53 protein-coding genes and 4 tRNA genes (1 of these 57 running past the window's edge) are annotated in these 57671 nt (G+C 32.4%); 36 read left to right on the forward strand and 21 right to left on the reverse strand.

Annotated features, from left to right (window positions below; genetic code table 11):
- Window positions 1-758 precede the first annotated feature (758 nt).
- Together OEA66_RS18125 and OEA66_RS18130 are read right to left on the reverse strand one after the other, a co-directional pair.
- Entirely contained in the window at window positions 759-1403 is a 645-nt protein-coding gene (locus OEA66_RS18125) for an MgtC/SapB family protein (RefSeq protein ID WP_267282727.1), read from the reverse strand.
- Between the two features lie 40 nt (window positions 1404-1443).
- Window positions 1444-2199 (reverse strand): response regulator transcription factor, encoded by a 756-nt coding sequence (locus tag OEA66_RS18130; RefSeq protein WP_267282728.1) that lies wholly within the window; start codon window positions 2197-2199, stop codon window positions 1444-1446.
- Between the two features lie 164 nt (window positions 2200-2363).
- On the opposite strand from OEA66_RS18130, the gene OEA66_RS18135 reads away from it, so the two are divergent.
- Both OEA66_RS18135 and OEA66_RS18140 read left to right on the forward strand, forming a co-directional pair.
- On the forward strand, window positions 2364-2924 hold the full coding sequence (locus OEA66_RS18135) for a sugar O-acetyltransferase (protein ID WP_267282729.1): 561 nt from the start codon (window positions 2364-2366) through the stop codon (window positions 2922-2924).
- 86 nt (window positions 2925-3010) lie between these two features.
- The gene (locus tag OEA66_RS18140) at window positions 3011-3661 is read left to right on the forward strand and encodes a DUF1349 domain-containing protein (RefSeq protein ID WP_267282730.1); all 651 of its coding nucleotides are present in this window, start codon (window positions 3011-3013) and stop codon (window positions 3659-3661) included.
- Between the two features lie 184 nt (window positions 3662-3845).
- On the opposite strand, the gene ligA is transcribed toward OEA66_RS18140, so the two are convergent.
- Entirely contained in the window at window positions 3846-5846 is a 2001-nt protein-coding gene (ligA, locus tag OEA66_RS18145) for an NAD-dependent DNA ligase LigA (RefSeq protein ID WP_267282731.1), read from the reverse strand.
- Between the two features lie 225 nt (window positions 5847-6071).
- On the opposite strand from ligA, the gene OEA66_RS18150 reads away from it, so the two are divergent.
- The 5 genes from OEA66_RS18150 (at window position 6072) to OEA66_RS18170 (ending at window position 14077) form a co-directional block, all read left to right on the forward strand.
- Window positions 6072-6818: a glycerophosphodiester phosphodiesterase family protein gene (locus OEA66_RS18150; protein WP_267282732.1), complete on the forward strand. Its 747-nt coding sequence runs from the start codon at window positions 6072-6074 to the stop codon at window positions 6816-6818.
- Between the two features lie 326 nt (window positions 6819-7144).
- Entirely contained in the window at window positions 7145-10123 is a 2979-nt protein-coding gene (locus OEA66_RS18155) for a SusC/RagA family TonB-linked outer membrane protein (protein WP_267282733.1), read from the forward strand.
- 10 nt (window positions 10124-10133) lie between these two features.
- Window positions 10134-11588: a SusD/RagB family nutrient-binding outer membrane lipoprotein gene (locus tag OEA66_RS18160; protein ID WP_267282734.1), complete on the forward strand. Its 1455-nt coding sequence runs from the start codon at window positions 10134-10136 to the stop codon at window positions 11586-11588.
- Window positions 11589-11617: 29 nt separating this feature from the next.
- Window positions 11618-13201: a calcineurin-like phosphoesterase C-terminal domain-containing protein gene (locus OEA66_RS18165; protein WP_267282735.1), complete on the forward strand. Its 1584-nt coding sequence runs from the start codon at window positions 11618-11620 to the stop codon at window positions 13199-13201.
- 162 nt (window positions 13202-13363) lie between these two features.
- A complete protein-coding gene (locus OEA66_RS18170) occupies window positions 13364-14077 on the forward strand; it encodes a 3-ketoacyl-ACP reductase (protein ID WP_267264298.1) in 714 nt (237 codons plus the stop codon).
- 51 nt (window positions 14078-14128) lie between these two features.
- Here OEA66_RS18170 and OEA66_RS18175 read toward each other — a convergent pair whose 3' ends face one another.
- The 4 genes from OEA66_RS18175 to OEA66_RS18190 all read right to left on the reverse strand — a co-directional run bounded on the left by OEA66_RS18175 (window position 14129) and on the right by OEA66_RS18190 (window position 19252).
- Window positions 14129-15208, reverse strand: coding sequence for a GNAT family N-acetyltransferase (locus tag OEA66_RS18175; RefSeq protein ID WP_267282736.1), 1080 nt, complete (start codon window positions 15206-15208; stop codon window positions 14129-14131).
- Window positions 15205-16191: a polysaccharide deacetylase family protein gene (locus tag OEA66_RS18180; RefSeq protein ID WP_267282737.1), complete on the reverse strand. Its 987-nt coding sequence runs from the start codon at window positions 16189-16191 to the stop codon at window positions 15205-15207. The genes OEA66_RS18175 and OEA66_RS18180 overlap by 4 nt, the downstream gene beginning before the upstream one ends.
- Before the next feature lie 82 nt (window positions 16192-16273).
- Window positions 16274-18415, reverse strand: a complete 2142-nt coding sequence (locus OEA66_RS18185) for a S46 family peptidase (RefSeq protein WP_267282738.1) — start codon at window positions 18413-18415, stop codon at window positions 16274-16276.
- Window positions 18416-18670: 255 nt separating this feature from the next.
- A complete protein-coding gene (locus OEA66_RS18190) occupies window positions 18671-19252 on the reverse strand; it encodes a Crp/Fnr family transcriptional regulator (protein WP_267282739.1) in 582 nt (193 codons plus the stop codon).
- A 297-nt stretch (window positions 19253-19549) separates the two neighbouring features.
- Here OEA66_RS18190 and prmA point away from each other — a divergent pair, with 297 nt between their 5' ends.
- The 3 genes from prmA (at window position 19550) to OEA66_RS18205 (ending at window position 22145) form a co-directional block, all read left to right on the forward strand.
- Window positions 19550-20377 carry a 50S ribosomal protein L11 methyltransferase gene (prmA, locus tag OEA66_RS18195; protein WP_267282740.1) on the forward strand — a complete coding sequence of 276 codons (828 nt, stop codon included), beginning with the start codon at window positions 19550-19552 and terminating at the stop codon, window positions 20375-20377.
- 42 nt (window positions 20378-20419) lie between these two features.
- Window positions 20420-21265, forward strand: coding sequence for an SH3 domain-containing protein (locus OEA66_RS18200; RefSeq protein WP_267282741.1), 846 nt, complete (start codon window positions 20420-20422; stop codon window positions 21263-21265).
- Window positions 21266-21644: 379 nt separating this feature from the next.
- Complete coding sequence (locus OEA66_RS18205) at window positions 21645-22145, forward strand: hypothetical protein (protein ID WP_267282742.1); 501 nt, start codon at window positions 21645-21647, stop codon at window positions 22143-22145.
- A gap of 55 nt (window positions 22146-22200) precedes the next feature.
- Here the strand turns inward: OEA66_RS18205 and OEA66_RS18210 are convergent.
- From OEA66_RS18210 to OEA66_RS18225, 4 genes are all read right to left on the reverse strand, one after another.
- A tRNA-Arg gene (locus OEA66_RS18210) sits at window positions 22201-22274 on the reverse strand.
- Between the two features lie 31 nt (window positions 22275-22305).
- A tRNA-Arg gene (locus OEA66_RS18215) sits at window positions 22306-22379 on the reverse strand.
- Between the two features lie 31 nt (window positions 22380-22410).
- Window positions 22411-22485, reverse strand: a tRNA-Pro gene (locus OEA66_RS18220).
- Window positions 22486-22499: 14 nt separating this feature from the next.
- Window positions 22500-22586: transfer RNA gene (locus OEA66_RS18225), tRNA-Ser, on the reverse strand.
- A 136-nt stretch (window positions 22587-22722) separates the two neighbouring features.
- Between OEA66_RS18225 and OEA66_RS18230 the strand changes: the two genes are divergently transcribed.
- The 5 genes from OEA66_RS18230 (at window position 22723) to OEA66_RS18250 (ending at window position 27986) form a co-directional block, all read left to right on the forward strand.
- Window positions 22723-23748, forward strand: coding sequence for an N-acetylmuramoyl-L-alanine amidase (locus tag OEA66_RS18230; RefSeq protein WP_267282743.1), 1026 nt, complete (start codon window positions 22723-22725; stop codon window positions 23746-23748).
- 69 nt (window positions 23749-23817) lie between these two features.
- Entirely contained in the window at window positions 23818-25218 is a 1401-nt protein-coding gene (aspA, locus tag OEA66_RS18235; RefSeq protein ID WP_267282744.1) for an aspartate ammonia-lyase, read from the forward strand.
- Between the two features lie 7 nt (window positions 25219-25225).
- Complete coding sequence (locus OEA66_RS18240) at window positions 25226-26020, forward strand: class I SAM-dependent methyltransferase (RefSeq protein WP_267282745.1); 795 nt, start codon at window positions 25226-25228, stop codon at window positions 26018-26020.
- Between the two features lies 1 nt (window position 26021).
- A complete protein-coding gene (locus tag OEA66_RS18245) occupies window positions 26022-26876 on the forward strand; it encodes a glycosyltransferase family 2 protein (protein WP_267282746.1) in 855 nt (284 codons plus the stop codon).
- Between the two features lie 81 nt (window positions 26877-26957).
- Complete coding sequence (locus OEA66_RS18250; protein WP_267282747.1) at window positions 26958-27986, forward strand: hypothetical protein; 1029 nt, start codon at window positions 26958-26960, stop codon at window positions 27984-27986.
- Here the strand turns inward: OEA66_RS18250 and OEA66_RS18255 are convergent.
- The 3 genes from OEA66_RS18255 to OEA66_RS18265 form a co-directional block, all read right to left on the reverse strand.
- Window positions 27979-29457, reverse strand: a complete 1479-nt coding sequence (locus OEA66_RS18255) for a lipopolysaccharide biosynthesis protein (RefSeq protein WP_267282748.1) — start codon at window positions 29455-29457, stop codon at window positions 27979-27981. The two genes, OEA66_RS18250 and OEA66_RS18255, sit on opposite strands and share 8 nt — an antisense overlap.
- Before the next feature lie 9 nt (window positions 29458-29466).
- Entirely contained in the window at window positions 29467-30261 is a 795-nt protein-coding gene (locus tag OEA66_RS18260) for an FkbM family methyltransferase (protein ID WP_267282749.1), read from the reverse strand.
- A 103-nt stretch (window positions 30262-30364) separates the two neighbouring features.
- A complete protein-coding gene (locus tag OEA66_RS18265; RefSeq protein ID WP_267282750.1) occupies window positions 30365-31042 on the reverse strand; it encodes a DUF2461 domain-containing protein in 678 nt (225 codons plus the stop codon).
- Between the two features lie 274 nt (window positions 31043-31316).
- On the opposite strand from OEA66_RS18265, the gene OEA66_RS18270 reads away from it, so the two are divergent.
- The 9 genes from OEA66_RS18270 to OEA66_RS18310 all read left to right on the forward strand — a co-directional run bounded on the left by OEA66_RS18270 (window position 31317) and on the right by OEA66_RS18310 (window position 41386).
- Window positions 31317-33044 carry a DEAD/DEAH box helicase gene (locus OEA66_RS18270; protein ID WP_267282751.1) on the forward strand — a complete coding sequence of 576 codons (1728 nt, stop codon included), beginning with the start codon at window positions 31317-31319 and terminating at the stop codon, window positions 33042-33044.
- A gap of 160 nt (window positions 33045-33204) precedes the next feature.
- Window positions 33205-33843 carry a DUF47 domain-containing protein gene (locus tag OEA66_RS18275; protein WP_074229593.1) on the forward strand — a complete coding sequence of 213 codons (639 nt, stop codon included), beginning with the start codon at window positions 33205-33207 and terminating at the stop codon, window positions 33841-33843.
- Window positions 33844-33858: 15 nt separating this feature from the next.
- Window positions 33859-35001 carry an inorganic phosphate transporter gene (locus OEA66_RS18280; protein ID WP_267282752.1) on the forward strand — a complete coding sequence of 381 codons (1143 nt, stop codon included), beginning with the start codon at window positions 33859-33861 and terminating at the stop codon, window positions 34999-35001.
- A 366-nt stretch (window positions 35002-35367) separates the two neighbouring features.
- Window positions 35368-36339: a polyprenyl synthetase family protein gene (locus tag OEA66_RS18285; protein ID WP_267282753.1), complete on the forward strand. Its 972-nt coding sequence runs from the start codon at window positions 35368-35370 to the stop codon at window positions 36337-36339.
- Between the two features lie 85 nt (window positions 36340-36424).
- Window positions 36425-37384, forward strand: a complete 960-nt coding sequence (locus OEA66_RS18290; RefSeq protein WP_267282754.1) for a GSCFA domain-containing protein — start codon at window positions 36425-36427, stop codon at window positions 37382-37384.
- On the forward strand, window positions 37377-37904 hold the full coding sequence (locus tag OEA66_RS18295) for a DUF4269 domain-containing protein (RefSeq protein ID WP_267282755.1): 528 nt from the start codon (window positions 37377-37379) through the stop codon (window positions 37902-37904). Before OEA66_RS18290 ends, OEA66_RS18295 begins: the two co-directional genes overlap by 8 nt.
- Before the next feature lie 4 nt (window positions 37905-37908).
- Entirely contained in the window at window positions 37909-38670 is a 762-nt protein-coding gene (locus OEA66_RS18300) for a TatD family hydrolase (RefSeq protein WP_267282756.1), read from the forward strand.
- A 49-nt stretch (window positions 38671-38719) separates the two neighbouring features.
- Window positions 38720-39844 carry a hypothetical protein gene (locus OEA66_RS18305; RefSeq protein ID WP_267282757.1) on the forward strand — a complete coding sequence of 375 codons (1125 nt, stop codon included), beginning with the start codon at window positions 38720-38722 and terminating at the stop codon, window positions 39842-39844.
- Between the two features lie 12 nt (window positions 39845-39856).
- The gene (locus OEA66_RS18310; protein ID WP_267282758.1) at window positions 39857-41386 is read left to right on the forward strand and encodes a hypothetical protein; all 1530 of its coding nucleotides are present in this window, start codon (window positions 39857-39859) and stop codon (window positions 41384-41386) included.
- A gap of 38 nt (window positions 41387-41424) precedes the next feature.
- On the opposite strand, the gene OEA66_RS18315 is transcribed toward OEA66_RS18310, so the two are convergent.
- The 6 genes from OEA66_RS18315 to OEA66_RS18340 form a co-directional block, all read right to left on the reverse strand.
- On the reverse strand, window positions 41425-42693 hold the full coding sequence (locus OEA66_RS18315; protein WP_267282759.1) for a DEAD/DEAH box helicase: 1269 nt from the start codon (window positions 42691-42693) through the stop codon (window positions 41425-41427).
- A 167-nt stretch (window positions 42694-42860) separates the two neighbouring features.
- Window positions 42861-43349 carry a DUF6438 domain-containing protein gene (locus OEA66_RS18320; RefSeq protein WP_267282760.1) on the reverse strand — a complete coding sequence of 163 codons (489 nt, stop codon included), beginning with the start codon at window positions 43347-43349 and terminating at the stop codon, window positions 42861-42863.
- Between the two features lie 44 nt (window positions 43350-43393).
- Complete coding sequence (locus OEA66_RS18325; RefSeq protein ID WP_267282761.1) at window positions 43394-44443, reverse strand: DUF6438 domain-containing protein; 1050 nt, start codon at window positions 44441-44443, stop codon at window positions 43394-43396.
- A complete protein-coding gene (gene obgE / locus OEA66_RS18330; RefSeq protein WP_267282762.1) occupies window positions 44436-45419 on the reverse strand; it encodes a GTPase ObgE in 984 nt (327 codons plus the stop codon). Before obgE ends, OEA66_RS18325 begins: the two co-directional genes overlap by 8 nt.
- Window positions 45420-45499: 80 nt before the next feature.
- The gene (locus OEA66_RS18335) at window positions 45500-46078 is read right to left on the reverse strand and encodes an adenylate kinase (protein WP_267264327.1); all 579 of its coding nucleotides are present in this window, start codon (window positions 46076-46078) and stop codon (window positions 45500-45502) included.
- Window positions 46079-46232: 154 nt separating this feature from the next.
- The gene (locus OEA66_RS18340) at window positions 46233-46787 is read right to left on the reverse strand and encodes a phosphoribosyltransferase (RefSeq protein WP_267282763.1); all 555 of its coding nucleotides are present in this window, start codon (window positions 46785-46787) and stop codon (window positions 46233-46235) included.
- A gap of 175 nt (window positions 46788-46962) precedes the next feature.
- Here OEA66_RS18340 and OEA66_RS18345 point away from each other — a divergent pair, with 175 nt between their 5' ends.
- Complete coding sequence (locus tag OEA66_RS18345; protein WP_267282764.1) at window positions 46963-47661, forward strand: DUF1826 domain-containing protein; 699 nt, start codon at window positions 46963-46965, stop codon at window positions 47659-47661.
- A gap of 94 nt (window positions 47662-47755) precedes the next feature.
- On the opposite strand, the gene OEA66_RS18350 is transcribed toward OEA66_RS18345, so the two are convergent.
- Window positions 47756-48130 carry an IS3 family transposase gene (locus tag OEA66_RS18350; RefSeq protein WP_311136924.1) on the reverse strand — a complete coding sequence of 125 codons (375 nt, stop codon included), beginning with the start codon at window positions 48128-48130 and terminating at the stop codon, window positions 47756-47758.
- Between the two features lie 89 nt (window positions 48131-48219).
- Between OEA66_RS18350 and OEA66_RS18355 the strand changes: the two genes are divergently transcribed.
- The 11 genes from OEA66_RS18355 to OEA66_RS20460 all read left to right on the forward strand — a co-directional run.
- A complete protein-coding gene (locus tag OEA66_RS18355) occupies window positions 48220-48654 on the forward strand; it encodes a hypothetical protein (RefSeq protein WP_267282765.1) in 435 nt (144 codons plus the stop codon).
- Window positions 48655-48810: 156 nt separating this feature from the next.
- Window positions 48811-49020, forward strand: coding sequence for a hypothetical protein (locus OEA66_RS18360; protein WP_267282766.1), 210 nt, complete (start codon window positions 48811-48813; stop codon window positions 49018-49020).
- Between the two features lie 683 nt (window positions 49021-49703).
- The gene (tssD, locus tag OEA66_RS18365) at window positions 49704-50090 is read left to right on the forward strand and encodes a type VI secretion system tube protein TssD (protein WP_267282767.1); all 387 of its coding nucleotides are present in this window, start codon (window positions 49704-49706) and stop codon (window positions 50088-50090) included.
- 179 nt (window positions 50091-50269) lie between these two features.
- The gene (gene tssD / locus OEA66_RS18370) at window positions 50270-50656 is read left to right on the forward strand and encodes a type VI secretion system tube protein TssD (protein ID WP_267282768.1); all 387 of its coding nucleotides are present in this window, start codon (window positions 50270-50272) and stop codon (window positions 50654-50656) included.
- 77 nt (window positions 50657-50733) lie between these two features.
- Window positions 50734-51390, forward strand: a complete 657-nt coding sequence (locus OEA66_RS18375; RefSeq protein ID WP_267282769.1) for a hypothetical protein — start codon at window positions 50734-50736, stop codon at window positions 51388-51390.
- The gene (locus tag OEA66_RS18380) at window positions 51390-51785 is read left to right on the forward strand and encodes a hypothetical protein (RefSeq protein WP_267282770.1); all 396 of its coding nucleotides are present in this window, start codon (window positions 51390-51392) and stop codon (window positions 51783-51785) included. Before OEA66_RS18375 ends, OEA66_RS18380 begins: the two co-directional genes overlap by 1 nt.
- Window positions 51786-52169 carry a calponin homology domain-containing protein gene (locus OEA66_RS18385; protein ID WP_267282771.1) on the forward strand — a complete coding sequence of 128 codons (384 nt, stop codon included), beginning with the start codon at window positions 51786-51788 and terminating at the stop codon, window positions 52167-52169.
- Between the two features lie 36 nt (window positions 52170-52205).
- A complete protein-coding gene (tssD, locus tag OEA66_RS18390) occupies window positions 52206-52592 on the forward strand; it encodes a type VI secretion system tube protein TssD (protein ID WP_267282772.1) in 387 nt (128 codons plus the stop codon).
- 100 nt (window positions 52593-52692) lie between these two features.
- The gene (locus tag OEA66_RS18395) at window positions 52693-54792 is read left to right on the forward strand and encodes a type VI secretion system Vgr family protein (RefSeq protein ID WP_267282773.1); all 2100 of its coding nucleotides are present in this window, start codon (window positions 52693-52695) and stop codon (window positions 54790-54792) included.
- Window positions 54793-54798: 6 nt separating this feature from the next.
- Window positions 54799-55641, forward strand: a complete 843-nt coding sequence (locus OEA66_RS18400; protein WP_267282774.1) for a hypothetical protein — start codon at window positions 54799-54801, stop codon at window positions 55639-55641.
- A 2-nt stretch (window positions 55642-55643) separates the two neighbouring features.
- Window positions 55644-57671, forward strand: partial view of a DUF6531 domain-containing protein gene (locus OEA66_RS20460; RefSeq protein ID WP_311136925.1) — the 5' portion only. It continues 1215 nt past the right edge of the window; the window shows 2028 of its 3243 coding nt (coding positions 1-2028); the start codon lies at window positions 55644-55646; the stop codon falls past the right edge of the window.

The following is a 57671-nucleotide window of genomic DNA, read 5'->3' on the forward strand; positions in this document are numbered from 1 at the left end:
GGGAGAGTAGGTCGCCGCCAGTTTTTTTTCAAACTCCTCAGTCTTATGACTTGAGGAGTTTTTTTATGCACTATATTCAAGAATATCATTCATTATACAGAAAAGAATAAATCCTAAAAAATCCTTCCATTTAAGATTCAGTATGACTCTCTTCTTAAATCAAAATCTGAAGGTTAGCTCAAATGAATATCTTTGAAAATAGAATTTGAGTATGGTATCCTATAAGGGATATCTTTCCAATAAGCAATAAGAATATTCCAGACTTCTTATTTGTATCCTAAACGGATACCTCTCAAATAGGCAACAAGCAGTAAGAATATTCGAAAGCCTAAGTACTACGCCAAGATTCTAGACTCAAAATTATTCATTCATTCATAATACAATCTTTATATTAAGAAAAATCTTTTTCTCTTAATCACCCAGATAATAATGGAAACTTCGAAATAAAATACAAGAGTTGATGGATGGGGTGGTAGAAACTTATTGTTTAGAGTTAATTCAATATTTTATTTGTCCTTATCAATGTTTATTTTCCACCAGATATACTTAGCGTAAATAAGAACAGTTATATACTTCTTGCAATTGTAATCAACAAATTCAAAAGATTTTTGATAAAACTTTTTTAATGAATTCTTATTTTAATAAAAGACAAATAGATACACTTTATAAAAGTCTCTATACTTTTACTACTGTAAAAATAAATCAAAAAAATAAATGTTATATAATCTAAAAAAAGTTTATACAAAATAGAAATTGACTTAAAATGCAAAAGAATTTATCTTTTGATCACTCATCATAACTTTTATCAATATATCATGACATCTATTTTTTCCTGTAAGCCGCCATGTTGTAACTAAATTTTCTGAGGAAAACTGTTGCCTAATGATAATAAATTTAAGGTTGTTTTCTTTAAATAGGTTTTCACAATATTGAAGACCTTCTTTATTTGAAACAACAATTTTATATTCTCGTATTTTGTGATTGCTATCGATGAAATTCTGAAAGTATGTGAGTGAACTTAAAATCAACAAGATTAAAACAGTTCCTAAAAGTGATAGATAAACATATCCTGAACCTAATGCCATTCCTATTGATGCTGTAGCCCAAATTGTTGTTGCTGTCGTAATTCCGTCGATTTTGTTGTCTCCTTTGAAAATTACTCCTGCGCCAAGAAAACCTATTCCGGTAATAATATTTGCAGCTAATCGATCTGGGTCCTTAACGCCTATTTTTATGGAAAGAATGGTAAATAGACATGATCCGAAACATACAAGAATAAAAGTTCTTAATCCTGCAGATTTATTCCTGTATTCTCGTTCTGCGCCGATACATAGACCAAGTAATACTGAAAAGAAAATCAGTAAGAGTTCGTTTTGAATAGAGTGGTCTTTAAGAAAATCCATTTAATAGTTTAATGAAATAAAGTTACGCTAAATTATAATTTTAAATCCATTTTAAGTTTGATGCCATTGTACAAGCCTCAGTTGTATTAGAAACGCGCATTTTTTCAAGAATATTCTGTCTGTGACGATTTACTGTATTAATACTAATGAACAAAATTTCTGCAATTTCTTTACTTTTTTTTCCTTGCTGAATCATTTTTAAAATTTCTTTTTCACGAAGTGATAGAAAAGTGGAATTTTCAGACTCTGTTTGATGAATAATAGCTCCGTTTGAAGTATTGACAATCATCCCGAAGTATGATTGATCCTGAAAGAAATTGAAATGATAGAGGCAAAGTGCCAGTTCCACATTGTTCTGATTAGAATTTGAAAAATAAAACATTTTATGAATCAAAGATTGCGAACTATTCAAAATTCTTAATCTGCTCATTACGCAAAAGTCACTGCGTTTTTCAAAGGGAATTGTTTTCATCATCTGAAAAAACTGAAGTTCTAATACATGTTTCTGTAAAATATCTTCGGGATTGAGTTTGTTAAAAAGTTCATCTTCCCAAATGCTTTCAATTTCTTGAGCATCTTTTTTCTGAAAAATCTGTAATTCATCCGCCAACTTTCCCGAGTAAATATAACTTCTATTGTTTTTGAGGTCGCTTAAAATAGCAATTCCGTTTTCGAGTTTTGCAAAGTCCTTTCCTGCTTTTTGCCATTGTTCTAGCTGCAGTTTTTGAATTTCTTCGTTTTTGGAGAAATTTTGTTGCAAAAGATGGTTTTGAAGGTTAGTTTGGATAGCTTTCATTTTTAAAATATCATTGTCAATTTTTTTTTCAGAAACATATTCTTTCTAAATCCTTCTTTATTCGGAACTTCTTTAATCATATTTAATAAAAAATGGTTATTAATCAGTATTGATAATAAAATTCAAAGCCTTTATTTTTGTTTTGTTATTAATGTAAAAATACAATGAATAATCTGAACGAAAAACAAAAAATGCTTTCTGGTGAATTATATGATGCAGGTGATGCCACTTTAATTGAGGAAAGGAAACTATGTAAAGATTTGTGTTTCGAATACAACCATCTATTACCATCTAAAATTGAAGAAAGAAAAAGCATAATTAAAAATCTTTTCGGGAAAACAACAGATAAATTTCTTATCGAACAACCATTTTACTGTGATTACGGTTACAATATAGAGATTGGTGAAAATTTTTATACCAATCACAATGTCATTATACTTGACTGTGCAAAAGTGACTTTTGGTGATAATGTATTCATCGCTCCCAACTGTGGATTTTATACAGCAGGACATCCTTTAGATGTAGAAAAAAGAAACAAGGGTCTGGAAGACGCAAAACCCATCATAGTTGGAAACAATGTTTGGATTGGCGGTGGTTGTACCATTCTTCCCGGCGTTACCATTGGTGATAATACTGTAATTGGCGCAGGAAGTTTGGTTACGAAAGATATTCCTGCAAATGTTCTGGCTTTCGGAAATCCATGTAAAGTCATTCGGGAAATTTAGAATCTTTTAAATTCACATTGGTATTCTGATTTAGGATATTAAAAATAATAATCAGTGAGATCAAATGTAATATTTAAATATAAGAAATGAAAAAAATAATATCTGCGTCTTTTATAGTTTTATCTTTTTTCGAAGAACTGAAAGCTCAATCTTTAGAAAAAATGACATGGTTCAATGAGCCTTCTCAATGGGAAATCAAAGATAAAAAACTTATAATGACCGTGACTCCTCAAAGCGATTACTGGCGAATTTCACATTATGATTTTACGGTTGATGATGCCCCATTTTATTATTCCACCTATGGAGGAGAATTTGAAACGAAAGTGAAAATTACAGGTGATTACAAAGCCCGTTTTGACCAAATGGGATTGATGCTGAGAATTGATGAGCAAAATTATATTAAAGCAGGAGTGGAGTTTGTAGATGGAAAATTTAATTTAAGTACCGTTGTAACCCATAAAACCAGCGATTGGAGTGTAATTGTTTTAGATAAGACGCCACCTTTTGTCTGGATAAAAGCAGTTCGTAGATTGGATGCAGTTGAGATTTTTTATTCATTTGATGATAAAGAATATGTGATGATGAGAAATGCTTATCTGCAAGACAATATTCCCGTTAAAGTGGGTTTCATGGCGGCAAGTCCGGATGGAAATGGTTTTAAAGCAACCTTTGAAAATTTTTCGGTAAAGCATCTTCCGGATCAGCGTCGTTTGGAATGGCTGAAAAAGAATCAATAATCATAAAACTCTCAGATTGATTCTGAGAGTTTATTTTTAGGAGCCGGGAACCTGCTCTTCACTGTATCTTTTGCTACACTTCGTTCCACAAAAGGATGTCGTTGCGATCAGGGCTAAATTTTTCGTTATACTTACAAATTTTTGCAGATCATAGACATTAACCTTAATCTTAATCTTAGCCTTTCTATCCTATCAAATCCAAAAACTGTTGTTCATCCAAGATCGTAATCGTACCGATATCCTGAGCTTTTTTCAGTTTACTTCCTGCTTTTTCGCCAACAATAAGATAATTCAGATTCTTTGAAACGGCAGAAATATTTTTACCGTTGTGCTTTTCAACCATTTCTTCGGCAGATTCTCTTGTAAAAAGAGATAATTTTCCTGTAAACAAAAATGTTTTTCCTTCTAAAACATTAGATAAAACTTCATTCGTATTTTCGCCTTTCTCTAGCTGAACTCCGTAAGATTTTAATCGTTCAAGCATTAAGATATTTTCAGAATTATTGAAGAAATCTACAATACTTACTGCGATTTTCATCCCAATATCTTCAACCTGACACAATTCTTCTGCAGTTGCATTTTTCAAATCGTCAATCGTGTTGAAATTTTTCACTAATTTTTTAGCAACGGTTTCTCCGACGTGTTTAATTCCGATTCCGAATAAAACTTTCTCAAAAGCAATTTCTTTTGATTTTTCAATTCCGTCTATGATATTTTGAGCAGATTTTTCAGCCATTCTTTCAAGCGGCAGAAGTTGTTCTTTTGTTAAAGCATAAAAGTCTGCAGGATTTTCAATCAGCCGTTCTTTATAAAGCTGTTCAATCGTTTCGCTTCCTAAGTTATCAATATTTAAAGCCTTCCTAGAAACGTAATGAATCATTCTTCCCACAACTTGTGGTGGACAATGTAAATCATTCGGACAAAAATGGATTGCCTGATCTTCTACTTTTACCAATTCAGTTCCACATTCCGGACAGTTCTTGATATATTCTAATTCTTTGCTTTCGGAAGTTCTTTTCTCAGTATTTACGCCAACAATTTTTGGTATAATTTCACCTCCTTTTTCTACATACACAAAATCATTTTCATGTAAATCGAGTTTTTTGATAATATCTTCATTATGCAAAGAAGCTCTTTTTACAATCGTTCCAGCTAATAAAATAGGCTTCAGATTGGCAACAGGAGTAATAGCGCCCGTTCTACCAACCTGGTAAGAAACACTTTGTAATTCGGTTTCTACTTTTTCGGCTTTAAATTTATAAGCCATTGCCCAACGTGGGGATTTTGCAGTGTAACCAAGCTGTCTTTGTTGTTTTAAAGAGTTTACTTTTAAGACAATTCCATCAATTTCAAAAGGTAAATTGTGTCTTTCAACATCCCAAAAATTGATAAATTCTTTTATTTCGTCTAAAGTTTTACACAATTTTGCCTGATTGGAAATTTTGAAACCCCAATCTTGAGCTTTATGCAGCAATTCCCAATGAGATTCTGCAGGAACTTCACCTGAAACAAACTGATAAAGAACTGATGAAAGTCTGCGTTTTCTTACTTCACCGCTGTCCTGCATTTTTAAACTTCCGCTTGCTGTATTTCTTGGATTCATAAAAGGATCAAGACCATCTTCTTCACGGAGTTTATTAATTTTTTCGAAATTTTTTCTCGTTAAATAAATTTCACCTCTCATAAAAAAACTTTCAGGAAAATCTCCTGTCAGTTTTAGCGGAATATCTGAAATTGTGCGAACATTTGCTGTAATTTCATCTCCTTGAAATCCGTCGCCACGAGTTACGGCTTGTGTCAGCTTTCCGTTTTCGTAAAGGATAGAAATCGAAGCACCATCATATTTTAACTCAGCAACAAATTCTACGGGTTCATCAATTGTTTTGATGATACGTTTCTCCCAGTCTTCCAAATCATCAAAATCGTAAGAATTATCCAGAGAATACATTCTGAACTGATGCTGAATAGTCGGGAAAATCTTTGTAACTCCACCACCAACACGAATTGTAGGTGAATTATCATCGTGATATTCCGGATATTTTCCTTCCAAATCCTGAAGCTCTTTTAACAGAAGATCAAATTCCATATCAGAAATAGTCGACTCATCCAAAAGATAATAGTTTTCGTTATGCTGATGAAGTTCTTTTCTTAATTGCTCAATTTTATGCTGAATGTTTTCGGACATGGGTTTTTTATCTTTTCAACAAAAATAATAAGTATTGCGGAGAAAATGGCGATTAAAATTAAGATTAAATTCAAGAAATGTTTAAATTCATTTTAAAGCTAATCAGGAATCTCTTTCTACCTTTGCGCTCAAATCTATTTATATCATTATCTTGTTTTAAATTTCAGTTTTAAAACAGATTTCATTCTAACTGAAAAAATAATAATGCAGAAGAATAATTAAATTATGAAAAAGTTTATCTTAGGGTTTGCAGTTTTAACGACAGCTTTTATGAATGCACAAACTCAAATTATCGCACACAGAGGTTATTTTCAAACCAATCCTCCAACAACAGAAAATTCTATCAAAGCGTTAGAGAATGCTCAGAAATTAAAAATCTATGGAGCTGAGTTTGACGTGAGAATGACGAAAGATGGGGTTTTGGTTATCAATCATGACGAACATCACGGTAAAATGATTATTGAAGAAACCGATTTTAAAGAATTGGAAAAATTAAAACTTTCAAATGGTGAAAAGCTTCCAACCTTAAAAGATTATTTGAAACAAGGGAAGAAAGACAAATCTTTGAAGCTAATAATCGAAATTAAACCGATTAAATCTCAGGAAAAAGAAAATGAGATTGTGGCAAAAACCATTAAAATGGTGAAAGATATGAAGCTTGAATCTCAAAGCGAATTTATCTCGTTTAGCTTAAATATCTGTAAGGAAATTAAAAATATTGAACCTAAATTTAAAGTTCAATATCTGAATGGAGAATTATCTCCTGAGCAAATCAAGAATGAAAATTTAGACGGCTTGGATTATCATTTCAGTGTTTTTCAGAAAAATCCAACTTGGATTTCGGAAGCAAAAGCTTTGGGATTAATTACCAATTCCTGGACTGTAAATGATATGAAAGTTTACGAAGAATTGAAAGCTCAAGGAATTGCATTTATTACCACCAATATTCCGGATCAGCTGAAAGGGAAATAATTAAGCTAAAATAAATTCAAAATATAAATCTGTCTCAAACCGAGGCAGATTTTTTCTTTAAGTACAGATTATTTTAAATATAAAATACTTTGTGGTATTTATATGTTATGTTTTATTTTCTCAAGAAAAGACAATAAAGGTATGTGAAAATAAGTCACTATTTATATTAAAATATGTTCATTGTTTTAATTCGCTGTTAGCTAAAAGTTTATGCAAATTCGTTAATCATAAATTAATATGGTGTTTAAAAATTATTTAAAATATGTTAAAATCCTATTAAAGTTATGCTCATCATAGCTTTCTAATTTTGCGCAAACAAAAAGTATATGCGTAAAGAGACTCAAAAATTACTTTTTTTATCTGTTTTGGGATTGGTGAGTGTAAATATTGCGGCTCAACAGCAGGTAAAGAAAGATTCCATCAAAACGATCGACGAAGTTGTAGTGACAGCTCTTGGTATCAAAAGGCAGGATAGATCTTTAGGATATGTTGCAGAAACCATTAAGTCTGACGAATTATTAAAGACTCAGAACAACAACTGGTCACAGGCATTGGAAGGAAAAGTTGCCGGTCTGAAAATCCAGACAGCGGGAGCGGGGCCATTAGGAAGTTCGATTATTAAATTGAGAGGTGATATTTCAATGAATCCTGATCAAAATAATGCCTTAATCGTTGTAGATGGAGTTCCTTTAAACAATAATACAACCGGAACCGGTTTCTCATCATACGGAGCAGGAGCGAAAGCAGATTTACCAATCGATTATGGAAATGGAATTAATACCATAAATCCTGACGATATTGAATCTGTTACGGTGCTGAAAGGTTCTACTGCATCCGCATTATACGGTTCAAGAGGAGCGGGTGGTGCAATTATGATCACTACAAAATCCGGGAAAAGCAGAAAAGGAAAAGTTCAGGTAAGTTTAAATTCTTATTCGAGCTATGATACGGTTTTGAAATGGCCGGATTATCAGTATGAATATGGTCAGGGAACGATGCAGAAAGATACAAAAGGAAATTATTTCTATTCATATCAAGCTTCTGCAGATGGTGTAAATACAGGTGGAACGAGTAGTGCTTTCGGCCCAAGATTCGCAGGGCAGTATTATTTTCAGTATGATCCGACAATAGAAGGGCAAAGTGCGGAAAGAAAATTGTGGCAACCTTACAAGAATAATATTAAAGATTTCTGGGAAACAGGAACTACTTTTTCAAATAATATTTCGGTTGAAGCTTCCAATGACAATACAGCATTCCGCTCTTCTCTCACTTATTTAAAAAATGAGTGGATGATGCCAAATACAGGCTTCGACAGATTTAATGCAGCGTTTTCAGTTGATCACAAACTGAGTGAAAAACTAAAAATGGGTATTAAATTAAATTATAATAAAACCAAGAGTGATAATTTACCTGCTACAGGATATAGCAATCAGTCAATTTCATATTTCATGATTTTCCAGAATCCGAATGTTGATTTGTCATGGTACAGACCGATCTGGAAAAGCGGACAAGATCAAGTTGATCAGGTGCATCCTTTCAGTTCATTTATTGATAATCCTTATCTCATTGCTTATGAAATGTTAAATGGTGTTGATAAGAACTTTCTTACCGGAAATGTAAATCTTAATTATAAGATTACCAAAAACCTTGAGGTAATGGTAAGATCAGGAATGGAACTGAATAATGAACTGCGTACTCAGAAAAGACCTTGGAGTTCTGCAAATTACCTTCAGGGAATGTACAGAGAGCAACATATAAGATTAATGGATCTTAATAATGATATCTTATTTACTTATAAAAAACAGTTTAACGAAGATTTCGATTTCAGTGCATCGGTTGGAGGAAATATCCGTTACACGGAATATACGATGAATGATTATTTAGCGGAAGGCTTGCTAAAACCGGGTGTTTACACAATGCCAAATGCAATATCAACCATTATAAAATTTGCAAAGCCAAACGACAAACAGGTAAATAGTACTTATGCTTTAGCAACTTTGGGATATCAGAATAAAATGTTTTTAGATCTTACAGCCAGAAATGACTGGAGCAGTACGTTGCCAAAGGAAAACAGATCCTATTTCTATCCATCGGTAGGTACATCATTTATCCTTTCAGATATTTTTAAATTGACTTCAGATAAATTTAATTACTGGAAACTGAGAGCTTCATGGTCAAAAGTAGGAAATGATACAGATCCTTATTTATTGATTAAATATTATAACAACAGTGATTTCAATGGTTCAGTAGAATCTCCGTCACTTTATCCAAATCCGAATCTTCGACCAAACATGATTACGAATATGGAGGCAGGAATGGATATAAGTATTCTTAAAAACAGAATCAATTACACGATTACTGCTTATCAGAACAATTCAAAAGATCAGATTGTAAAAATCCCGACTTTATGGGAAACCGGATACAGTAACAGAATGATTAATGCTGGAGAAGTAAGAAACAGGGGTTTAGAAATGACTTTGAATACATTTCCTGTCAGAAACAAAAACTTTTCATGGAGCGTAAATGCAAACTGGTCGATGAACACAAACAAAATTTTATCTCTTCCCGAAGAATTTAAGGGTGAACCTTACACAATGGGAAGTGTAGGTGGAGTAGTTTATTATAATGCTTTCGTAGGCGGATCGTTAGGAGATATGTATGGATACGGATTGATGTATTCTCCGGATGGACAGGTAATTTATAATGCTACAGATGGTTTAACTGGTAAACCGACTCAAATGAAAAAGATAGGAAATGCGTATGCAAAATGGCGTGCAGGAATTCAAAATGAATTCAAATACAAAAATTTTACAGTAAGTTTCTCATTTGATGGTCAGTATAAAGGGATGGCTTATTCGCAATCGCATCACAAGATGTCGGAGCAGGGGAAATTAGGTCATACATTGGCTGGAAGAGATAATCCGGGAGGTTTAATTATCGGAAATGGGGTTGTACAAAATCCTGATGGCTCTTTCTCTCAAAATACAAAAGGTATTTTGGCTTCGGCATACTATGCAGATTATTATAGAAGAGCCAATGTAGAAACAAATACTTTCGATACTTCTTTCATTAAATTAAGAGATGCAAGAATCGCTTATACTTTCCCTAAAAATATTACCGAACAGCTAAAAATCACAGATCTTACACTGTCATTATTTGGAAGAAACCTTTGGATGTGGACGAAGTTTCCATTATTTGATCCTGAAGCTGCAACCCTCAATGATAATCAAATTACACCAGGTGTTGAGATGGGACAATTGCCAACAGCGAGAACAGTAGGTATTCAGCTTAACGTTAAATTTTAAAATTTTAATCATGAAAAAATTACTTTTAAATATAGTATTAATTGCAGGAATCAGTATGATCTCAGTTTCTTGTGACAGAAATCTGGATGAAGTAAACGTTGATGAAAGCAGGATAAATGAACCTGTTGCTTCAAAACTTTTGGTTCCTATACAATACAATATGGCGGCTGTCAATTATATGCGGGCAAACGATTTTACATTCGATATTATGCAGGTTTCACTCGATTTTCCGAATGAGGGAAATACTTTGAGCAGATACAATATTACAGAAAATACAGGTGCCGGTTTTTGGAATAACAGCTATAAATGGCTTAAGCAAATTAAAGACATGAGAGATGCCGCAGAAAGAGATAATGACCCCAATTATCGGGCAATTTCTATGGTGCTAAATGCATGGGTTTATTCTAATCTTACAGATACTTACGGTGATGTTCCTTTTTCTGAAGCGTCAAATCTGGATGAAGGAGTTACTCAACCAAAATTTGATAAGCAGAAAGATATTTATGTGAAATTGTTGGATGAATTAAAAGCAGCTAACTCACTTTTTGTAACAACTAAAACGCTTACAGGTTCGGATATTTTCTATAAAGCAGAAAGTGATGTAAACGGAATTATAAACTGGAAGAAATTCTGTAATTCTCTTTCGTTAAGATTATTAACGAGGATATTAAAGAAAAACGGAGAAGTTAACGTCAATGAAAGAATCTTAGAAATTGTAAATGATCCTACAAAATATCCTGTTTTCCAAAGCAATGCAGAAACGGCAAAAGTAATTGTGACGGGAGTTGCACCGATACTTCCTCCGATTGCAAGACCGCAGGATTTTACGACGGGAAGAGTAGCTTCGGAGTTTTTTGTGGAAACACTAAAGGCAAATAACGATCCCAGAATGGCTTTGTTTTTTGGTCAGGCTAAAAATATTGCGCCACCGCAGGCAAATATTGGCTACAAAGGTGCTCCTACAGGATATGCGTATGGAACAACTTTCAATTATCAGCCATCCAATATGAATCAGAATTTAGCAAAAGCTCCGCTGAATATTTTGATTTTCCCGTATGCTGAATTACAATTTATCCTTTCTGAATTGTCTTTTAAAGGAATTATTCCCGGAAACGCACAAACTTTCTATGAAAACGGTGTAAAGGCAACAATTGAACAATGGGGAGCAACTGTTCCTGCAAACTATTTTGCCAATTCAAATGTGGCATATAATAATTCTTTAGAGAGAATCATGCTACAAAAATATGTTGCTTTGTTTTTTGTAGATCAACAGCAATGGTTTGAAAAAAGAAGAACAGGGTTTCCGGTGCTTCCAAATAACGGAGGGCTTTTAAATAATGGTGTACTTCCTTCACGATTAATGTATCCTCCGAATCCGAGAGTTTTAAATTCAACAAATTATCAGGCGGCTGTTCAGCAAATGGGAGGTGATAATATCAACGTAAAAATGTGGTGGAACCAGTAATTCTAAATTAATCAATAATCTAAATCAACATGAACTTAAAATATATAATTCCGTCATTGCTAATATCATCAATGGCACTTTCACAAACTTCAGTTTCAGGATATGTCTTTGAAGATTCAAATAAAAATCAGAAAAAGGAAAACCGAGAAAAAGGTATTGAAAATGTTGCCGTATCCAACGGAGCTCAGGTTGTTTTAACCGATAAAAATGGAAAATACAGCTTATCAATCGCAGAAGGACAAACTGTTTTTGTGATTAAACCTTCAGGATACATGGTAGCTTTAAATCAAAACAATTTACCACAATATTATTATCAATACAAACCAAAAGGTTCGCCTTCAGATTTTAAATATAAAGGAACTGCACCAACCGGAACACTTCCGAAAGAATTAAATTTCGCTTTAAACAAGCAAAACGAAAGCAAAAATTTTGACATCTTAGTTTTTGGAGATCCACAACCTTACACAGAAAAACAGCTTGATTATTTCAAAAGAGCGATTGTAAATGAAGTAAAATCAAACAAGAAAAATGCAGTTTTCGGAATCAGTTTGGGTGATTTGGTGGGCGATGATTTAAGTCTTCAAAAACCTTATGCCGATGTAATGAAAGAAATTGGTTTGCCTTGGTACAACGTGATGGGAAATCATGATATGAATTATGATGCGAAAGAAGATCAGCTTTCAGATGAAACTTTTGAAGCAACTTTCGGTCCTGCAAACTATTCTTTCAACTACGGAAACGTACATTTTATGGTACTTGACGATATTCTTTATCCGGATCCAAGAGATGGAAAAGGATATTGGGGTGGTTTCAGAGAAGATCAGATTCAGTTTATAGAAAATGATTTGAAACACGTTGATAAAAACAAACTGATTGTGGTTTCTTTCCATATTCCTTTGGATCATAATAACGAAGATAACTTCAGAAATGCAGACCGTCAGAAATTATTTGATGCTTTATCACCATTTAAAAACGCATTGCTTTTATCGGCTCATACGCATATTCAACAGCAGATTTTCTACGGAAAAGCGCAAGGCTGGACTAATGCTAAAGATCTTCACGAATATAATGTAGGAACAACTTGTGGCGATTGGTGGTCTGGAACTTCAGATGAAATCGGTTTGCCAACTTCGACAATGAGAGATGGTACTGCAAAGGGTTATTCTTTTATCAGTTTTAATGATAATGAATATAAAGTGAAATACAAAACTGCAGGAAAACCGGATGATTATCAGATCCAATTGTTTGTACCAAAAGTAATTCCTCATCCGTCAAAAACTTCAGCAAAAGTTTTGGCTAATTTCTTTATGGGAAGCAAAAAAGACAAAGTGCAATACAGAATTGATGGCGGAAAATGGGAAGATATGGAATACAATGAAACCATCGATCCCAACTTTGCAATGTCAGTTTTTAAATGGGATACTACGAATGATTTGTTCCCTGGAAGAAGACCATCAAATCCCGAACAGTCAAAACATATTTGGGCAGGTGGTTTTGGAAATAAATTAACTCTCGGAAAACATAAAGTTGAAGTAAAAGCTAAGGATATGTACGGAAATGAGTTTACTGCGACAGAAGAATTTGAAGTTCAAAACTCAATTCTTATACCTTAATTAAATTTTTCTTTTATATATTACTTTCAAGAAACCAGCTTATTCGTAAGTTGGTTTTGTTTTGAAATAGAATTTGCAGATCATTAATTTTTATTAAATCAAATTGATAAACACGTGTTTAAAAAAATGGTTTCGTAAATTTGTACTAATAAAATTTAAATAATGAATCTAAACGGAAAAAACGCCATCGTTACAGGTGGTGGAAGAGGTCTGGGAAAGGCTGTAGCTTTAATCCTTGCCAGTGAAGGAGTGAATGTAGGAATCACCGGAAGAAACGAAGAAAATCTTAAAATGACTGTTGACGAAATCCAGAAGTTGGGTGTAAAAGCAGCGTACGCAGTTTTCAGCATAGACAATGAAATTCATGTGAAAGCAGGAATAGAATCAATTGTAGGGCAATTAGGTGGAGTAGATATTCTCATTAACAACGCAGGAATTGGCGACTTTGGAAGTATCGAAGAGATGTCATCTGAAGTTTGGGAACAGGTTATTAAAACCAATCTTTTTGGAGTTTATTATGCGGCAAAAGCTGTTTATCCATTTCTGAAAGAAAGAGGTGAAGGCGATATCATCAACGTTGCATCAACTGCAGGTTTAAAAGGCGGACCGAATATGTCAGCTTACGCGGCTTCAAAAGCGGCAGTAGTTTCATTATCTCAATCAATGATGGCAGAATGGAGAAAGCAAAACATCAGGGTTGTAACTTTAACGCCAAGTACAATTGCTTCAGATATGTCAATTGAGGGCGGGTTAACAGACGGAAATCCTGAGAAAGTTCTTCAGCCTGAAGATTTCGCAGAATGGGTAAGAGATATTTTAAAAATGAACAGACGTGCGTTGATTGCGAACGGTTCTATTTTCTCTACAAATCCTTAATTCATTCAGATTAAAATAAAAATGCCGGAAAATATATCCGGCATTTTTATTTTAAGTCATTACGCAATCTCCGTCACCATCCTGAAAATTTGGGTTGAATTTCTCAGGCAGATTTTTAATTAGATTTTGATGAAACATATATCGTCGTTCCAAATCTCTCTCATAAATTTTAGGGAAATTACTTTTCTTTTTAATCGTTTCATTAAGTTGAGTCTGATAACTTGTCAGGATTTTTACCTTATTTTTTGTGACAAACCAACCAAGAAAATCAACAAATCTATCTAATTTATTATTTGAAAATAGATATGAAATTTTTAAATGTCCGTTTCTTAAAAGAAGAAGTGAACAACAAATTAATTCATTATTTTCATCATAAATCTTCACCCAAAAATATTTAAAAATTCTTGAAAAGCTTGAGAATAAATATCTTTCATCAGGTTTTTCGTCCTCCAAAACCCAGGGATTTTCTATCATCCATTTAAAATCTTCAGTATTTCTGTTGCTTTCAAATTGGTTGATAAACTTTGTACTTTCTTCATCCGGTTTTTCAATGATTTCAAATTTAAAATCAGGTTTTTTAGCACCGATATTTTTTAATGAAACGAAACCGTTGAAAGCTCCATCTGCGATTGAGAACAGAGGTTGTATAGTTTTAAGTTTAGGCTTTTTTGTAGGAATTATCGTTGCTAAATCTGTTTTAAAATAAAATCTTTTGCCGAATTTTGGTTCAATATAATTAAAAACTCCAATTTTATTGTAAAGACTTTCCGCTTCTTTTGTAAACTCAGTTATGGCAATATTTCCATTATATTCTTCAAATACTTTATTTAAAAGTTGCTGAGCAATTCTTTTTCCTCTGAATTTTTCACTGATGAAAAGCGTGCTAAGCCATGCATAAGAAAATCTATTGTTTTCAATCTTAAATTCATCCGGAAAACATCCTATATAACCAGCTAAATCTTCATTTTCAAAAGCTAAAATAAGTAAGGTTTGTTCATCTTTTGCTTTTGGATTGTTGATGTGAGACTTTGCTCTGTGAGCTGTAATCGGAAGAAAATCATACTTTTCAAAATCACCAGATGAAACAAATTCTGCAAGCTGTTTTTTATTTAAAGTTTTAAGCTGAATCATTTTCTGACGATTTTATTTTTATTGATAAACCTTTTCATTTTATAATACGAAATTTCTTTTTTTAAAATTGATTCAGCGTTTTCTCCGGTTTCCATAGGAATTCTTTGATAATTTCTCTCAAAACTGTCAGTTTTTATTCCTGCGCTTCCAAAAGTACAGGAGAGATTTTCATTTTTAAATAGTTCTTCAAAAAAATCTTTTCCCACACCAAAATCTGTAAAAGGAAAAGCAAAACTGTCGGTCAACAAATTATTTTCTTTTAAGTAGTCTAATGTTTTTTGTGTAGTTTCCAGCTGTTGGTTTAATGATAAATTATGATAAAGAGGATGATCCCAACTGTGGGCAGAAATTCCAAAACCTTTATTGGTAAGTTTTTTAAGTTGATTTAAATCTAAATAAGGGTTTTGCTCTTGAAGAAAAGAATCAAAACTGATGTCAAGTTTTTCTGCAATTTGATTAAGTTTTTCACTGTTTTCATATTTAATTTTTAGAATTTCTTCAATATGATTTTCAGAGGAAATAATCTCACTAATTTCCGAATTTTTAGTGGGTTGAGATTTGATTTTATTCACAATTAAGCTTGCTTTAGATCTAAACATCAAATCTTTATTGTCGATAAATGCTGGATTGATAAAGTTGATAGCATAAATACCTTTCCGCTCCAAAATCGGAACAATGATATTATAAAATTCACTCAGTCCATCATCAAAACTCAAGAAAGCAATTTTCTTTTTAGGTTTAAAATTACCATTAATAAAATCTTTAAATTCATCCCAATTTACAAACTGAAAATATTTTGAAAGATAATCTAAATCACCTTCAAACTGTTTTACGTTTTTATAATTAATAATTTGATTAAGATGAGGTAAGTTTTCATCCGAAACGCAATGATAAACAGGAAGACAGTAATTTAAGGGAAATGAATTTTCAATGTTTTCATTCTCAAATTGTGAAAAAAACTGAATGATTTTATCTTTTAGCATTAGAAATTATTAAAAAAAGAATCTATTTAAATTTTACCAAAAGCAAAACTTAAATAGATTCTAAATATATGAAATTTAAAAATTACTTCACAATTTTCATCTCATCAATCAGCCATTTTGAATCGGCAAATTTATCGATAATGAAAAGGATATATTTCGTGTCAACCATAATATTTCTGCTGAAACGAGGGTCGTAATTAATGTCGCTCATCGTTCCTTCCCATTGTCTGTCGAAGTTTAATCCTACAAGATTTCCGTGTGCATCCAAAGCCGGGCTTCCTGAATTTCCACCCGTGGTATGATTGGTTGCAGTAAATCCTACAGGAACGTCGCCGCTTTTATCTTTGTAATTTCCGTAATCTTTTTTGTTGTACAAATCAATAAGCTTTTGCGGAACATCAAATTCGTAATCTCCCGGAACATATTTTTCAATAACTCCTGCTAAATGAGTTTGATAGTCATAAGAAACAGCGTCTCTCGGCGTAGAACCTTTTACTTTTCCGTACGTTACACGAAGTGTTGAGTTTGCATCCGGAAAGAATTTTCTGTCTTTATCTGTAGAAATTTGCTGCGCCATAAACTTCTTCTGCAAAACATCAATCTTAGCTTGTAAACCTGTGAACTGCGGATCAGCAGTTTTCATATAAGTATCTTTAATACTCATGAATAACTGATAAACAGCATCTTTTTTAATTGTCTTAATTAATTTATCCTGATTTGAAAATGCCTTTTCGATATCTCCGTTGAGAGCGGCACCGTTTACCTGACTTCTTCCCGTAATCACAGAGTTTTTTGATAATTCTTCGAAACTTACAATATTCTGAGCTTCATTTTTATATTTATCGAAACCGGCAGGTAAAAACTGAGCTTCAGTTTTGTTGGCGTATAAAGCTAAAAGTTTGGCAGTAACTTTAGAATCCAATTCAGCACTATAATCTTTGTAGAAAGAAGTTAATTTGGTTTTGAAAGCCGTTGTGCCTTTTTCATCCATTTTTCCAGCTTCCAAAGAAGTGATATAATTTGAGTATAAATTAGCAAGCGCAAAAGTCTCTGCATTTCTTATCACTTCACTGTAATAAGCGTTGTTTAAAGCATAAGGAGCCTGGTCATTGTACAACTTATTCAATTGATCTAAAGTCGTTTTAACTTCATGATTTTTTGCAATCAAAGAACCTTCATACATTACTTTTTTCTGCACAGCATTAGATTTTTTCAAACCTTCCACTTCACCGATCCATTTTTTCCAGTAGTTGGCTACAGATGCGAATTTTGAAGCATATTTAATTCTCGTTGCATCATCTGCACGCATTTTTTCATCTAAAGTTTTCAAAGCAACATCTCGTACAGCAATCCTTGCAGGATCAATCTCTTTCATGATTTTTTCAACCGCAATAGCCGGAAGATATTCTGTCGTTCTTCCGGGAAATCCAAATACGAAAGTGAAATCATTTTCAGCTTTATCTTTAATGGAAACCGGAAGATAATGTTTCGGAACGTAAGGAACGTTGTCTTTTGAATATTCTGCAGGTTTGTTGTTTTTATCGGCGTAAATTCTGAACATTGAGAAATCTCCCGTATGTCTTGGCCAAACCCAGTTATCAGTATCAGAACCGAATTTTCCGATGCTTTGTGGCGGTGCTCCAACCAAACGTACATCTTTGTAAGTTTCGATGACGTAAGCGTAATATTTATTACCGTAATACATTGGCTTCACAGAAATCGACTGATAGCTTTCAATTTTCTGAGAATTTTTGTAAACCTCGATATTGTTGGCAATTTTTTTGGCTAAATCCTGTTCCTGAAGATTATCTGTACTTTCTAAAATCTGTGCAGAAACATCTTTAATATCGACAATAAAATCTACGGTAACTCCCGGATTAGGAAGTTCTGTACTCATATTTTTAGCCCAAAATCCATTAGACAAAAGATCGTTTTGTACAGTAGAATGCGCCTGAATTTGCCCGTAACCACAGTGATGATTGGTAAGTAATAATCCTTTCGGAGAGATGATTTCGGCTGTACAACCCCCATTGAACTGTACTACTGCATCTTTGATACTCGGTTTTTGAGTGTTGAAAATGTCTTTTGCAGAAATTTTCATACCGAGATCTTTCATTTCTTTTTCATTGAGTTCCGTAGGAATCCACATTCCACCGTATTGCTGCGCCAGTCCTAAAGAAAAACTGAAGAAAGCCGAAGCAATAAGAATATTACGTTTTATCATTATTTAAAAATTTTGTCTAAAAATACACATTTTAATTTTTTGCAAAAAGAAAAACCCTTCCTAAAATTTAAATTTAGAAAGGGTCTTCCGGGATTATATTTTTTCAGTTAAAGATTTTATAAATAATTCTAAAATCTTTTACACTGTGATGATGTTCTATCTCGTTGATTTTGAAATAAAGAAATTTCATCACTTGTGTTTCCTTATTAATGGCAAAGAAACAGATAATTTTTTTGATAAAAAATGAACCTATGTTCATAAAATCTGTTTTCTGATGCGACTTAGCGCTTGTGGAGTGATTCCTATATAAGAAGCAATATGTTTTAATGGAATTTCCTGAATAAATTTCGGGTAAGCTTTTGCTAAATTTAAATATCGCTCTTCTGCACTATGCATTAATAATGAGATTTCACGCTGAGTTTTTCTTACGTAAAGATTTTCTGCAGAAATTCTTCCCAGATAATTTCCAACTTTACTTCTTTCATACAATTCTTGCAAATCATCATGATGAATTCTATAGACAACAGTTTCCTGAACGGTTTTTACATTATAAGCACAAGGTGTTCTTGTAATGAACGAATCATAAGCGCTGCAAAACATATTTTCAGCAATAAAAGAGAATGTAATTTCTTTGGAAGGCTCTGTAGGATGTACTTTATTTACAAAAAAGCGGATAATTCCGCTGTCAATAAAATAGAGATAGTCTTCAACGGTTCCTTCCTCTAAAATTAATGTTTTTTTAGGAAAAACCATTTTTTCAAATTTATTGACGTGATAAAGTGCTTCTTCCTGAGAAAGACCTTCTATCGAATTATAAATGCTGAGTAACTTTTCCATGAAAGCCTTATGAATATTGGGTTTGGTGACACAAAAATACAGTTTTTATTTAGTATTAAAATTTAGTTTTGGCTCATCTCTGTTTTAAGTCAAAATAATTTAAGTTTAAATGAAATCATTTTTTAAGTAAATTTCCTTCAAAATATGAACCAATAATTATGATGTTGTGTAAATTTAAAATCAAGTTGATATTTTCATAGTTTATTTTCATTTTACTGATTTAATATTTGTCATTTAAATCTAAAATCATTAAAGTATTCCGTTTTTAAAGTTTTATTTTTGCAACAAATTATTCACATGCAAAATTATTTAGAATTCGATTTCAGAATTTCTCCGCTTCAACCTTGGAGTGATATATTAATGGCAGAACTTATTGAGATAGGTTTTGATAGTTTCACGGAAGAGATTCATGGTATTTTAGGATATATTCAGAAAGATTTATTTAAAGAGGAGGAATTAAAAGCTTTGCCACTTTTCCAAAATGAAGAAGTTAAAATTGAGTATACTTTCACAGAAATGCCAAATATCAATTGGAACGAAGAATGGGAAAAGAATTTCGAACCTATTAATATTGATGATAAAGTATTAATCAGAGCCGAATTTCATGAGTCTGTTCCGGGAATGCACGAAATTATCATTCAGCCAAAAATGTCTTTCGGAACGGGACATCATCCGACAACGCATTTGATGATTCAACAAATGATGGATATTGACTTCAATGACAAAAAAGTATTGGATATGGGTTGTGGAACTTCAGTTTTAGCGATTTATGCAAAACAAATCGGAGCCGGTGATACAAAAGCAATCGACATCGACGAATGGTCAGTTGAAAATTCAAAGGAAAATGCTGTAAGAAATGGAGTAAAGTTGGATATTGAATTGGGAACTGCAGAAAATTTAGGGAAAGAAAATTACGACATTATTTTGGCGAATATCAATAGAAATATTTTGATTTCTGACATTCCGACTTATGTTTCTGTATTGAATGAAGGCGGAAAATTATTACTTTCAGGATTGTGTTTCTTTGATGTTGACGATATTCTTGAAGTTTGTAAAGAAAACAATTTAGAACTGAAAAAGAAATTGCAGAGAGAAGAATGGGTAAGTTTATTGCTTGAAAAGTAAGTAGCTAAACGTTAACTTTAAACTTAGCCTCAACCTAAAATTATGAAAAGCTTATTCACCGTTTTATTTCTACTCACTGTTCAGGTTTTTTCTGCGCAAGAAGAAGATTACGTTTATGCAAACGGAGTTTTCAGTTTTGAAGAAAATAAACCCCAGAAAATATTCACCGACTGGACAAGAATTCGACAATCACCAAATGTCAATGCTCAAATTTTGGATTCTCTGCAAACCAACCAGCAAATTTTGATTCTTAAAAAAGATGAAACTATTTTAAAATTAGGCGAAAGAAGAGCTAATTGGTATAAGATATCTTATCAGAAAGGTGATAAAACTTCTGAAGGTTATATTTGGGGCGGAAATCTTTGTGTAGGTTTCAGAAATAAAAACGGTTACGATTTTCTTTTTGGTTTAACAAAAACGGTTAATAAAAAAGATAAGGAATATACTGAAATTAATATTCAGCAGAATTACGCTTCTGTAAAAGTTGTCGAAGGAAATGCTTTAATTGATGAGGTTTCTTTTGAAACAGGTTCGGGTGAAAGTCTGAGCTATAGAACGTTCAATATTGAAAGTAATCACAAGTTGCAGAATGTAGAATTAACTCTTAAGGCTACTGTTTCTGGTGAAGCGTGCGGAATTGCGAGTTATGATCAATATGTTTTGTTTAAAGATAAAAAATTAATTGCTCTTCCACAATTAATGAATGTAGGAGATGCTGATGTATATTATCACTCCGAAGAATTTATTTTTCCTAATGATAAAGGTGGACTTCCAAATACTTTTATTTTTAAAATGGAAGAAATGGAAAAAGATGAGAAAAATCGTGAGAAGAAGAAAAACGCTTTGAAAACCTATCTTTGGAATGGAAATTCTTACAAACTAAAATGAAATTTTTAATTATAAATTTGAGAACCACTGTATATTTACGGTGGTTTTTAATTTAGAAATTTTATGAAATATGAAAATTTTAATTATTTAGATAATGAGAAATATCAAAACTTTTGAAAAATAAAGAAAATATTATTGAAGTTATCTTTTAAGTAGAGATTTGAAGAGAAGTTTGCTCAAGTTAAAAGTGAAAACCTGAAGTATGTAATTCTAGACGTGAAAAATGATTTTGAAATATTTTTAAAAGGATAGTAATGTTATGATTTTTTTTCGAAAGGATTTTAAAATCATAGCTAACAGTTTTACAGAATTTGTAAATCTATATTTAAATAAACTTGACGAAATTTATATTTAATGCATTAAAAAGGAGTTTAAAATTATGGATTACTTTGTTTATGCTCTTGAGCATATTTATACAGACGAAACTCACCGTGCTAGTAAATTTTTAGGATATTTTGATGATCCTGACAAAGCGGAAAATGAGAAACAAAGACTATTACATTTTAGTGGTTTTTCAGATTATCCAAATGATTTCTATTTGAAAAAAGTTGGTTTAAATAAAATAAATTGGCAAAATGGCTTTAAGGAAGTTGTAGGTGAAATCGGTAGAGATTATTTACCAGAAGATGATTTTATTCCTCATTATAGTCAAATAGTTAAAAAACTAAATTTAAAGACTGTTTTCAAAGTAAGTCATACTTATACAATTCATACATTTTTGGATGATGAACGAGAAATAGGTGTGTTTTCTGATGAAAAAATGGCAAACGATGTTGTTGATTTTCTAAAACAAAAAGATGGATTTAATGAATGTCCAGACGATTTTATAATTAATGAAATTTTGTTGAATGATTGGCAATGGAGTTCAGGATTTGGATGATCTTTGAAAAAAATATAAACAAAAAAAACTCACAACAAAAGTTGTGAGTTTTAAGTGAGCGCGTCAGGATTCGAACCTGAGACCGTCTGCTTAGAAGGCAGATGCTCTATCCAGCTGAGCTACGCACCCATTTATAATTTTGAGAAAATTACTAAAACAGTCGGGGCGGCAGGATTCGAACCTGAGACCGTCTGCTTAGAAGGCAGATGCTCTATCCAGCTGAGCTACGCACCCATTTATAATTTTGAGAAAATTACTAAAACAGTCGGGGCGGCAGGATTCGAACCTGCGACCTCCTGGTCCCAAACCAGGCGCGATGACCGGACTACGCTACGCCCCGAATTAGTCATACTGCGGAGAGTAAGGGATTCGAACCCTTGGTACCGTTACCAGTACGCATGTTTAGCAAACATGTCCTTTCGGCCACTCAGGCAACTCTCCAATAATAACGTTTTTGTAAAGATCGCTGTTCCGTTATTGCGAGTGCAAATATAGAATAGATTTCTTTATTTACCAAATAAAATTCAAGAAAAAATTGTGTATTTTTACGCTTATAAATGATTAAAAATCTAATCTGATGCGTAAAACATTATATATCATCGGCTTAAGTACATTGGTTTTTTCATGTACATCCCAGAAAAATACTAATAAAAATATTTATCGTACCAAAACTGCTGTTTCACAGCCAAAAACGGCTGTTAATTCTGATTCTCAGGAAAAAATAAAACCACAAGTTACAAAAGAACACGGCGTGGAATTTTTTACTGCAAATATCGCAGATATTACGAAAAATGATAACACCGCAAGTTATGGTTCTATCGTGTCGGCAAAACCTGCAGGATACAAAGTTGTGAAAACACATTTCCCTGCGATTGCCCAAAATTTCAGACAAAAATATCTGATTTTGCATTACACGGTTTTACCGGATGACAAATCTGTACAGGTTCTTACGCAACAATCGGTAAGTGCACATTATTTGGTGAATAATTTGGGAGATAATGAAATTTATCAATTAGTTGATGAAAATAAACGCTCTTATCATGCGGGAATAAGCGCTTGGCGTGCTGATAAAAATCTTAATGATACTTCTATAGGAATTGAGATTGTGAATATGGGCTATACTGCAGATGCAACAGGTGCTAAAACTTTCCAACCTTTCAGTGATGAACAGATCAAAAAAGTGGCAGCTTTGGCGAAAGATATTGTGACGAGATATCAGATTCCAGCTACCAATGTTTTGGCACATTCAGATATTGCTCCAACGAGAAAACAAGATCCGGGACCACTTTTCCCTTGGAAAAAATTGTATGATGAATATCAAATAGGAATGTGGTATGATGAAGCAGCAAAACAAACTTTGCTTACTACCGCACAAACTGATATTTCTACAAAATATAATGATGCAGCATTTATTTATACGATTCAGATGGCATTGCAAAAGTTTGGTTATGCTCTTGACAGCAGCGGAAAGTGGGATGATGCGACAAAAAAAACTATTGAAGCATTACAATATCATTTCCGTCCTCAAAACTATAACGGAATTATGGATGCCGAAACATGGGCAATTCTTCAGGCTTTAAATCAAAAATATCCAACAAAATAAATTTTTAAAGCGCATCTTTACGGTGCGTTTTTTATTAATTAAATACAATAAACTATTAAATATCATTTAATGGAAAATTTCAGACAGGAAAGCGATCTTCTCGGCGAATTAAATGTTCCGATTGGCGCTTATTATGGAGTTCAGACTCAAAGAGCGATTGATAATTTTAAAATTTCAGGACAGCTTTTATCATCATATCCAGAATTTATCAAAGGTTTGGCTTTCGTGAAGAAAGCGGCAGCAAAAACCAATTATGAATTAGGACTTTTAGAAGAAGATTTATATTTTAAAATTGCAGAAACTTGTGATGAATTGATTGGCGGATTATTTCACAGCGAATTTCCGGTAGATATGATTCAAGGTGGAGCAGGAACTTCGATTAATATGAATGCTAATGAAGTGATTGCCAATCGAGTTCTAGAAAAATTAGGGAAAAATAAAGGTGAATACGAATTTTGTTCTCCAAACGATCATATTAATCTTTCTCAATCAACAAATGACGCTTATCCAACAGCAATCAAAATGGGATTGTTGCAGATGAACGAAACTTTAGTGAAAAAACTCCAAAGTATTGTTGAAGCTTTCCGTGAAAAAGGAAAGGAATTTCAGGATGTGATTAAAATGGGAAGAACTCAGCTTCAGGATGCGGTTCCAATGACGATGGGACAGGAATTTGAAGCTTTTGCAGCAACTTTGGAAGAAGATATTTCAAAATTAAATAATAACGCTAATCTTTTTGTTGAGGTTAATATGGGCGCAACTGCGATTGGAACAGGAATTAATGCTCCAATTGGATATGCAATTCTTTGCGCTAAAAATTTGGCTGAAATTACCGGTTATCCTGTTGTTTCCGCACCAAATTTAGTTGAAGCAACTCCAGACACAGGTTCTTATGTGATTTATTCTTCTGCAATGAAACGTCTTGCCGTAAAATTATCAAAAATCTGTAATGATTTAAGATTGCTGTCTTCTGGTCCAAGAGCTGGTTTGTCTGAAATAAATCTTCCCCCAATGCAGCCGGGTTCATCAATTATGCCTGGAAAAGTAAATCCTGTGATTCCGGAAGTAGTAAATCAGGTTTGTTTTAAAGTGATCGGAAACGATCTTACAGTGACTTTTGCAGCAGAAGCCGGACAATTGCAGTTAAATGTGATGGAGCCGGTTCTTTCTCACGCAATCATGGAAAATATCCATTTTCTTTGTAATGCTTTAGATACACTTCGTGATAAATGTGTTATCGGAATTACCGCCAATAAAGATGTTTGTCTGAATATGGTAAAACACAGCATCGGAATCGTAACCGCATTAAATCCTTATATTGGATACAAGCAATCTACAAAAATTGCAAAAGAAGCCTTGGAAACCGGTAAGAGTGTTTACAATTTGGTTCTCGAATATGCTTTGCTCTCACAGGAAAGTTTAGATGAAATTCTTGATCCTAAAAATATGCTCAAACCACACAATAAATAGTATTTCGGTGAGTAAAATAAAGAAAACTTTTCAGGCTTTACAAAATATTGCGCAGGAACCAAGTTTGCTCAATTTGGTAATTAATGACAATGAATCAAGAAAAAAAGAGTTTGTTGAAAAATATCCTCATTTAAAAAGTCTTCCGCAAATTGATTTTACAGATTTGGATGAAGATTTTGATGAAAGCGTTGACTTGGCATTTTTAGATGGAGGATCATTGCCTACAGATTTGGTCTTGCTGAAAACATTGGCGAAAGGCAAAAACAGTTACTTTGAAATCGGAACCTGGAGAGGAGAAAGTGTTTGGAATATTGCTAAAATCATTAATGACTGCACAACTTTTAATCTCTCGAAAGAAGAAATAAATACATTAGGTTTAGATAAAAGATATGCTGAACTGCATGGAATTATATCTAAAAAAAATCCTGATATTCTTCATTTGGAAGGGAATTCTAAAACTTTTGATTTTCAAGATTTAAATAAAAAATATGATTTGATTTTCATTGATGGAGATCACTCGTATGAAATGGTAAAAAATGATACCGAAAAGGTGTTTGAAAATCTTGTGCACGAAAATTCGGTTGTTGTTTGGCACGATTACGCATTCAATCCTGAAAAAGTACGATATGAAGTTTTCAAAGGAATTTTAGATGGATTGCCAACAGAATTTCATTCAAAAATATATCATGTTGCCAATACAATGTGCGCAGTTTATATAAAAGAAAATTTTACAACAAAAGAATTTGAAGAGTTGAAAAGTCCTGATTTTCTTTTTGAAGTAAATTTAAAAATTAAGAAATAAGTTGAGGTTTTTAATCATAATTCCTGCTCACAACGAGGAAAATAATCTTCCGTTTACTTTAGATTCTTTAAAGCAACAAAGTTTTAAGGATTTTAAAGTTGTGGTTGTAAATGACGGGTCTACTGACGGAACTTCGAAAGTAATTAAAAAATATACTGAAACTGATGCTAGATTTGAAACCATAAATCTTCAAAAATCTTCACATCAACCGGGTTCAAAGGTCGTTGCAGCTTTCAAAAACGGATTGCAGACTCAGGATTTTAATGACTTTGACATCATCTGTAAGTTTGATTCAGATATTATTTTAGAAACAAATTATCTGCAAACTGTTGCAAATGCTTTTATTGAAAATCCAGATTACGGTTTGGTTGGTGGACTTTTATATGTTGAAAAAAACGGAGGATGGGTTTACGAAGGGAACTCCAATAAACATCATGTTCGCGGTCCGATGAAAGCCTACAGAAAAGAATGTTTTCTGCAAATGGGTGGTTTGCGTGAAACTTTAGGTTGGGATAATATCGATGCCATTTTGTTGCAGAATTTAGGCTGGAAAGAGGTGGTTTTATCTGAATTACATGTCAAATTAATCAAAGTAAAAGGAGCGGACTATACGATAAAACCTGCTGATTATTATGGAAGATATTTTTATTTTTTAGGGTTGAATCGATTTCTAACGTATGTTGCCTCTGCAAAAGAAGCAATGAAAATAAAATCGCCTTCGTTTCTGTTTCAAATCATTAGTTCTTACGAAAAATGTAAATCTCAAAATCTTGAACTGAAAATTTCTAAAGACGAACAAAAAGTGATTAACCAACAACGCTGGAATCAGTTTAAAAAGAAATGGTTTAAGATATAATTCAATAGGAAAGGGCTTTAACCCGTTTTCAAAAAAAGAATAATTCCAACGGCTTTAGCCAAAACTTATAACTCAAAAAGTTTGAAAAAAATAGCCTACATAGAAATTGATACTCATTCAGAAATTGCAGCAGATTTTATGGATTTAATGGAAGATTCAAAAGAATTTTCTGTGGATTATTATTTTTCAGAGAAGATTAAAAAGCAAATTCATGAAAGTAATGAAAATGTTTTTTTGTCGGATAACTCGATGATTTTAGATCAGTTAGTAACGAAGAAATATGATTTGGTTATAATCGGAACTGTTCACCGTTATTTCAATACTTTTTTAAATATTACTCAGAGATATAAAACTGCAGTTATTGTTCATAATCTTAATTTTTCTAAAGTTTCAAAATCGGAATTAATTAAAAATATTTTTAAAGAAGATGTTCTCTACCGGCTGAAATTATGGTGGAAAGAAGGTTTGTTTAATTCTTCGAAAGTTTACAGAAGCACAAGTCAGCTTTGGGTCTTAGATAAAGAATTTTCATCATCAGAATATCAATTTTTACCACTTTTTTATTCTAAAGAATTTGTTCAGAATAAAAATGAAAAACTAACAGTTGTAATTCCTGGAGGAGTTTCTCAAAAAAGACGTGATTATAACCATGTTTTAGATATAATTCAAAAATCTGAAGGCGTTGAGAATATTGACTTTGTTTTTCTTGGAAAAGCAAAAGGTGAGGAGCTTGAGAATATTAAAAAGATTGCAGAGGAATTTAATCTAATATACTTTACAGAAAGAGTTTCGCAGGAAGATTTTGAAATTTGGATGAAAAAAGCAGATGTTCTTTGGTGTCCGATTCAGCAGAAAACAGAGTTTTTTAGTCAGGAAGAAATCTATGGTTCAACAAAAATGACGGGGAATATTGGTGATGCGATCAAATTCGGTAAAGCAGCTGTTTTTCCTAAAAACTATTCTTCAAAGCTTGAATTTATTGTTCCTGAAAAAGAAAATATTATTCAACAATTTAATGAGTTAAAAGATCATCAATTTGATTTTCAGAAAGATTATAGCAAAAAAATGGTTCTTGAGAATTTAGAACAATTGCTAATTCGACTTATTTAAATTTAAGAATACTTTTGATAAATTTCATGTTGATATACTGTTCTATAGGAAAGATTTTTGTGAAATGATTTCCAATAAAAATCAACAATAAAACAACGGCTGGTTTGTATATTAAATTGATAAAATGATTCTCAAAAGCAGGTAAAACAATCGCCACCGTTAAAGCTAAAGTACAGATAATTGAAACAAAAATCATTTCAATTGATAAAGGTGAAACTTTAAACATAAAATAATTGAAAGCAATTTTAATGACATTATAAGTGGTTAAAGAAATTGCCGTCGACAAAGCAATTCCTACCAATTGCAGATCTGTATTTTTAATGAAATAATAGTTTAATCCGATAGTCAATCCGGCTAATAAAAGCATTACCAAGATATTAAATCTATAGTATTTTGAAAGCGAAATAATGTTTCCGTTAAAGCCGGTTGCTAAATCTACTAAAACTGCAGATCCCCAAATCCAGATTACGGGTTCATATTCTCTCAATAGCACTCCTTTTTTAGGCATAAAATGAGCTAAATAGGGAAATCCAACCATGATACAGGAAAATAAAACTGCTCCCAAAAAATACAATGTAAGCGATGTCTTTTTGTGAAACCTGTCTAATTCCAGCATATCTCCATCCGCAAGATTTTTTCTGATAATTGGCGCAGAAATATTAAATAATCCCAGCTGTGGAATAGAAATAAGGGAAATTAATGCGTAAAGTGTGGCATAGATTCCGTTTTCTTCCATTCCGAGATATTCGCCGATCATAAAGCTGTTGATGGCAAGATAATTTCCGAACGTACCTAAAAATCCGAAGAAACTATAGTTGAAAAATTCTTTCCAGAAATCGTCTTTTTTGAAATATTCTGTTGAGAAATCAAATTGTATTTTTTCTAACCGATTGGTGTAAACAATATATCCAGTAAGCATTAAAGCAAACATTCCAAAGAAAAATGCAAACGCAATTTTTTCGGAAAGTAAAGCATAATAGAATAAACAAAAAGCTCCAAGATTGGCGATTTTAGGTAAAAGATTGTCAAAAATATTGGAAACAACAATTCGTTTAAAATTGGAGGTGTACTTATTGAAAATAGCACAAAATGACAATAATAAAACTAATGGCAGAATGATTTCTTTAATTTTCCAGGCTTGAGTATTAACAAATTTTGGAAAAATATAAGGCAGAATAAAAAATACAATAGCAAAAATCACAAAATTAATCACCATTGCCAACAAAGAAAGCGAGAGCATATTTTGATTTTTGCCGTCTTCTTTTACTTTACCGAAAAATTTTACATTTGAATAAGAGATTCCTAAAACCACAAATGGGACAAGCATTTCTGCGGTAGGTAAAATATATCTGAGTTTTCCGTAGAATTCAAAATCATGTGGAAAAATAAATATCGCAGAAATCATTCCTATGAAAACACCAATGTATCCTATAATCGAATACTTAAAACCCTGCCTTGCAACTACGCTCATACTTAAATTTTAGATGTTTTTAGGAAGGAAAATAATGTTGTTGATGTATTCGGTTTTATTTTTTTCGTCGCTGATATTTTTAAGTAATATTTCTTCGGTTAATTTTTCAAGGGTGAAAGTTTTTCGGTTAAGATAATGGGCTCCAAAACCCCAGTTTTCAACTTCGGAAATTTCGTTCCAGATGGGTTGTTCATGATGTCTCTGTTCCATTTCAACCATTAAAGTCGGCTTAAATTTTTGAATCGTCTCTTTTCCGCCAAAAAGGGTTTTCATTTCATTTCCTTCTACATCGATTTTGATGAAATCAATCTTGCTGACTTTTTTAGATTTCGTCCAATCATCCAGTTTTACTACTTCTACAGTTTCTGTATAGCTGTTTTCTTCGCCTTTTTCTTTGTAAGAAGTATTGAGCGTTCCTCTTGAAGCAACCATTTTTCCTTTAATGATTGGAACTTTAAATTTTGCTGTTGTATTTTCATCTGAAAGTGCAACGGAAGAAATATTCATCGATGGAAAAAGTCTCTTCAGTCGGATGTTGAGTTTCTTATTAGGCTCAAAAGCAAAAATACTCTTGTGATTCAGCTTGTTTTCAAACTGATAAAGGAACGTTCCCACGTTTGCTCCGATGTCGAAAATTACAGCGTCGTTTTGTAAATATTCTTTAATCCAAACCAATTCCGGTTCTACATTTCGCCCTGAAAAATTTTCTTTCGTAAGGTTTTTTAAACTTTTAAAATACCTTTGTTTGTAAAAACTTGGACTGATATACTGTAGTTTTTCGGCTAATTGTTGGTATAAAGACATGTGTGATTATTTGACGACCAGCAAAGGTAATGAAAAATGTTAAATTGCTGTTAAAAAATCATAATTGTAATGGATTGATTAGCAGTAATAACTTGGCTATTGTCTAATTTTGAGTATTTAAAATTGGAGTGTCAAGAAAATCATTCAAAGGTTTTGCAGCTTCAAATATTTTTGAGACATTTTTTACTGCATTTTTATCCATTAAATCTTTATTGGTGATAGGATGAACACCAATGAAACTTTTCAGTTTTAAAAAATCTGCCGTGGGATCTTCTTTTTCAAAACCTTGCGGAACGTTTTTAAGCTTGTGTTCTGGATCAAGTTCACCATAATATTTTTTGAAATCTTTGTCTTCGACAGTTTTTAGAAAATCATCTTTAAATAAAGAAATTTCTTTTCTGATTTCTTTTAAAATAGGAGCGTCGGGTAAATAAATTCCGCTTCCCAAAAATGATTTTCCGGATTCTACATGTAAATAAAATCCTGATTTGGAATTCATTTTTCCCATTCCCAAAGAGGCTCCGAAATAGGTTTTATATGGAGTTTTGTCTTTTGAAAATCTGGTATCACGATAAATTCTTAGTAAAGATTTCTTAGCATCAAGTTTTAAAATACTTTCATCAAATTTTCCCATCTCAGCAATTAGTTCTTCCACAAAATCCTGAAAATCTGATTGTGCTTCCAGAAAAAGATTTTTATTTTCATTAAACCAATCTCTGTTGTTGTTTTTCTCAATTAATTTTAGAAAATCGAATATTTTTCCTGAAAGCTGAGATGCCATATTTTATATTTTACTCAAATGTAAATAATATTATTGAAAATCGATTCTTGTAAAAATTTCAATCATTCATAATTATTACTATGGAAAATGTATAATTCAATAAGATTAATTAATGTTGAAAAATTTTTAAATTAAAAATAAAAAAGATGTAGTTTTTTTGTTTAAATATAAAAATGATTAAGGTTTTCTAAAATAAAATTATCAATTCGTTAATATTACATAATTGAGTATTCAGAAAAAAGTTATATATTTGCAAAAAATTTTATAATATTTAATGAATTTATTTACGGAGTCCAATTTAAGTCCTGATATTCTTAAGGCCGTTGGCGAACTGGGTTACGAAAGCCCGACAGAAATCCAAAAACAGACTATCCCTTTCATTCTTTCAGATATTCGCGATCTAATCGCACTTGCGCAGACAGGGACAGGCAAAACAGCAGCGTTTTCGCTTCCGATTTTGGATATGATTGACGATACGAGTCGCAAAATCCAATTTTTGGTGCTTTGTCCGACGCGAGAACTATGTCTTCAAATTGCAAAAGACATAAAAAATTACACGAAATACATGCCGAACATTAAATCTACAGCGGTTTATGGAGGGAGCAGTATTATGGATCAAATGCGTTCTTTAAAGGAAAAACCGCAAATTATTGTAGGTACTCCTGGAAGAGTGATTGATTTGATTAACAGAAAAGCATTAGACTTTTCAGCAATTCACTGGTTGGTTTTAGATGAAGCAGATGAAATGCTTTCTATGGGTTTCAAAGACGAATTGGAAACAATTATGAGAGAAACTCCAGAAACGAAACAAACTTTCTTGTTCTCGGCAACGATGAGCAAAGAAGTGGAGAGAATTTCTAAAAATTATTTGACAAACCCTCACAGAATTTCTGTTGGTTCTATTAACGAAGTTAAAAAGAATATCAAGCATGAATATTATGTAGCTGGTTATCGTAATAAAAAGGAGGCGTTGAAGAGATTGATAGATTCAAACCCTAATCAATATTCAATTATTTTCTGTAGAACAAGAATGGAAACTCAGGAAGTTGCCGATTTCTTGATGCAGAATGGTTATGCAGCAGATGCTCTTCATGGTGATCTTTCTCAAGCGCAGAGAGATACGGTAATGAAGAAATTCAGACTGAAAAATATCGATATCTTAGTAGCGACAGATGTTGCAGCGAGAGGTTTGGATGTAGATTCATTAACTCACGTTGTGCATTTCTCTTTACCGGATGATCCTGAAGTATTTGTTCACAGAAGTGGTAGAACAGGTAGAGCAGGAAAAGACGGTATCTCAATTTCTTTAATTAAACCTGAAGAAAGTAGAAAATTAAAGCAGATTAAGTCCGTTACTAAAATTGAAATCACAGAATCTAGAATTCCTACAGGAGAAGATATTATAAAAGCTCAGGTTGCAGGAGTTTTTGAAAACTTACTAGAAGTTCACGAGGATTATTTTGATTTTAATGATTCTTTAATTCCTGATCTTTCAGCGTTTACAAAAGAAGAATTGGTGCACAAATTACTTCAGTTCCAATTAAAAGATCTTGCTTTGTATTACAAAGACAGACAAGATTTGTCTGAGCAGAAAATGAGCAACAGAGATGATGACAGAGGAGGAAGAGATCGTGACAGAGGAAGAGACCGTGACAGAGGAAGAGATCGAGATCGTGATAGAGGACCAAGAGGAGATCGTGACGGAAGAAGCGACAGAGGCAGAGGAGATCGTGGTGGGAAACCAAGACAGAGAGACGAAAACATGACTAGATTTTTCTTCAACCTTGGTAAAAAAGACCAATTGAAAAAGCTGGACGTTTTAGAAATCATCAATAAAGCTACTTCCAGCAAAGGAAGTAAGAGAGCGGAAATCGGTAACATCGAAATCCTTGAGAAATTCTCATTCTTTGAGATTGAAAAATCTTACAAAAATGAGCTTTTAGGAAATATTTCTTCAATGAAATTCAAAGGAAAAGACATGAGAGCTGAAGAAGCGAACTGATTTTATTCTTAAAACATATTCAAGCCGGCAATTTTTGTCGGCTTTTTTGTTGTTTCATGTGAACAAATATTACTTCAATGTGAACAAAAATTAACGCGGGAAGCTTTTTGGTAAGATGGTTTTTTAGGAAATTTGCACACGAAATTATAAATACTATAAAATGGGCATTGGTAATATTTTCCACGCTTTTCAACCGAAAGATAAAATCTTTTTTGTGCTTTTCGAAAAAGTTACAGATAACTTGGTTGCTATGTCTAACGATTTTAATCACGGAATCAAAGATTTTGATCTTAATGATGATTCTATGTTGAAATTAATGAGCGACTATGAGCACAAAAATGATGAACTTACTCACGAGATTTTCGTTGAATTGGGGAAAAACTTCATTACACCTTTCGATCGTGAAGATATTCACACTTTGGCAACAGGTTTAGATGACATCGCAGATTACATCTATGCTTCTGCAAAGTATATTTTCCTTTACAAATCTCCTTTGATGAAAGCATACGCAGATTTTTCATTATTGATTCACAAAGCTTGTCTTGAGATCCAGAATGCTATGAAAAACCTTAAAGGTTTCAAAAACATGGAGCAGGTAAAAGAAGCTTGTATTAAAGTAAACTCTATTGAAAACATTGCAGATGATCTTCTTTCAAATTCTATGGTAGAATTGTTTGAAACAAATGATGCAATTAATATCATTAAAATTTCATCAGTATTAAATTATCTTGAAGTAGTAACAGATAAAGCAGAAGATGTTGCCAATACGATTGAGAACATCATGATTAAATACGCATAAAACAATATAACAGAAATGGAATTTCCTATTTTACTTACGGTTATTATTGCTTTAGCTTTAATCTTCGATTATATCAATGGTTTTCATGATGCGGCAAACTCTATTGCAACGATTGTTTCCACAAAAGTTCTTACGCCATTTCAGGCAGTACTTTGGGCGGCACTTTGGAATTTTGCAGCATTTTTTATCGCTGTTTACATTATCGGAGAATTTAAAATCGGTAATACGATTGCAAAAACCGTAAACGAAAACTTCATTACACTTGAAGTAATATTTTCAGGTCTTATTGCTGCCATTGCCTGGAATCTTTTAACATGGTGGTTTGGTATTCCTTCCTCATCATCTCACACATTAATTGGTGGATTTTTAGGAGCAGCTCTTATGCATGCTTTTCTAATGGATTACCATGAAGTTGTTGCAACCCAACCAGATTTGGGAATGTTTGCAACTATAAAAGAAGCGATTATGAAAGTTACAACGCAGGATGTTGTAAAATTCGGTAAAGTAATCCCAATCTTCTTGTTTATATTTTTGGCACCGGTTATCGGGATGGTTATCTCTATTATCATCACTTTAATCATAGTACACCTTTATAAAAGATCAAATCCTTACAAAGCTGATAAAGCATTCAAAAAACTTCAGTTGGCGTCTTCAGCTTTATTCAGTTTAGGACACGGTTTAAATGATGCTCAGAAAGTAATGGGGATCATTGGTGCAGCTCTTATTTACTACCACGTAAATATGTTGCAGGATCCTCAATATCTGAATATTCCTGCTGCAGATCGATTTAATTATTTTTCTCAACACTATATGTGGGTTCCGTTGGTTTCTTTCATTGCCATTGCATTGGGAACAATGAGTGGAGGTTGGAAAATTATCAAAACAATGGGTACTAAAATTACGAAAGTAACTCCGTTGGAAGGGGTAAGTGCTGAAACTGCAGGAGCAATCACGCTTTTCATCACCGATCACTTTGGGATTCCGGTTTCTACAACACACACCATTACCGGTTCAATTATCGGAGTTGGTCTTACTAAAAGAATCTCTGCAGTACGTTGGGGAATCACTGTAAGCTTACTTTGGGCGTGGGTTTTAACGATTCCTATCTCAGCAATTGTTGCAGGAATCACTTATTTAGCCATTACTTATTTGACTTAAATAAAAATCTTTATTATAATTAAAACTTTGTCCTTTTGGGCAAAGTTTTTTTTTGTTACAATACTCATAATTTTATTGTTTTAGTGGTTGTAGAAAAATCCTTTCGACGATTATAACAAAAGCTTTCGACGACTTAGACAAATCCTCGAGAGCTTTTAGAAAATGCAGGCGTGCATTTTTAAAAAGCTAAGTAACCATTTTTGAAAAGCACGCCTGCATTTTCAAATTGCTCACTATGCATTTTGAAATTTGATTTTTGCAATCAGAAACCCGTCTTAATGATAACGAAATTTTATCCTAACAGATAGAGTTTTTTGTTTTAAAACCCCTCAGAAAATCGTATTTTTGTTCAAACTATTAGATTTTATGGAATTTTTAGACACCTACCAACAGATTGTTGCTGATGCCATTACCAAATATACTTTTAAAGATAAACCTACAGAGCTTTATGAGCCGATGAATTACATCATTTCGCACGGTGGAAAACGTCTCCGTCCGATTATGGTTTTAATGGCTTGTGATTTATTTGGAGGTGATTTAAAAGAAGCGATTAAGCCTGCTTTGGCAATCGAGTTTTTCCATAATTTCACGCTGATCCATGATGATATTATGGATGAAGCACCTTTAAGAAGAAACAAACCCACAATTCATACCATTCACGGTCTTAATACAGGAATTCTTTCGGGAGACGGTTTAATGTTGAAAGCTTATAAGTTTTTTGAAGATTTGGAGCCTGAAATTTTTAAAGCGTGTATCAGAATTTTCACTCATACAGGTTTGCTTTTATGTGAAGGCCAACAATACGACATTAATTTTGAAACCCAAGAGAATGTAACTTTTGATGATTACATTAGAATGATTACTTATAAAACAGGGGTTCTAAGTGCTTCTTCGTTTGAGATTGGAGCAATGATTGCAAAAGCGCAGTTTAAAGATGCAAAAGCCATCTTCAATTTCGGAAAACATATTGGCATCGCATTCCAGATTATGGATGATTATCTGGATGTTTTCGGTGATCAGGCTCAGTTTGGTAAAAAACACGCAGGAGATATTTATGAAAATAAAAAAACTGTACTTTATCTTCTGGCAAGAGAACACGGAACTGATGAAGAGCGTAAAGAATTAGATTATTGGTATTCTAAAAAGACCGATAATATCGATAAAGTTTACGGTGTTGAAAAGATTTTCAGAAGAACGAGAGTGGATGAAAAAGCATTACGTTTAATTGAATCACATAACGAGATCGGACAAAGCTATTTAGCTAAAATAAATGTTCCTGAAGAAAGGAAAAAACCTTTCTCTGAACTTGCAAACTATTTGTTGAGAAGAGAATCATAACTGGAAGATTTGTCAATTTGAAAATGAACAAAGCAGATTTTTTAATTTTCAAATTGACATATTCTCAAATTTTCAAATTGACTGAATGAAATTCCGTACCGAAGTCGACATACAACCATCAGCGCAAAAAATTGAAATTGAAGACAAAATATTTTCAATTGGTTCTTGCTTTGCTTCGGAAATGTCAGATTTATTTCAAAAAGGTCAGATTCAGGCGGTTAATAATCCTTTTGGGACGATTTTCAATCCATTTTCTATTAATAATTCGGTTAAAAGACTTCACGATTCACAATTTTACCATGAAGACGAATTAATTACTTATCATGATGAATTTATTTCTCTGGATCATCACACAAGTTTTGACACAAGGTTTATTCATCAGACTTTAGATAAAATTAATTCAAAAATTGAGGAAGGAAATCATTTCCTACAAGACTCTAATTGGGTAATTATCACTTATGGAACTTCATTTATCTATGAATTTGAACCTAAAAAAAAGCTGGTTGCCAATTGTCATAAAATTCCACAGAAATTCTTTGAGAAAAGACTTTTGACGAGTCAGGAATTAACAGATTCTATTTACGATACCATTATTAATCTGACTGATATTTGTAAAGATGATGTGCAGATTCTTTTCACTGTTTCGCCGGTTCGTCATACCAAAGACGGAATGGTTGAAAATCAATTAAGCAAATCAAAGTTAATTACTTCGATTCACGAAGTGATTTTTCAGTTTGAAAACTGTCATTATCTTCCTATTTATGAGATTTTAATGGATGATTTGCGAGATTACAGATTTTACAAAGACGATTTAATTCATCCTAATTCTCAGGCAGTCAATTACATTTTTGAGAAATTTGGTGAAGCTTATTTTTCTGATGAAACTAAAAATTTTATTAAAGAAAATTTTAAAATTAATAAAGCTTTAGAGCATAGAACTGATGATGAAAAAGATCCGAAATTCATTGAATTTAAAGAAAAATTAAGTCAAAGAATTGAAGTTCAGCGGCAGAAAGTAAAACATAAAATATTTTCAGATGATTGATTTTACAAAACTTGATTATCTTAAAGTTGGAAATGAAAGACAGAAAAGAGCTTATGAACTTCTCACAAAACATAAACTCTTTGAAAAGCTTGAGTTCTATTCGCCGATTTTAGCAGGAACTATTCCTATTGAAATTGATATTGAAGGGAGTGATTTAGATATTATTTGTGAGGTTGATCTTAAGTTTGAAGAAGACTTTTTGGATGATTTAATGTTTAGCCGATTTATTCCTGGAGATATAGATGTAAAAGTAGATTATCCGGTTATTAATGGCGAAAAATCTATTACTATAAATTTTATGTTAGAAGATTTTCCAATCGAAATTTTTGCCCAAAACAAACCAACAATAAATCAAAATGCTTATCTCCACATGGTTGCTGAATACAAAATTTTGCAGGAAAAAGGAGAAGAATTTAAACAGAAAATAATAGATCTTAAGAAGAAAGTAATAAAAACCGAGCCCGCTTTCGGAATGCTTTTGAATCTAGAAAATCCTTACGAAGATCTTTTAAAATTTTAAAATAATGATTGATACACATACGCATTTATACGCTGAAGAATTTGATGAAGACAGAAAAGAAGCGATTCAAAGAGCTTTAGATAAAGGGATTAATGAATTTTATCTTCCCGCAATCGATTCTGAATCTCACGAAAAAATGCTTCAACTGGAAAGTGAATATCCAAACCAGATTTTTTCGATGATGGGATTACATCCTTGTTATGTAAAACCGGAATCCTGGGAAAAAGAACTTGAAGTTGTAAAGAATTATCTCGACCAAAGACATTTTCCGGCAGTCGGAGAAATAGGAATTGATTTATATTGGGACAAGTCTACTTTAGATATTCAGGTGAAAGCTTTTGAGCAGCAAATTGATTGGGCAATAGAAAAAGATCTACCGATTGTAATTCATACCCGAGAAAGTTTTGACGAAACTTTTGAAGTTTTAGAAAGAAAAAAGCATCCTAAATTACGTGGGATTTTCCATTGTTTTTCAGGTAATTTAGATCAGGCAAAACACGCTTTAGATTTAAATTTTATCTTGGGAATCGGTGGAGTAGTAACCTTTAAAAACGGCAAAATCGATCAGTTTTTAAATGAAATACCTTTAAATAAAATCGTTTTGGAAACAGATTCTCCTTATCTTGCTCCCGTTCCGTTTAGAGGAAAAAGAAATGAAAGTTCGTATTTAGAGTTGGTTGCAGGGAAACTTGTGGATATTTATAAAACAGATTTTTCTGAGATTGATAGGATTACGAGTGAGAATGCAAAGAAAATGTTTCAATAAAATTAAATAGCCAGTAATGAATCAATTCAATTTCATTAATAAAAATAGCATGATGAAGTTAGCTTTGTTCATTATTTACTTCACGGTTAATTTATTATTTGTTGTAAAATACGGAGTAAGACAGGAAAAAATTTCTATTTGGATTTTAGTTAGTCTATTTTTAGGTTTTCATATTTTAATCTATAAAGCAGAACCATTTGTTATTAAAAAAATAAAGATTTCTAAATCTGTTTTATATTTTTTTTTATTGATTATTATTACAGTCTCTGTTGTTTTGTGTCATTTAATAGACAGTCCATATAAAGTTAATATAGATCGTTGGCAAACTATTGAATATTGTTTGAGGGATTGGTTGAAAGGTGATTTCTTTTATGATAAGCCTAATTTTATTGGTCAAATGCCTTCTTATCTTCCGGGACAATTACTTGCTGCCGTAGGTTTTTATTTGATTGGGAATGTAGGTTATCTTCAGGTTTTTGCATTCGTTGTATTTATGGTAACTATTCTTGCATTGTTCAAAAGTAATAATATTCGTCTTTTAGCTGCATTTTTATTGATTTCTTCATTATCTTTTATTTATGAAATAGTCTGTAAAAGCGATTTTATTTCGTCATTTATATTTGTATCATTATTTATTGTTTTTTGGCATAAAAAATTTCCGGATAATTATTTTACGAAACCTTTTTTACTGGGACTTATTTTAGGGTTTCTCTGTCTTACAAGAAGTCTTGTTATTATTCCGCTTCTGTTGTTTCTCTTAAATCCATTTTTTAAAGCAAGTAATTCAGATAAATTAAAAGCCATTATTGGTTTCATTATTAGTTTCAGTTTCCTTTTGGCAACAGTTATTTTTCCTGTTAAAAGCTTTGAATATCTAAAAGAATTTAACCCGCTTAAAACACAAGGACAAGGAAGTGAATTTATAATGCTGTTTTTCGTGATTATGACAGTTGTTATTTCATTTTTTATTAAAAGTATTCAGCAGGTATTTTTTTATTCAGCGTTAATTTATTTTTTATTAATTGGAAGTTTCTTGATTGAGTCTTCATTAAACGGAATTGTATACAATCATCTTGGAATAACTTATTTGGCTTCAGCATTACCCTTTGCAATTATTGGCTATTGTTTTCTGATTTCGGAAAACTTAAACTTACCGCTAGACAATGTAAACTAATTATAATCAACCATGGAATTTATTAAAAAGAATTTTCATTATCTACTTCTACTTTCTTCTGTTTTCTTTTTAGGAAATCCGGCAAAGTTTCCGGTTGATGATGGTTTTTTTTATCCTCAGATTGCCTATAATATTGTTCATCATGGTTTTATGGGATTCAATGATCTTTATCTTACCAATGGTTTTCATCCTTTATGGATGGTCTTTTGCGTTATAGCAGAACTTCTGAATCCTTTTGATAAACAATTTGCATTAAATATACTCTGGTTATTTCAGGTGATTTTTATTTTTAGTGGCTTTAAGCTTTTAGAAAAGACGGTATTCAAAAACTCAGAATTAGGGAAGATTTTAGGTTTGGCATTTTACACTTTTATATTTTTTGGTATTGGAGCACTGTATCTTACAGAAGCTCATATTGCTTTTTTTACTTTATCATTATTGTTCTTTTTTGTCTGGAGGGAATTTAAAAATGATCTCGTTTTCGGTTTCATTTGCAGTCTTGTTTTCTTATCGCGACTTGACCATATTTTTATTATAATACCTTTTGGATTTTTTTACTGGAATTTCCGCAATTGGGATTTTAAAAGTTTAATAATGATCCTTTTAGGATTTTCATTTTTGTCTTTACCATATCTTCTTTCAAATATTTATCTTTTTGAAAGTGCAGTGCCAATAAGTGGTAAAATTAAAAGTTCATTTCCGATAATTGCAGATGAAATTCCTTTTGGAATGTTATTTAAATTCTGTTTTACAGTATGCTTTCTATACTTGGTCTTTTTATTTTTCAACAGTAAAACCGAGCAAAGATTTCTCAAGATTTGTTTTTTAATAGGGTGTTTGCTGCATTTCTTTTACAATATATTTTATCAATCTCAAATTGGGCAATGGTATTTTGTATCGCAGTTTATACTATTTGGCTTTTTTATAAATGATATTTCTGTTAGATTTAATTTTCCTTTTACTCGTGACAAAGTTTTTTTGACAATTTTCTCAGCTTTTTTGGTTATTTTAATTTGTTTTTTTGGATACATGAAACTTACCACCAATATGAGTCTTATGTCAAATTTATTTGGAAATGATTCTAAAGTTGAGAAAAAACAAGTTGATAAAATGAAAGAAATTTCTGAAGATCTTACAAATTTAATACCCGCTAAATCACGTATTTATATTTATGATTTTCCGGGGAAATTTGCTTTTTATTCTGATTTAAATTTCATTCCTGCGGATGCTTTGGTTGGAAATCCTACATTTTTTAAAGATATTGATAACAGGAATTTTAAACACTATCTCAAAAAAAATAAAATTAGTTATCTTCTTTTTCCAAGCAGACTTGCCAAAAATGAAAATAAGATTTACTTCATGGGGTTAAATATTAAAAAAGAAAAATCAGAAAATGTTTTTTATATCAAAAACACAATGAAGAAAAATGTTGTCGACAGTTTACAAGAAAAGGATCTTCTTAAAATCAAAGAATATGAAAATCCTGCAAAAACTTGGCAGATGAATTATGATTCGGTGAGCATATACAAAACGAAATTTTGATACTAATAAAAAAGCCTTCCAATCGGAAGGCTTAAATTTTATTTATTTCTTGAAAAATTATTTTTATTTTTCGGCTTTTTAAAACTGGCATCTTTCCTCTGTTGAGACGGATTGGCAGGTTTTGGTCTTGGCGTAAAAGGCTTATTGTTTGAGTCTCTTTTTTCTACAATTAAATCATCGGTATGATAAGGATGATCTTTTACCACAGGAATTTTCATTCCAATTAATTTTTCTGTATCTCTTAGATTAAGCAAATCTAAGCCATCAACAAATGAAAGAGAGCTTCCTTCAGATCCGGCGCGACCGGTTCTTCCTATTCTGTGGACATAAGTTTCTGCAACATCTGAAAGCTCAAAATTGATAACATATTTCAATTCATCAATATCAATACCTCTTGCTGCAATGTCAGTTGCCACCAAAACACGCGTTTTTCCTGATTTAAAATTATTTAAAGCATTCTGTCTTGCATTTTGAGATTTATTACCGTGAATCGCTTCTGTAGTGATTTTTCCGGCTAATAATTTTTTGGCAATTTTATCGGCTCCATGTTTCGTTCTTGAGAAAACCAGAACAGATTCCGAAATATTGTTTTGTAAAATATGAGTAAGAAGATCAAGCTTTTTATCCTTGTCTACAAAATAGATCGATTGCTTAATAGTTTCTGCAGTTGAAGAAATTGGGGTTACAGATACTTTAATCGGAGTATTCAGAATAGAATCTGCCAATTTTTGAATTTCTGTAGGCATTGTTGCCGAGAAGAAAAGCGTCTGTCTTCTTTGAGGTAAAAGTTTAATAATTCTTTTTACATCATGTACAAAACCCATATCAAGCATTCTGTCGGCTTCATCTAAAACGAAAATTTCAAGATTTTTAAGAGAAATAATTCCCTGAGCTATAAAATCAAGCAATCTTCCCGGAGTTGCCACTAAAATATCGACACCTTTTCTTAAAGCTGTCACCTGACTTCCTTGTTTTACACCTCCAAAAATTACCAAATGTTTTAAAGGTAAATTTTTTCCGTATGCATTGAAACTTTCCTCAATTTGAATCGCTAATTCTCTTGTTGGAGTAAGAATTAATGCTTTTATATGATTGCTTTTCGGGCCTTTTCTTTCCGTAAGATTTTGTAGAATTGGGATAGCAAAAGCTGCTGTTTTTCCTGTTCCCGTTTGTGCTGTACCTAGAACGTCTCTTTGTTCTAATATTGATGGAATCGCCTGTTCCTGAATTGGTGTTGGTTTTTCGTAACCTTGAGTTTGAAGCGCATCTAAAATGGGCTTAATCAATTTTAAGTCTGTAAATAACAAAATGTTTATTGTGTATTAAAATAATGCGGTTGAAGCAGTATACTTCATCATTTTTAGCAAATCTGCTAAAGTTTTTTTAACAGAATTTTTAAGTAAAATCATTTACTATTTGGCTGAGAATGCCGCGAAATATACTGCAAATATAGTCTAAATTATTTTAACAAAAATTACTGAACCTTTTCCCACTTTTGATTGTGTTTTAAATCCTCAAAAAATTTATAAGCTGCAGTCAGTTTTTCGGTTCCACGTTTTCCGTAATCTTCTACATTTTTATCGGTACCATCTGAAAATTTAATTCTCAGATAAGAAGTTGGCAAATCTGTAATATTTCGTGTTCCGTACTTTTCATTAAGAGTTTTTACATTTAAACCGTCAAGAAGAGCAGTCAGTTTTTTATAATCTTCTTCTTTGATGGTTGTTTTAAAAGTTCCTTCTCTTGGCTTGTCAAATTCACCTTTAGAAAATCCTTGAGAAAAATTAAAATGTTCAGCTTCCAAAACGGCTGTACGATCAGGATTAATCGTCATTTTGAAAATCGGACAAGAACCAAAACATGCTCCTGCTTCATATTCGATAGTTGAGTATTTTGACTGCATTTTCTGAGATTGACAAGAAAATAAAGCAACAATTGCAAACAGACTTAATAAATATTTCATTGTTTTAAAATTTGAAAAGTTTCTGTCAATAAACGTTCCAAAGATTATTTTATCTTTTTCCATTCTTGATTGAATCGAATGTCAAATAGTTTTTTATAGAGAAGTTTTAGGCCATAAGTTCCAGATAAACCATAGTCTTCAATAGTTTTGACTTCTCCGTTGTTGTAAGTTATTTTTAGATTGGATGTTTGATCATCTGTCCAATTAACAAAATAACTATCACTAAGATTAGAAAAATTGATATAATTAAGTATAGTTTCAATTTTAGCAAAATCTTCTACATTTAATTGCGCCTTAAAACTCCCTTCATTTCTATTTTTGTTTAAAGCTTTATAAGCTTTTTCTTGAGATCTAGGGTTATTATTATCAATAAAATTAAAAGCTTTAGCAATAAATGTAGACCTTCCATTTTTATTAAGGACAATATTAAACATTGGGCATGTTCCGTAACACATATCAGTAGAATATTCTATCTTTTGGATGAAATGTGATGTAGGATATGGGTTATATTCAACAAAATTATCAAATTTGTAGTCTAATGTTTTACTAATAATTTTAGAATTATATCTAAAAGTTGAAGCTTCTAAATCTTCAGTAAATTCTTCAAAAAATACAGTAATATAATCTTGGTCATTAATTTTTGAAATTACAGGAATTACAAAATCACTATGATTGGGTTGAAGATTTTTTAAAATATAGGTATTTCCTAAATCAAAAAAAACTTTAGTACTTGTATTGCAACTGTTCGTACCGTCACTATTTTTTTGAGATGATTGACAAGATTTATCATCGCCAATAAATATTAAGTCGGTTCTACCGTCATGATTGAAATCTCCTTTGTAAAAGCTTTTATTAATGCCTAAACTATCTGCAAATCTTTTAATTTTTCTTGATAAATTATTGTCATCAAAACGCTCAATTGTTCTTAATTCAAATTGAGATAAATAATCTCTTTTATCTTTAGATTGAGATCTTATAAAAGACTCAACCTCAAGTGTTGTCTCGAGGTTGTCTATTTTTGATAAAACTTTACTTTGTGAAAAGTAAAATTGATTGATTAAAATGATTAATAAAAAGAATATCTTTCTATCCATGAAGTCTTTTCCAAATAGCATCTTTCAGCTCAACTAATCCTTCTCCGGTAACTCCCGAGAAAAATAAAGGTTGCCTGTTTTCTGGAAATTCTGCTGAAATTTCTTTTCTCAATTCATCATCCAAAAGATCTGATTTAGAAATCGAAATAATAAAATCTTTATCTAATAGCTCAGGATTGTATTCTTTCAACTCGTTTTCCAGAATTTTAAACTCTTGAAAATGACCTTCAGAATCTGCAGGAATTAAAAATAATAAAATTGAATTCCTTTCAATATGTCTTAAGAATCTGTGACCAAGCCCTTTACCTTCTGCAGCACCTTCGATAATTCCCGGAATATCCGCCATGACAAAAGATTTGTAGTTTCTGTAATCTACAATTCCTAAATTGGGAGTCAATGTGGTAAATGCGTAATTGGCAATTTTTGGTTTTGCCGCAGAAACAGAGGCTAATAAAGTAGATTTACCCGCATTTGGAAAACCAACAAGACCAACGTCCGCTAAAATTTTAAGCTCAAAAACAATATAACCTTCCTGCCCTTCCATTCCTGGTTGTGCAAATCTGGGAGTTTGGTTGGTAGATGTTTTAAAAAATTCATTTCCTTTTCCACCTTTTCCACCTTCCATTAAGATGATTTCCTGGCCATCTTCTAAGATTTCTCCTACAATTTCTCCCTCTTCATTCTTTGCAATCGTTCCAATGGGAACATTAATATAAACATCTTCACCAAAAGCACCGGTTAATTGGTTTTTTGCTCCATTTTCTCCACGCTCAGCTTTTACGTGACGGGTATAACGAAGCGGAAGTAAAGTCCATTCATGTGCATTTCCTCTCATGATCACGTGACCACCTCGACCTCCGTCTCCGCCATCAGGACCACCTTTAGGAATATATTTTTCACGACGAAGATGGGCAGAACCTGCGCCACCATGACCGCTTTTACAATGAATCTTTACGTAATCTACAAAATTTGACATTTCTTCTTATTATGAGTTATGAGCTATGAATTATGAGAATGAATTTTAAGAACTTATAACTCATCACTCATAACTTTTAACTACTTTACTTTTTCTACTTCAGCAAAAAGTTTTTCAGAAATCTCGTTGATTTCTCCTACACCGTTGATCTCTACATATTTACCTTGTTGTTTGTAAAGTTCGGCTACTTCTGCTGTTTTTGTGTAGTATTCTTTTATTCTGTTTTCAATGATTTCAACATTGCTGTCATCTGATCTTCCGCTGATTTCTCCTCTTTTCAGTAATCTTTCAACCAAAAGAGAATCTTCTACAACCAAAGAAAGACAAACGTCGATATTATCATTTAGTTCTTCTTTTACAATTTTTTCCAAAGCTTCTGTCTGAACTGCTGTTCTAGGATATCCGTCGAAAATAAATCCTGCAGCATCGCTTGGTTTTCTGATTTCGTCAATCAGCATATCTGTTGTTACCTGATCCGGAACCAATTCTCCTTTATCGATATAAGATTTAGCCAATTTCCCAAGTTCAGTATCATTTTTCATATTAAATCTGAAAAGATCACCTGTTGAGATTTGTTTTAAATTAAATTTCTCGATTAAGTTTTGAGCTTGAGTACCTTTTCCACTTCCTGGAGGGCCAAACAGAACAATATTTATCATAGTGTTGAAGGGCTTTTGGCGATTGGCAGTTTGCTTTTGGTTTTTACCGCTAGCTTATCTGCTTTTAGCCTTTAGCATTTTTAAGTTATTATTAAATTTATTTCTTTATTTTACTTTTTTAGGCTAAAAGCTATCAGCTAATAGCCAACAGAGTTTAATGGTTGATTTGTCCGTCTTCCAATTGGTATAAATTGGCTAAGTTTCTGCCTAATTCATCATAATCCAATCCGTAACCTAAAACAAATTTGTTTGGAATTTCCTTTCCGATATAATCCAGCTTAAAATCTTTCTTGTAAACATCAGGTTTCAATAAGAATGAAGCGATTTTTACAGATTTCGGACGTTGAGTTTCGTTAAAATATTTAAATAGACTTTCAACAGTATTTCCTGTATCTACGATATCCTCAACAAGAATAATGTGACGGTCTTTAACGTCTTTGGTTAATTCCATTTTCTGATAAACAATTCCTGTAGATTCAGTTCCTGCGTAAGAACTCATTTGGATAAAAGCAATTTCGCATTCTCCAGGATAATGTTTAAGAAGGTCAGAAAAAAACATGATAACACCGTTTAAAACACCGATGAAAACAGGTACTTCATCTTTATAGTCTTCATAGATTTTCAAAGCAGTTGCTTTTACAATTTCCTGAATCTCGGCATCCTTTAAATAGGGAACAAAAGTTTTGTCGTGAACTTGAATACTTTCCATAAAATTTTTCGTAGTCGGCAAAGTTACGGATTTTTGATGAAAATATTTTTAAGGATGTTGGAGTTATTTGAATAATTGTTTTTTGCTATAAATTTTACATTCTGAATATTCTTATTCTTCTTCTTCTTCTTACTATTTTTGCATAGAATTTAAATGGTCTCAACAATTCCTTATTATGAATAATACATTTTCTGACAATAATCAAATAGAAGTTGTTTCTACATTTTCTGAACTTGTCAGTACCAATTTTCAGGGAAATGTAAATGCACTTTGTTGGGAAAGAGATTTAACAGGAGATTTTAAAGAAATTGTTTCTCAACTTCAACTAAAAGAAAATATTACAGAAATTTCTATTGAAAATCTTTTAGAATTACAATTGTCGGAAAAGGGTAGTGCTGCAAGAGATATTATTCTTAATGATATACAATTATTAACAAAGTTCGGAGCATCTCCTTCTCTTAATTTGCTTAAAAACTACGAACGGGACGATGAGTTTAATTTTATTTCAACAGACGTATATTCCTATCATGTCGACCGTTCTCCGATTGGAACTGATACTTTTTTATGTACTTATCATGGAGCTGCAAGTGATATTATTCCCAATAATCAGGTTACTCAAAAAATATTAATTCCTGAAATTCGACAAAAGCTTAAAGAATTGCATGATGGGAATGATGAAGATTTTGAATCTTTTTTACAAGAAAATTTCTTTGACTTACATTATCAACCAAATTCTGATGCTCAACCTACAAATTTACGAACTGGTCATCTTTGGAGATTGGCTGTAGATCATCCCGAACAAAAAGTTTTACCCTGTGTTCATCGTGCTCCAGTGGAAAATGATGGAGAATATAGGTTGTTGTTGATTTGTTAATTGTAAAAATAAATTTACTTTCAGTAGTTAAATATAGCCACCCCTGTCTGGTTCTGATATAGGTGAGATCTGATACCCAAGCAACATTTTTATTTTAAACGGTAAATTCCTGCCTCAATACATTTTCTACCACAGGATAGTGATGGGAAGAATCTGTAGTGCTTTTGAATTTTCTTTTTATAATGCTTTGCATGTTTTCTTTTCGCATCAGCTTGGCTACCAGTTTTCTTGATATTTTAAATCCACTCATTTGTAGTTCTTTTGCTATTCTGGGACTGCCATACCTGCCTTTACTGATAGTATATATATTTTTTATCTTTTTTATTGCCTCTTGCCGGTATAATTCCCGTTCGCACGGTTTCTTAATTAACCAATGGTAATAACTACTTTTGCTTATCTGAAAAACTTTACACATCTTTTCAACTGGAAATTCGTTTTTATACTGCTGTATAAACTGATATTTTAGCATTTGTAAGATCGAAATCTGATGGTAATCTTCAAATTATTAATGAAGAATTTACGGTCTTAAGAGAAGAAAAAAATGCATATTACGTTAAATTGGAAAATGACTTACATAATTTCTATAGTCTCAAAGCGAAGGCAGAAACAGTAATCAAAAGTAAGAAACCAACCATTTTATACGCTGTCAATGCACTGACAAAAGAAAAAACTAATCAGATTATTTACTACGTTTTAGATGGTGTTTTCTATGCGAGAGATGGCATAACTGGCGCTATGACTAATAAACCGTTGAAATATAGAGTAGGAACGATTGTATATGCTTCAGATGCAATTACAGGAGCAAAAACAGATAAAATATTGTACTACATTGAAGACGGAAAAGTATTTGCCGCTGATGTGTTAACAGGGAATAAAACAAATATTGTTCTAAAATATATAATAGATAAAGTAGTCTATGCTTCTGATGCTTTAACTTATCAAAAGACAAACACTATTCTTGGATATATCGAAGGAGATGAAATAATGGATTAATAATAAAATTAAAAAATATAGAATATTTATACGAATTATTTTTGAAAAAAGCTCAATTTTATACTTTAAAACTTAAGGATAAAGTGTAGAAAAATTTTTATTTTTTTCACAGACAATGCCTTGATAGTCAAAATGGCTGATGGGGATAAAATCACAGTGCTAAATAGAAATGTTCAGAAAAGATCAAGACATGAGGAAGTAGATTGTCCTGAAAATGGACAGGTATATGGGAAAACGCAAAAGACTTCATTAGAAAGTAGTTTTTTAATAAGAGAATTACTTTCTTTGAAACTAATACCTTTAGTATATTATGAAGGCAGCGAATATCTTTCTGAAGAGTTGATTCATACTAGATTGGGCTGGTGATATCAATACTATTCTAAAGATTTAAATCTTGAAAAGCTGGAAAAAGAAGTCTGAGATTTTTTTTCTCGGACTTTGGAATAATAATGCTATTTCTCAATAAGAATATAGAAAGTATAATTCAATAGCAAAATAAAAAATAAACTGTTTTATTATTTTATATTTTAAAAAGACTCTTAGAAACATCGAGTAAAACAATAGAACATTAGAAAAATATTTGGAGATCAATTCATAAAAAACAGCAGTTGAAGTGAAAAAAATGATCAAATTTTAAAGAAATTTTGTAGATATTTATCTACAAATGCGTTTTAAGTTGATTTTTCATTAATTATAAATTATTTAATGATAATAAGTTATTTATGCAATATAATTCTCTGTATTTATTTTATGGGAAAATTAGTTAATTTTTCCGCCAAATATTTTAAAAGAAAAGTTTTGTAAAAACCTACTAGTCTTTTACTTATGGTACTTAGCCAAATGAAAAATTGTTTGTGGGATTGAAAAATATCTCTACATTTGATTTATAAATATTTCCACATGATTGTGAGATTTTAGAAAATATTTATATAACATCAGGATATATTCCATATTGGTTTGAGGTAAAATAACAAATGATGAAAAAAGCACAAATCAGAATATATTCCATTTTTGGTAATAGTAAAAGTTAAATCTTAAATATATTTATTATGTCATTCAAAACCTTATTAGAGTACGCAGGAAAAAAGCGTAACGTATTATCTGTAGAATATGCAATGCTACAGGAAACCGACAAAACAGGAAGACCCTCTTCCGTTACCCGTGGAGGTAAAATCTTTATTACAGTAGAAGGAACAGGCGAGACCGATCTTTTTGAATGGATGACCAATTCATTTGAAAGAAAAGACGGAAGTGTAAAGTTCATTAAAAGAAACAGTGACGCTACATTAAAGGAGCTTAAATTTAAGGAAGCTTACATCGTAAAATACAACGAAAACTTTGATGCATCAGGAGATAATCCGTTAACTGAAACTTTTGTGCTTTCAGCAAAAGAAATCGAAATGGGTAACGCTTCTCATAGAAACGAATGGGTATAATCAAAATCCAGATTTAAATTTCTTTAATCACCCGGAATTAAATTGATCTTATTAAACAGGTAGGGATTAAAATTAATCAATTTTGATTATATACTTGTCTCTTAATTTCGACTAAACTTAAGGGTGCAAAGATTTTTAAAAACACAAATTCTATTAATAACAATTAAAATTTTACAATTATGTCATTTAAATCCATATTAAAAGTAGCGGGAAAAAACTATAATGTATTAAGCATAAACTATGGTTTATTCCAAGAAACGGATGCTACAGGAAGACCATCTACTATTACAAGAGGTGGGAAAATAGATATCACCGTTGAAAGTACTGGCGAAACCGATTTGTTCGAATGGATGACCAATTCATTCGAGAGAAAAGACGGAAGCGTTGTGTTCTACAAAAGAGATAATAATGCTACGTTGAAAGAACTAAAATTTACAGAAGCTTATCTGGTAAAGCATAAAGAGAAATTTGATGCATCAGGAGACACTCCGCTTACGGAAACCTTTACCATTTCTGCAAGAGAGATTGAGATGGGAACAGGAAAATACATCAATGAGTGGGTATAACTTATCATAATGAGCAGGTTGATGGTGTTTTTAATCATCGCCTGCTTTTTTTACTTGGTAACTGAAATTTATTTTAAATGGGACACATTACAAAGAGTACACCTTATTTTGATATTAATATAAATTCGGATTCTGGAAATATTGTTATTGTGCAGAAATGGAAGTATGAATGGAAGGCTAATGGTTTTAGTGAATGGCAATATCCTGAAAAATTAAATATTCACGAAAAATTTGAAAAGGCAATTACTTCAACTTGGAATGGTAAGGCAAAAGTTAAAGTGCTCGGAACATCTGAATTCGCAAAACAAAATGTGTCAAAAGTATTTACAATATTATTTGATGTTAAATGGGTAACTACTAATGCTCATTGGGATGTTATTGTAAGCAAATTAAATAGATTCAATAATAATAGCAGACCGGTTGTAGATTGGAATGGGAGGAGAATTGAGTTATATACCATGGATGTGATTCCGGTAGGAAAGAAAGGTGCTCCGAAAGGATTGCTGCAAACCAATGTAGTTCATGAATTCGGACATTCTATCGGTAACCATTCAAATATTAAAGGAATGCATAATGATGAGTATAGTAAAAGTAAAATAATTAACAAACCATATCTTGAAGACAAAACAAGCATAATGCATTCGGGTATGGAGTTAAGAAAAAGACATTTTGATTATTTAGAAAAAGTATTAAATGAAATGATTCCGAATACTAAATTTAGTATTTCTGTGTAATGAAAAAATATAAATTTCTCCTTTTTATAACTGCACTATTATTTTCCTGCTCAAAGGTCAGTGAAAAGAATACAACGGAAGAGAATATTGTAAATATTGCCCCTGAAAATGTTATGAAATATGATTTTAGGAAGGCAATAGAAATTTATGATATTCCTAAGCTGGCTTTTAAGTATAATAATATAGAGGAGGGAGATACAATAGCAGGATTTCCAAAATCAATTTCAAAATTTATACCTATTGGTAAAAAAGAAAAAATTTTGGAAGCCACATGGATAAGTAAAGTTAATGATAAAGAGATACAGGTCTGGTATACTCAGGATAAGAAGGGATTATGGATTCCTTTTAATGTGGAAGAAAGAAAAATATCAAAAATTTTTTTAGAAAATCAATAAGTGAAGAAGAACTATTTATTTTTCAGTCTATTTTTTTTAGCATTTCTTTTAATCTCATGTTTTCAAGAGACGGTAAAACGAATAAGTGTTGAAAAAGTAAGTTCGAAGGAAGTTTCCAATATAAACTTCACTACAGCTTTAGACAAATATGGTGTTCCAGAGTCCATAGAAAGGTTCGATAATTCAGGAGAAAAAGGCAGCGTCTTTCCGGGTATGAGAGCCGAGATAGGTAATTTTTTTCCCATTGGATCAAAAAAAACAGAAATTTTGGAAGCTGTCTGGAAGTCAAATGATTCTATGAATATCGCTGTTTGGTACACAAAAAAACAAAACAAATGGATCCCATTCGACCATTTTGAATATGGTAAAGACTGGGATTTTTAACTATATAAAAAATACTAACAATAAAAACACAACCATATGTCCTTTTTAGCAAAATTAGAATTAGATGGTAATGCATACAATGTACTAGAGTGCAAATATAGATTTACTCAAGCAGTGGATGGAACAGGAAAACCTCAAGGAATGCCTCAGGGTGGCGAGATTTTCATCCGACTTGAAAGCACAGGAAATCCAGAACTTCTTGGGTGGATGCTTGATCATAATAAAACCAAAGACGGAAAAATTGTTTTTTTCAGAAGAGATGCGATGAGTAAACTTCAGGAACTGAATTTTGAGAAAGCATATTGCATAGATTTTTTAGAACATTTTAATTCTAACGACAATGAGCCGCTACAGATTGAAATGCGTCTTATCGCAAAATCTTTTGATGTAAACGGCGCTACCCATGAAAAAAAATGGAGATAGTAATATTTAGTAATTAATAAGTGAAATAATTTCAAATATCTATCAGATAATTTTGAAATTGATGTTAATCAAAAGTATAACAACCAAAAAAACACAAAGTATGTCATTCCAAGATAGCAACAATCCAAAAAATCCACTTAGCGAAGGTTTAGACGGATTAAAACAACAAGGTATTTCAGCAGCTGAAAACAAAATTACTGGCATTGTCTCCGATAAGCTTGACAATCCGGTAGTCAATAAAATCGTTGAAAATAAGGATACTATTAAAAATGTGGTAAATCAATTTTCTTCCGCTGAAAACCCAATCAATGATTCTTCTATTGGCAGGCTCAATCATCCGGATGATCTCAAAAAGTACTTTTCAAAGAAAACTTTTAAAGATTTTTTGGCAGAGAAAGACAGTCCGCTTGTCTACTGCACACTTACGATAGATGCAAAAGAATTTTTAGCTAAAAACACTTATGTGGTTGAGTTGAGACAACACACCAACGACCACGATACTTTTACAATCATAACACCGGACGATTCTTTAGACAGTTTTGAGGGCTATGTAATGGAGAATTCAAAAAGGCTTCTTGGTAAAAAAGTAACTGTTAATTTTCACAGATTTGGAGATATCAGACAATCTTTCATGGGAATTATTGCCAATATCAGAAACAAAAAAGATGAAGGCGGAGGTTACGGAAAATTGTTTATTACGGGCTATGCTCCAAGTATTTTGCTTGAAAATGGTAAAGACTGCCAAAGCTATAATGAAAAAGATTTGAAAGGTATCATTGATGAAGCTTTAAAAGAATACAAAAATGAAGTCCCAATAATCACGGAAAACTTAAATACAAAATACACAATTCCGTATACTGTACAGTATAAAGAGTCAGATTATCAGTTTATCAAAAGACTAGCACACCGTTATGGCGAATATTTCTATTATGATGGTCAAAATCTGATATTCGGAAATAAAGTACAACCCATTGTAAAATTAGGGGAAAATATAGACCTCATCGATATTGAATTTGAAATCATGATTAAACCTCAAGGTTTTAAATATATGTCTTATGACAGTATTTCTGCAGAAGTGAAAGAAAAAGATTCAGATTCTGTACAGGCTCAATATAAAGAAAATGGTTTTCAGGCAATTGCAGTGAATGCTTCCAAAGAAGTTTTCAAGAAAAAATCTGAAATGCTTTTCAATGCTACATCGCAACAGAATGTTGACAGTGATCTTCAGGAAATGGTACTTCGTCAAAAAGAAAGCCGTGAGCATTTGATGCATGTAAGAGGAAGAAGCCGTGATCCGCAATTAAAAATTGGAGGTAGAGCAGAGATTTCTGATATTAACGCTAAAGCGATGGAAACTTACAGGATTATTGAGATTACCCACTTCCACGATGGCAACGAATATCATAATGAATTTGTTGGGATTCCGGATATTTTCATTTCCCCGTTTTTTGATGAAGATGCTTTTCCTACTTGTGAGGAGCAATCAGCAGTTGTAACTGATAATGACAATCCTCAAGGAATGATTAAGGTGCAATTTCCGTGGCAAAAAAAGAAAGGTTTGAAAACCCCTTGGCTGAGAGTAATCACTCCTTACGCTGGAAAAGGCAAAGGTATGCACATCATTCCGGAAGTAGGTGAAGAGGTCGTAATTGGTTTTGATAATGGAAATGCTGAGAGACCTTTTGTTTTTGGAGCGATGTTTAACGGAAAATCAAGTGCAGGATTGGGCGGAGCAGGAAATTATATGAAAGGTTTGCAGACACCATCAGGAAGCCGATTACATATGAACGACAAAGATGGATCACTTCATATGCAGGATAATGGAGGAGTAGATATGAAATTTGACGGTGGAGGAAATGCTACAACGAGCGCAAAATCTACACATAATGTAAATGCGGGAAGCTCGCATACTACCGGAGTTGGAGGAAAAAAAGGAACTCCTCCAAAATCATTGCTACACATGGATGCTGGTGGAAACATTACTCTTGATGGAAAAGCAAGTATTACCATTAAGGTTGGGGATAGTGTAATTTCTATTACGGGAAGTGAAATAAAAATCACAAGTACGAATATTACCACAGAAGCCAAAAGTATATTGAGTGAGAAAGGAAGCGATATAAAAATAGCTTCTAGTGCATCACTGGATATAAATGGAGGTCCAAAAGCAACCATCAACTCGGGGAATACACAAGTACATTAAGATTTTATGAAAAATTTACTTGAAATACAGTTAGATAAAAAGCTTTATCTTTCAAAGTCTTCAATTACAGTACAAAATGCGGATAAGGTCTATAAAAATAATATAGATCAAAATTTTTCAATTAATGTAAAAGAAAAAAATGACACAGGATATATTGTAGAAATAGAAATATTAGATTTTAGTCAATCTGCAAATGACCCTTACAGTATCTTATTATCTGATATAGGAAGAATTAATAAAAAAATGATTTTTCAGACAGATTCTTCGATGAAACTTCTTAAAATCCTTAATAAAAAGGATATGTTGGATTTTTGGAGGTACTCATTATTATCCGAATTATCGGAAAAATATAAAAATCCAAAATATAAAACATTGTTTATTCATTTTGAAAATCAACTGAAAGATTCAGGGGATTTAATGGAGAAGTCTATGAAAAATAAAGGTTTTTATGATATGATTTTTAATAACCTTACAAATGAAAATTTTTACGGAGACAATATAAAACTCGAAAAATCAATAGAAAATATTTTTGATGACAGACCACTCCCATACACAGTAGAAAGTTTTACTCTTGAAGAATATACCTTAAAGGGAGAAGACCAGAAATGGATCTACGGAACTGGGAGTTTAAATCATGATGACTTCGATAAGGATTATCTAAGAAAAAAGATCCGTCGTATAATTGGAAATGCTTTATTCCCCGTTAAGCCTCATTTTGAATATCAGGAAGGTTACAGAATTAGTTCCACTGATTCTACACTGCAGGAGGCAAGGCAAGAATTGAAATTTAGAATAGATGGATACTATTATTATACTACCCGAAACGCAATACAACAAATACCAATGTAATTATGTCTGATAAGAAACACATTCCTGCAGGTGTTTGGTTAAAATGCGATAAAGGAAGTAAAACCGAACAATTGATAGTATTGCCTCGTACAATAAAATTATACGAAGAAAATTGGGCAGTAGAAACTGATGCTATACCAGTAGTAAATATTCCGAGTTTTACTAATTGTGCAATAAATGGTACTTGTGTTCCTACAACGGTAAAATGGGAAAACCCTGTAGATGGAGAGATGACAGTAGCTGGTGTTAAACCAATAAAAGATGATTCTTTTTGTTTATGTCCTATTGGAGGAAAAATTAACATTTATTTTGATCGACAAGCTGCAGCGGATTCCATTAGTGCAGATGAAGCACAAAGAAAAGCAGCAGAAGCCAAAGAAGAAAGTGAAGAAGATTTTTGGTGGGGAGTTGGAGCTGCTGTTTTAGTGGGTGCTGTGTGCGTTGTGGCAGTAGTTGCAACAGGAGGAGCTGCAGCACCACTATTAATAGCCGCAGCAACAACCGCTGTTGAAGGTGCAGCAATAGGCGCTGTTGTTGGAGGTACTGTAGGTGCTGTAGCTGGAGGGATCGAAGGTTATGCACACGGAGGATGGGAAGGCGCAGCTGAAGGTGCGCTTTCAGGAGCAGGACAGGGTGCATTAATGGGGGGGGTAGGAGGAGCGGTAACAGCTTTGGGAGGAGGTCCCTTTTTATTGCCATCTTTAGTAGATTTTGCAAGCGGTGTAGCATATGATGTAGAAGCAATGTACTATGAGCCTACAGTAGAAAGAGGCTTAGTTCTTTTAGCTGATGCTGTAGTGTTGTTTGGCGCAAAAAAAGCAGAAGAGGTTGTAAGTGAAAAAATAGGAGTAAAGTTTTCTGAAAGATGGTGTAAAGATCCAGTAGACCCTATTACAGGAAATGTTTTTTATCCATATACTGATTTTGAATTACCTGGTCCGATTCCTTTAAAATGGGAAAGAGAATATAATTCGGCTTCAAAATATAGAGGGATATTAGGTCAGGGTATTTCTTCGGGTTATGATCTTTTTTTATATGAAGACTTTGAAAGAAATGTTTTGGAAATCCTCCAAAAGAACGGGACTGCTTTGGCAGTGAATATACCAGACTTAGAAAAATCAAGTTATCATTCTGTAGCACAGATAGAAGTATTTTATCATGAAGGTTCTTATAAAGTTTTCCGTAACGAAAGAGGAGATGTCATAAAAGAAGTTTCTTTTGACGGAATTACTAAATATTATAATCGTGACCGTGCCGGAAAAGTGCTTAAAATAAAACGTGAGGGGAATCGCTATACCGAATATGAATATAATAAAAGAGGACAGATCATCCGTGCAGATTATCATGACGGTTATTGGGAAACTTTTGCTTACGACAAGGCAGGTTATCTTATAGAAGCCAGAAACCCCGATAATGATGTTCGGTTTATGAGAGACAAAAACGGGCTTGTCCTTCAGGAGGTACAGGGAAAGCATACCATAGATTATGTATATGACGAAAAAGGAAACCTTTCCTCTCTGAAGAGTTCTCTGGGAGCAGATGTATCCTACGAAAGAGATAAATATGGAAAAATAAGTTCTATAAAATCCGGAGAAGAAGAAAACCAATGGATAGCAAATATTAAAAGAAATATGCTAGGATTGGAAATAGAACGTACATTACCAGGAGGTGTAGTAAGTTCCTGGAGCTATGATGCTGAAAATAATCCTTTAAAACAGATAGTAATCAGAGGGCAAGAAAAAGCTCTCAATCGAAGTTATAGTTGGAATGCTAGCCATCAGCTGCATCAGATAACCAATGGGGTATCAGGCGGTATTACAGAATTCGGATACGATGCTTTCAGTAGTCTTGCCTGGGCAGAATACGAAGACGGTACCAAAGATTACAAGATGCCCGACGAAGTCGGTAATCTCTTCAAAACTAAAGCACAGAAAGATCGTATCTATGGTAAAGGAGGCAAACTGCTGAAAGACGAAAATTGGTTTTATAATTATGATACCGAAGGTAACCTAAAACTGAAAAGCAAACGG

Origin of the sequence: Chryseobacterium luquanense (genome assembly GCF_026460945.1) — a bacterium.
GTDB lineage: Bacteria > Bacteroidota > Bacteroidia > Flavobacteriales > Weeksellaceae > Chryseobacterium > Chryseobacterium luquanense.

Bases quoted from the DNA above. Each gene is read 5' to 3' on its own strand.
- OEA66_RS18125 (WP_267282727.1), bottom strand. From the start codon at position 1,403: ATGGATTTTCTTAAAGACCACTCTATTCAAAACGAACTCTTACTGATT.
- OEA66_RS18130 (WP_267282728.1), bottom strand. From the start codon at position 2,199: ATGAAAGCTATCCAAACTAACCTTCAAAACCATCTTTTGCAACAAAAT.
- OEA66_RS18135 (WP_267282729.1), top strand. From the start codon at position 2,364: ATGAATAATCTGAACGAAAAACAAAAAATGCTTTCTGGTGAATTATAT.
- OEA66_RS18140 (WP_267282730.1), top strand. From the start codon at position 3,011: ATGAAAAAAATAATATCTGCGTCTTTTATAGTTTTATCTTTTTTCGAA.
- ligA (WP_267282731.1), bottom strand. From the start codon at position 5,846: ATGTCCGAAAACATTCAGCATAAAATTGAGCAATTAAGAAAAGAACTT.
- OEA66_RS18150 (WP_267282732.1), top strand. From the start codon at position 6,072: ATGAAAAAGTTTATCTTAGGGTTTGCAGTTTTAACGACAGCTTTTATG.
- OEA66_RS18155 (WP_267282733.1), top strand. From the start codon at position 7,145: ATGCGTAAAGAGACTCAAAAATTACTTTTTTTATCTGTTTTGGGATTG.
- OEA66_RS18160 (WP_267282734.1), top strand. From the start codon at position 10,134: ATGAAAAAATTACTTTTAAATATAGTATTAATTGCAGGAATCAGTATG.
- OEA66_RS18165 (WP_267282735.1), top strand. From the start codon at position 11,618: ATGAACTTAAAATATATAATTCCGTCATTGCTAATATCATCAATGGCA.
- OEA66_RS18170 (WP_267264298.1), top strand. From the start codon at position 13,364: ATGAATCTAAACGGAAAAAACGCCATCGTTACAGGTGGTGGAAGAGGT.
- OEA66_RS18175 (WP_267282736.1), bottom strand. From the start codon at position 15,208: ATGATTCAGCTTAAAACTTTAAATAAAAAACAGCTTGCAGAATTTGTT.
- OEA66_RS18180 (WP_267282737.1), bottom strand. From the start codon at position 16,191: ATGCTAAAAGATAAAATCATTCAGTTTTTTTCACAATTTGAGAATGAA.
- OEA66_RS18185 (WP_267282738.1), bottom strand. From the start codon at position 18,415: ATGATAAAACGTAATATTCTTATTGCTTCGGCTTTCTTCAGTTTTTCT.
- OEA66_RS18190 (WP_267282739.1), bottom strand. From the start codon at position 19,252: ATGGAAAAGTTACTCAGCATTTATAATTCGATAGAAGGTCTTTCTCAG.
- prmA (WP_267282740.1), top strand. From the start codon at position 19,550: ATGCAAAATTATTTAGAATTCGATTTCAGAATTTCTCCGCTTCAACCT.
- OEA66_RS18200 (WP_267282741.1), top strand. From the start codon at position 20,420: ATGAAAAGCTTATTCACCGTTTTATTTCTACTCACTGTTCAGGTTTTT.
- OEA66_RS18205 (WP_267282742.1), top strand. From the start codon at position 21,645: ATGGATTACTTTGTTTATGCTCTTGAGCATATTTATACAGACGAAACT.
- OEA66_RS18230 (WP_267282743.1), top strand. From the start codon at position 22,723: ATGCGTAAAACATTATATATCATCGGCTTAAGTACATTGGTTTTTTCA.
- aspA (WP_267282744.1), top strand. From the start codon at position 23,818: ATGGAAAATTTCAGACAGGAAAGCGATCTTCTCGGCGAATTAAATGTT.
- OEA66_RS18255 (WP_267282748.1), bottom strand. From the start codon at position 29,457: ATGAGCGTAGTTGCAAGGCAGGGTTTTAAGTATTCGATTATAGGATAC.
- OEA66_RS18260 (WP_267282749.1), bottom strand. From the start codon at position 30,261: ATGTCTTTATACCAACAATTAGCCGAAAAACTACAGTATATCAGTCCA.
- OEA66_RS18265 (WP_267282750.1), bottom strand. From the start codon at position 31,042: ATGGCATCTCAGCTTTCAGGAAAAATATTCGATTTTCTAAAATTAATT.
- OEA66_RS18270 (WP_267282751.1), top strand. From the start codon at position 31,317: ATGAATTTATTTACGGAGTCCAATTTAAGTCCTGATATTCTTAAGGCC.
- OEA66_RS18275 (WP_074229593.1), top strand. From the start codon at position 33,205: ATGGGCATTGGTAATATTTTCCACGCTTTTCAACCGAAAGATAAAATC.
- OEA66_RS18280 (WP_267282752.1), top strand. From the start codon at position 33,859: ATGGAATTTCCTATTTTACTTACGGTTATTATTGCTTTAGCTTTAATC.
- OEA66_RS18285 (WP_267282753.1), top strand. From the start codon at position 35,368: ATGGAATTTTTAGACACCTACCAACAGATTGTTGCTGATGCCATTACC.
- OEA66_RS18290 (WP_267282754.1), top strand. From the start codon at position 36,425: ATGAAATTCCGTACCGAAGTCGACATACAACCATCAGCGCAAAAAATT.
- OEA66_RS18295 (WP_267282755.1), top strand. From the start codon at position 37,377: ATGATTGATTTTACAAAACTTGATTATCTTAAAGTTGGAAATGAAAGA.
- OEA66_RS18300 (WP_267282756.1), top strand. From the start codon at position 37,909: ATGATTGATACACATACGCATTTATACGCTGAAGAATTTGATGAAGAC.
- OEA66_RS18305 (WP_267282757.1), top strand. From the start codon at position 38,720: ATGATGAAGTTAGCTTTGTTCATTATTTACTTCACGGTTAATTTATTA.
- OEA66_RS18310 (WP_267282758.1), top strand. From the start codon at position 39,857: ATGGAATTTATTAAAAAGAATTTTCATTATCTACTTCTACTTTCTTCT.
- OEA66_RS18320 (WP_267282760.1), bottom strand. From the start codon at position 43,349: ATGAAATATTTATTAAGTCTGTTTGCAATTGTTGCTTTATTTTCTTGT.
- OEA66_RS18325 (WP_267282761.1), bottom strand. From the start codon at position 44,443: ATGGATAGAAAGATATTCTTTTTATTAATCATTTTAATCAATCAATTT.
- obgE (WP_267282762.1), bottom strand. From the start codon at position 45,419: ATGTCAAATTTTGTAGATTACGTAAAGATTCATTGTAAAAGCGGTCAT.
- OEA66_RS18335 (WP_267264327.1), bottom strand. From the start codon at position 46,078: ATGATAAATATTGTTCTGTTTGGCCCTCCAGGAAGTGGAAAAGGTACT.
- OEA66_RS18340 (WP_267282763.1), bottom strand. From the start codon at position 46,787: ATGGAAAGTATTCAAGTTCACGACAAAACTTTTGTTCCCTATTTAAAG.
- OEA66_RS18345 (WP_267282764.1), top strand. From the start codon at position 46,963: ATGAATAATACATTTTCTGACAATAATCAAATAGAAGTTGTTTCTACA.
- OEA66_RS18350 (WP_311136924.1), bottom strand. From the start codon at position 48,130: ATGCTAAAATATCAGTTTATACAGCAGTATAAAAACGAATTTCCAGTT.
- tssD (WP_267282767.1), top strand. From the start codon at position 49,704: ATGTCATTCAAAACCTTATTAGAGTACGCAGGAAAAAAGCGTAACGTA.
- tssD (WP_267282768.1), top strand. From the start codon at position 50,270: ATGTCATTTAAATCCATATTAAAAGTAGCGGGAAAAAACTATAATGTA.
- OEA66_RS18375 (WP_267282769.1), top strand. From the start codon at position 50,734: ATGGGACACATTACAAAGAGTACACCTTATTTTGATATTAATATAAAT.
- OEA66_RS18380 (WP_267282770.1), top strand. From the start codon at position 51,390: ATGAAAAAATATAAATTTCTCCTTTTTATAACTGCACTATTATTTTCC.
- tssD (WP_267282772.1), top strand. From the start codon at position 52,206: ATGTCCTTTTTAGCAAAATTAGAATTAGATGGTAATGCATACAATGTA.
- OEA66_RS18395 (WP_267282773.1), top strand. From the start codon at position 52,693: ATGTCATTCCAAGATAGCAACAATCCAAAAAATCCACTTAGCGAAGGT.
- OEA66_RS18400 (WP_267282774.1), top strand. From the start codon at position 54,799: ATGAAAAATTTACTTGAAATACAGTTAGATAAAAAGCTTTATCTTTCA.